Annotated in this window: 51 protein-coding genes and 3 pseudogenes (1 of these 54 running past the window's edge); 10 read left to right on the top strand and 44 right to left on the bottom strand. The window is 46.3% G+C overall.

The annotated features are described in order from the left end of the window. The 4 genes from HUJ19_RS08340 to HUJ19_RS08325 all read right to left on the bottom strand — a co-directional run. A protein-coding gene (locus HUJ19_RS08340) for an efflux RND transporter periplasmic adaptor subunit (RefSeq protein WP_045980006.1) crosses the window boundary here: on the bottom strand, nucleotides 1–356 show its 5' portion. The gene continues 955 nt to the left of window position 1, outside the view; the window shows 356 of its 1311 coding nt (coding positions 1–356); it begins with the start codon at nucleotides 354–356; the stop codon falls past the left edge of the window. A 16-nt stretch (nucleotides 357–372) separates the two neighbouring features. Continuing rightward, complete coding sequence (locus HUJ19_RS08335) at nucleotides 373–1605, bottom strand: TolC family protein (protein ID WP_018624879.1); 1233 nt, start codon at nucleotides 1603–1605, stop codon at nucleotides 373–375. A gap of 98 nt (nucleotides 1606–1703) precedes the next feature. After that, nucleotides 1704–2069: a hypothetical protein gene (locus HUJ19_RS08330; RefSeq protein ID WP_106646697.1), complete on the bottom strand. Its 366-nt coding sequence runs from the start codon at nucleotides 2067–2069 to the stop codon at nucleotides 1704–1706. A 120-nt stretch (nucleotides 2070–2189) separates the two neighbouring features. Then, nucleotides 2190–3140 (bottom strand): DNA-binding protein, encoded by a 951-nt coding sequence (locus HUJ19_RS08325; protein ID WP_018624881.1) that lies wholly within the window; start codon nucleotides 3138–3140, stop codon nucleotides 2190–2192. Between the two features lie 176 nt (nucleotides 3141–3316). Between HUJ19_RS08325 and HUJ19_RS08320 the strand changes: the two genes are divergently transcribed. Continuing rightward, the gene (locus tag HUJ19_RS08320) at nucleotides 3317–4258 is read left to right on the top strand and encodes a site-specific integrase (protein ID WP_018624882.1); all 942 of its coding nucleotides are present in this window, start codon (nucleotides 3317–3319) and stop codon (nucleotides 4256–4258) included. Between the two features lie 261 nt (nucleotides 4259–4519). Continuing rightward, nucleotides 4520–7494 (top strand): annotated as a pseudogene (locus HUJ19_RS13065) (Tn3 family transposase). Between the two features lie 657 nt (nucleotides 7495–8151). Here the strand turns inward: HUJ19_RS13065 and HUJ19_RS08305 are convergent. Next, nucleotides 8152–9594 (bottom strand): heavy metal sensor histidine kinase, encoded by a 1443-nt coding sequence (locus tag HUJ19_RS08305; RefSeq protein ID WP_227523797.1) that lies wholly within the window; start codon nucleotides 9592–9594, stop codon nucleotides 8152–8154. Beyond that, nucleotides 9575–10267, bottom strand: a complete 693-nt coding sequence (locus HUJ19_RS08300; RefSeq protein WP_106646708.1) for a heavy metal response regulator transcription factor — start codon at nucleotides 10265–10267, stop codon at nucleotides 9575–9577. Before HUJ19_RS08300 ends, HUJ19_RS08305 begins: the two co-directional genes overlap by 20 nt. A gap of 229 nt (nucleotides 10268–10496) precedes the next feature. On the opposite strand from HUJ19_RS08300, the gene HUJ19_RS08295 reads away from it, so the two are divergent. The 8 genes and pseudogenes from HUJ19_RS08295 to HUJ19_RS08265 all read left to right on the top strand — a co-directional run bounded on the left by HUJ19_RS08295 (nucleotide 10497) and on the right by HUJ19_RS08265 (nucleotide 16634). Then, complete coding sequence (locus HUJ19_RS08295; protein WP_106646707.1) at nucleotides 10497–12344, top strand: copper resistance system multicopper oxidase; 1848 nt, start codon at nucleotides 10497–10499, stop codon at nucleotides 12342–12344. After that, nucleotides 12341–13186 (top strand): copper resistance protein B, encoded by an 846-nt coding sequence (locus tag HUJ19_RS08290; RefSeq protein WP_106646706.1) that lies wholly within the window; start codon nucleotides 12341–12343, stop codon nucleotides 13184–13186. The genes HUJ19_RS08295 and HUJ19_RS08290 overlap by 4 nt, the downstream gene beginning before the upstream one ends. Nucleotides 13187–13224: 38 nt before the next feature. Beyond that, nucleotides 13225–13422 (top strand): annotated as a pseudogene (locus tag HUJ19_RS13060) (hypothetical protein); the annotation flags it as partial. Between the two features lie 69 nt (nucleotides 13423–13491). Next, nucleotides 13492–13929, top strand: coding sequence for a nuclear transport factor 2 family protein (locus tag HUJ19_RS13055; protein WP_106648061.1), 438 nt, complete (start codon nucleotides 13492–13494; stop codon nucleotides 13927–13929). Nucleotides 13930–13944: 15 nt separating this feature from the next. Further along, the gene (locus HUJ19_RS08280; protein ID WP_106646705.1) at nucleotides 13945–14538 is read left to right on the top strand and encodes a cytochrome c; all 594 of its coding nucleotides are present in this window, start codon (nucleotides 13945–13947) and stop codon (nucleotides 14536–14538) included. A gap of 77 nt (nucleotides 14539–14615) precedes the next feature. Then, the gene (locus HUJ19_RS08275) at nucleotides 14616–14801 is read left to right on the top strand and encodes a hypothetical protein (RefSeq protein ID WP_106646704.1); all 186 of its coding nucleotides are present in this window, start codon (nucleotides 14616–14618) and stop codon (nucleotides 14799–14801) included. Between the two features lie 254 nt (nucleotides 14802–15055). Continuing rightward, complete coding sequence (locus HUJ19_RS08270) at nucleotides 15056–15940, top strand: DMT family transporter (protein ID WP_290623309.1); 885 nt, start codon at nucleotides 15056–15058, stop codon at nucleotides 15938–15940. Nucleotides 15941–16277: 337 nt separating this feature from the next. Further along, on the top strand, nucleotides 16278–16634 hold the full coding sequence (locus HUJ19_RS08265; RefSeq protein WP_198555394.1) for a hypothetical protein: 357 nt from the start codon (nucleotides 16278–16280) through the stop codon (nucleotides 16632–16634). Here HUJ19_RS08265 and HUJ19_RS13050 read toward each other — a convergent pair. The 38 genes and pseudogenes from HUJ19_RS13050 to HUJ19_RS08075 form a co-directional block, all read right to left on the bottom strand. Further along, a complete protein-coding gene (locus HUJ19_RS13050; protein ID WP_367273992.1) occupies nucleotides 16580–16786 on the bottom strand; it encodes a fatty acid cis/trans isomerase in 207 nt (68 codons plus the stop codon). The genes HUJ19_RS08265 and HUJ19_RS13050 overlap by 55 nt on opposite strands. Then, nucleotides 16770–17189, bottom strand: a complete 420-nt coding sequence (locus tag HUJ19_RS08260; RefSeq protein WP_157826401.1) for a fatty acid cis/trans isomerase — start codon at nucleotides 17187–17189, stop codon at nucleotides 16770–16772. The genes HUJ19_RS13050 and HUJ19_RS08260 overlap by 17 nt, the downstream gene beginning before the upstream one ends. Before the next feature lie 178 nt (nucleotides 17190–17367). Next, the gene (locus tag HUJ19_RS08255) at nucleotides 17368–18492 is read right to left on the bottom strand and encodes a phosphatidylserine/phosphatidylglycerophosphate/cardiolipin synthase family protein (RefSeq protein WP_290623305.1); all 1125 of its coding nucleotides are present in this window, start codon (nucleotides 18490–18492) and stop codon (nucleotides 17368–17370) included. Nucleotides 18493–18926: 434 nt separating this feature from the next. Beyond that, a pseudogene (gene petA, locus HUJ19_RS13045) lies at nucleotides 18927–19525 on the bottom strand (ubiquinol-cytochrome c reductase iron-sulfur subunit). 50 nt (nucleotides 19526–19575) lie between these two features. Then, nucleotides 19576–20922 (bottom strand): APC family permease, encoded by a 1347-nt coding sequence (locus HUJ19_RS08240; RefSeq protein ID WP_106646695.1) that lies wholly within the window; start codon nucleotides 20920–20922, stop codon nucleotides 19576–19578. After that, nucleotides 20923–23289: a xylulose 5-phosphate 3-epimerase gene (locus tag HUJ19_RS08235; RefSeq protein WP_290623298.1), complete on the bottom strand. Its 2367-nt coding sequence runs from the start codon at nucleotides 23287–23289 to the stop codon at nucleotides 20923–20925. A gap of 30 nt (nucleotides 23290–23319) precedes the next feature. Continuing rightward, nucleotides 23320–24432 (bottom strand): hypothetical protein, encoded by a 1113-nt coding sequence (locus tag HUJ19_RS08230; protein ID WP_290623296.1) that lies wholly within the window; start codon nucleotides 24430–24432, stop codon nucleotides 23320–23322. Nucleotides 24433–24453: 21 nt separating this feature from the next. Continuing rightward, complete coding sequence (locus HUJ19_RS08225; RefSeq protein ID WP_106646692.1) at nucleotides 24454–24711, bottom strand: DUF5676 family membrane protein; 258 nt, start codon at nucleotides 24709–24711, stop codon at nucleotides 24454–24456. Nucleotides 24712–24745: 34 nt separating this feature from the next. Further along, nucleotides 24746–25204: an ATPase gene (locus HUJ19_RS08220; protein ID WP_106646691.1), complete on the bottom strand. Its 459-nt coding sequence runs from the start codon at nucleotides 25202–25204 to the stop codon at nucleotides 24746–24748. Between the two features lie 49 nt (nucleotides 25205–25253). Then, complete coding sequence (locus tag HUJ19_RS08215; RefSeq protein ID WP_290623293.1) at nucleotides 25254–26609, bottom strand: MBL fold metallo-hydrolase; 1356 nt, start codon at nucleotides 26607–26609, stop codon at nucleotides 25254–25256. Then, entirely contained in the window at nucleotides 26606–27547 is a 942-nt protein-coding gene (locus HUJ19_RS08210; RefSeq protein WP_290623291.1) for a ribose-phosphate diphosphokinase, read from the bottom strand. Before HUJ19_RS08210 ends, HUJ19_RS08215 begins: the two co-directional genes overlap by 4 nt. After that, complete coding sequence (locus HUJ19_RS08205) at nucleotides 27544–29052, bottom strand: thymidine phosphorylase family protein (protein ID WP_290623289.1); 1509 nt, start codon at nucleotides 29050–29052, stop codon at nucleotides 27544–27546. The genes HUJ19_RS08210 and HUJ19_RS08205 overlap by 4 nt, the downstream gene beginning before the upstream one ends. A 17-nt stretch (nucleotides 29053–29069) precedes the next feature. After that, the gene (locus HUJ19_RS08200; RefSeq protein WP_290623287.1) at nucleotides 29070–29435 is read right to left on the bottom strand and encodes a cation transporter; all 366 of its coding nucleotides are present in this window, start codon (nucleotides 29433–29435) and stop codon (nucleotides 29070–29072) included. Nucleotides 29436–29493: 58 nt separating this feature from the next. Next, nucleotides 29494–29640, bottom strand: a complete 147-nt coding sequence (locus HUJ19_RS08195) for a hypothetical protein (RefSeq protein ID WP_198555380.1) — start codon at nucleotides 29638–29640, stop codon at nucleotides 29494–29496. Nucleotides 29641–29773: 133 nt separating this feature from the next. After that, nucleotides 29774–29914, bottom strand: a complete 141-nt coding sequence (locus HUJ19_RS08190; RefSeq protein ID WP_198555379.1) for a hypothetical protein — start codon at nucleotides 29912–29914, stop codon at nucleotides 29774–29776. 10 nt (nucleotides 29915–29924) lie between these two features. Further along, nucleotides 29925–30578 (bottom strand): isoprenylcysteine carboxylmethyltransferase family protein, encoded by a 654-nt coding sequence (locus HUJ19_RS08185; protein ID WP_290623283.1) that lies wholly within the window; start codon nucleotides 30576–30578, stop codon nucleotides 29925–29927. 26 nt (nucleotides 30579–30604) lie between these two features. Then, the gene (locus HUJ19_RS08180) at nucleotides 30605–30907 is read right to left on the bottom strand and encodes a DUF2933 domain-containing protein (RefSeq protein WP_290623281.1); all 303 of its coding nucleotides are present in this window, start codon (nucleotides 30905–30907) and stop codon (nucleotides 30605–30607) included. A gap of 8 nt (nucleotides 30908–30915) precedes the next feature. Further along, the gene (locus HUJ19_RS08175; RefSeq protein ID WP_290623279.1) at nucleotides 30916–31254 is read right to left on the bottom strand and encodes a P-II family nitrogen regulator; all 339 of its coding nucleotides are present in this window, start codon (nucleotides 31252–31254) and stop codon (nucleotides 30916–30918) included. A gap of 37 nt (nucleotides 31255–31291) precedes the next feature. After that, nucleotides 31292–31645: a cupredoxin domain-containing protein gene (locus tag HUJ19_RS08170; RefSeq protein WP_106646684.1), complete on the bottom strand. Its 354-nt coding sequence runs from the start codon at nucleotides 31643–31645 to the stop codon at nucleotides 31292–31294. Between the two features lie 37 nt (nucleotides 31646–31682). Next, entirely contained in the window at nucleotides 31683–34019 is a 2337-nt protein-coding gene (locus HUJ19_RS08165) for a heavy metal translocating P-type ATPase (protein ID WP_290623276.1), read from the bottom strand. 28 nt (nucleotides 34020–34047) lie between these two features. Continuing rightward, nucleotides 34048–34368 (bottom strand): heavy-metal-associated domain-containing protein, encoded by a 321-nt coding sequence (locus HUJ19_RS08160; RefSeq protein WP_106646683.1) that lies wholly within the window; start codon nucleotides 34366–34368, stop codon nucleotides 34048–34050. A gap of 2 nt (nucleotides 34369–34370) precedes the next feature. Then, nucleotides 34371–34781 (bottom strand): MerR family transcriptional regulator, encoded by a 411-nt coding sequence (locus HUJ19_RS08155; RefSeq protein WP_106646682.1) that lies wholly within the window; start codon nucleotides 34779–34781, stop codon nucleotides 34371–34373. A gap of 307 nt (nucleotides 34782–35088) precedes the next feature. Then, complete coding sequence (locus HUJ19_RS08150; protein WP_106646681.1) at nucleotides 35089–38199, bottom strand: efflux RND transporter permease subunit; 3111 nt, start codon at nucleotides 38197–38199, stop codon at nucleotides 35089–35091. Continuing rightward, complete coding sequence (locus HUJ19_RS08145; protein WP_290623273.1) at nucleotides 38196–39938, bottom strand: efflux RND transporter periplasmic adaptor subunit; 1743 nt, start codon at nucleotides 39936–39938, stop codon at nucleotides 38196–38198. Before HUJ19_RS08145 ends, HUJ19_RS08150 begins: the two co-directional genes overlap by 4 nt. 12 nt (nucleotides 39939–39950) lie before the next feature. Continuing rightward, entirely contained in the window at nucleotides 39951–41309 is a 1359-nt protein-coding gene (locus tag HUJ19_RS08140) for a TolC family protein (protein WP_290623271.1), read from the bottom strand. Nucleotides 41310–41320: 11 nt separating this feature from the next. Continuing rightward, nucleotides 41321–41821: a DUF411 domain-containing protein gene (locus tag HUJ19_RS08135; protein WP_188459696.1), complete on the bottom strand. Its 501-nt coding sequence runs from the start codon at nucleotides 41819–41821 to the stop codon at nucleotides 41321–41323. A 2221-nt stretch (nucleotides 41822–44042) separates the two neighbouring features. Further along, entirely contained in the window at nucleotides 44043–44645 is a 603-nt protein-coding gene (locus HUJ19_RS08130; RefSeq protein WP_106646679.1) for a cytochrome c, read from the bottom strand. Between the two features lie 12 nt (nucleotides 44646–44657). After that, on the bottom strand, nucleotides 44658–45908 hold the full coding sequence (locus tag HUJ19_RS08125; RefSeq protein WP_106646678.1) for a hypothetical protein: 1251 nt from the start codon (nucleotides 45906–45908) through the stop codon (nucleotides 44658–44660). A 713-nt stretch (nucleotides 45909–46621) separates the two neighbouring features. Then, the gene (locus HUJ19_RS08120; protein ID WP_290623267.1) at nucleotides 46622–46960 is read right to left on the bottom strand and encodes a DUF6488 family protein; all 339 of its coding nucleotides are present in this window, start codon (nucleotides 46958–46960) and stop codon (nucleotides 46622–46624) included. A gap of 12 nt (nucleotides 46961–46972) precedes the next feature. After that, entirely contained in the window at nucleotides 46973–47506 is a 534-nt protein-coding gene (locus tag HUJ19_RS08115; RefSeq protein ID WP_106646676.1) for a hypothetical protein, read from the bottom strand. A gap of 15 nt (nucleotides 47507–47521) precedes the next feature. Then, nucleotides 47522–48217: a HupE/UreJ family protein gene (locus HUJ19_RS08110; protein ID WP_106646675.1), complete on the bottom strand. Its 696-nt coding sequence runs from the start codon at nucleotides 48215–48217 to the stop codon at nucleotides 47522–47524. Continuing rightward, on the bottom strand, nucleotides 48210–51338 hold the full coding sequence (locus tag HUJ19_RS08105; protein ID WP_106646674.1) for a CusA/CzcA family heavy metal efflux RND transporter: 3129 nt from the start codon (nucleotides 51336–51338) through the stop codon (nucleotides 48210–48212). Before HUJ19_RS08105 ends, HUJ19_RS08110 begins: the two co-directional genes overlap by 8 nt. A gap of 9 nt (nucleotides 51339–51347) precedes the next feature. Beyond that, nucleotides 51348–52583 (bottom strand): efflux RND transporter periplasmic adaptor subunit, encoded by a 1236-nt coding sequence (locus HUJ19_RS08100; RefSeq protein ID WP_290623262.1) that lies wholly within the window; start codon nucleotides 52581–52583, stop codon nucleotides 51348–51350. Between the two features lie 2 nt (nucleotides 52584–52585). Next, entirely contained in the window at nucleotides 52586–53908 is a 1323-nt protein-coding gene (locus HUJ19_RS08095; RefSeq protein ID WP_290623260.1) for a TolC family protein, read from the bottom strand. Nucleotides 53909–53920: 12 nt separating this feature from the next. Beyond that, nucleotides 53921–54883 (bottom strand): M56 family metallopeptidase, encoded by a 963-nt coding sequence (locus HUJ19_RS08090; RefSeq protein ID WP_106646671.1) that lies wholly within the window; start codon nucleotides 54881–54883, stop codon nucleotides 53921–53923. 8 nt (nucleotides 54884–54891) lie between these two features. Further along, on the bottom strand, nucleotides 54892–55269 hold the full coding sequence (locus HUJ19_RS08085; RefSeq protein ID WP_106646670.1) for a BlaI/MecI/CopY family transcriptional regulator: 378 nt from the start codon (nucleotides 55267–55269) through the stop codon (nucleotides 54892–54894). A 212-nt stretch (nucleotides 55270–55481) separates the two neighbouring features. Then, the gene (locus HUJ19_RS08080) at nucleotides 55482–56543 is read right to left on the bottom strand and encodes a DUF2231 domain-containing protein (protein ID WP_106646669.1); all 1062 of its coding nucleotides are present in this window, start codon (nucleotides 56541–56543) and stop codon (nucleotides 55482–55484) included. A 94-nt stretch (nucleotides 56544–56637) separates the two neighbouring features. After that, nucleotides 56638–57546 (bottom strand): LysR family transcriptional regulator, encoded by a 909-nt coding sequence (locus tag HUJ19_RS08075; RefSeq protein ID WP_290623255.1) that lies wholly within the window; start codon nucleotides 57544–57546, stop codon nucleotides 56638–56640. Nucleotides 57547–57671 lie beyond the last annotated feature (125 nt).

Here is a 57671-nt window from a genome sequence, read left to right as displayed (position 1 = left end):
GCAACCTGGATATCAGCAATCGTCATTTGAGTAGCATTTAGTGCCGTAGTGGCAGAAGCTTCTTCTTGATGCCCATGTCCATCTTCTTCAGTATTACTTTCGCTGTGTCCCGCATCATCATGACTTTCATTGTGGGAACTATCGCTAGACCCATGTTTTGTATCACCATGACGCTCATGTTCATCCGTGGCATTTGATGGGTGCTCCTTGTGAGACGCATCATCCTTATGCTCAATAACCTCTTGAGCAGGCTTGCTCTTATCATGTTCGTGCGCCTCACCACTCATCGTTTCTGCAAGCCCTATGCTTGGTGCAGTCATTGCGGCGCTTAGCATCGCTATCAATAATCTATTCATGTTCATTATCCTATCTTTAATTCAGTGGCTTAGTCGCAGTTGGTGCAACAGCTCTGAGCTGGCCGGAGTGCAGCAACACTTCGGTTAACGCAAGTTGTGTGTGCTTTTCGAGTGAGATTCCTGCCAGCAGGCTCTCCGAACGCTGGTTGAGAGCGAGCAGGTAGTCAGTTGTTGATAGATCACCGCTTCGCCACTGGCGTTCCAACAAGTCAGCACTATTTTCAACTCTGCCACGAGCCAGCTCGAGCCAGCGTCGGTATTGCTCGTCATAACGTTTCCAGGCAGCTTGTGCAGCCTGCCAGTCAAACCGTAGATTGCGATAAACGGCCAAGAATCGGGCCTCTGCTTCTAGTGCTGCACGATTAGCCACACGAGTTTCGGCACTGTAGTCATTACGTACATTCAAAGGAATCGAGAAGGTCAGGCCGACAGTATTTTCTCCACCGTCGCGACCAGCATTGACTCCAAAGGTCGGCTCTGCTTTGGCTGCGCGGCGGGTTGCTTCGGCCTCTTCCTTGATGGACTTCCAGCGAGCCTGAGCGCTGGCAACATAGGGATGTTGTAACAACTCCTGGTCAGTAATGGACACTGGCTCCGAAGGCCAGAAATCTTCGGGAATGCCTCCTTTTTCAGGAGTCCACTGTGGCAAAAGTTCGCGCACTCTGCTTTCGGCTTTTTGCAAAGCGACTTCAAGCTCAGCGACCTGTGCCAGCTGTTTTGATAAAGATAGAAAGGTGAGCTCAGCATCAATAGTGCCTATATCCCCTGCTTTTTGGCGCTTTTCAGCCACTTGCAATAATGCATTAAGCTGCTCTTTTTGTGCCTGAGCAATAATGGCGGCTTGATTACTGGCACGCCACTCAACCAATGCTGATAGAGCCTCAGCAGTCTTACTCATAACCTGTTGCTGATACTGGGCTTTGGCTGCTTGTCGGATAAAAGCCGCCTGCTGCTGTTTAGCACCTCGTCTATCCCACCAGTCAACCGTTTGAGAAACACCTACACGGTAGTTATTTTCTTCACCAACCTGTTCCAGCTCAGAAGATAACTCCGGGTTGTAAAGTGGCTGTTCCGCTGCGTCCGCAGTAGCTTCCGAGCCTTGCAGTTGCTCGCGGGCCGCGATGATGTCTGGGTGCTGCTTTATCTGTGATGCCAGCCAGCGCTCCCAATCAACGGGTTGCGCTTGCGCCGAAGCCGACAGCAAATAAATAACGGCACACATCGCATAAGAAACGGATAGTTTCTTCATGAAATTTCCTCACAATTAAAATCAAAGTACATCAGGTACAGCTGGGTTGGCATTTGCACAACGCTATACCTCAGAATAAAAGTTTATTTGTACTGTATTTAACTGATCGGAGGGGGATTATCAGGGAAGGCTATATGGGAACGGTAATGGGAAGGGTTGCCTAAAATAGCACCCTTTTGATAAAGAGAAGCAGAGATATCTTGGCGACCCAGAAAGAAAGGGTGTGATGAGCCATGACAGTGACAACAATGGTGGCAATCAAGCTGGTAGCTTTTGCTCTTTTCTGATTCTAACCAACGCTTGTCATCATCTGGTATTGGAGAAGAGTGAGCTTTTTGATGCTCGTGATCAAAAGTAAGATGCTCAGAACCGGATTGATGAAACTGATGAACGTCCGCCACAGCAACTACCGATTGCAGGGCAATCAATATGGCTAGAGCGAAAGTTAAAAGTTGACGGTTCACGGTAAAAAAGAGTCTCTACTCGTTCTCATAAATGCAGGGCAGTAGACTAGCAGATTATCAGTTAGTTTACAAAAGATAAGTGGATACTAACCAACTATTACACAGCTTTGTGCTTAAAGGCTAGCTTTTAGACTTGGCTACTTCCTGTTTTTTTGCGAGTTTCTCGGGCGATTTCAATTCCTCAACCTCATGCTCTAGCTGAACAACGGAAGTGTTTAGCTCATTGTTTTCTTTGGTTATAGCATCAAGTTGCGCTAGTAGCTCCTCTCTGTCAGTACTGGCTGACTGCACCTGTTCAGTTAACGCTTTTAATGAGTTTTGAAGTTCGCGCTGTGACTTGGCCAACAACCGCTTTTCGGTGATTAGCTCAGCGTTCTGACGGTTCAACTGCGTGAGTTCTGACTGTTGAGAGGCAATGGTTTGCCCCAGCTTTCGCTGCTCTGCTCGCAATCCCGACACTTCTTCAGCGTGCTTGCGCTCTTGTTGATCACGCTGTTCTTTAGCGGATTCGCGGAAGTGGCTCAAGTTGTCATAACTGTGTTGCAGACTCTTCTCCAGATCGATAATTCGTTCATCTTTTTGTCCACAAACGGCTGTAAGTTCTTTCAAGTCACTTTGAATACCTTGCAACTCAGTGTTCAGTTGCTCACTCTCACGGCTAGCAGTATTGAGCTTCGCCTGTAGTGAGTGAATGTTATCACTTAGAGCTTTATTTTGCTCTGTGGCTTGGCTTAACGACTCCTCAAGTCCTGACTTTTCTTGATTCCAAGACTTACGCTCTTTATCAAAGGCTTGCTCCATGTCTTCAATGGTTTTATTCGCTTCAGCGTTGAGCCTGGCAGCAAGCTGGCTTACCAGGTGCCCAATGGCGTCGGAGACTTTGACCTCGGTGAGTGTACCGTTAGTACGGGTCTTTTTAATGTCTTTGAGGTATTTTGAGATAGTGGTTTTGGAGCCAGTGTTACCCAGCTCAGCTCGTATTGCATCAATTGATGGGTTATTTACACCCTGTGAAGTCAATGATTTATATGCTTTTTCAACGTCAAATTGAGAGATGCCTGTGCGCGCCATTTTTTAAGTCTCTGATTATTTTGTAATGTAATACATAATATGTATATACATATTATTACTGTGTCATCTACGTGTCTATAGCTTTCGAAAATTCATTTTAGATAATAGTAGATTATCTATTGTGATGTGCGTTTTTGGGCGATATGATGAGGCAAAGCCGTACATAACACGCAATCATGCCCGATTCTAAAAATACTGATTTAGTCAGCTTTTACGTCAACGCCGCCACTCGAGAACACACGGTACGCAGTTACCGTGCCGCCGTTGAGCACTATGAGCGTCACTGGGGCGGCCTGTTACCTGCAACACCTGATGCGATTGCGCAGTACCTCAGTCACTATGCCGATAAGTTGTCGTCCAGTACCTTAGCACATCGTTTGGCCGTACTCGCTAAATGGCACAATGAGTACGGTTTTCCCGATCCCACGAAAGCTCCCCTGGTTAAACAGGTGATGAAAGGCATACGTCAAACGCATCCGTACCAACCTAAGCAGGCTCGACCGCTTCAGTTAGAAGAGCTCGACACCATTATTCAGTCGTTGGATTCATTGATTACAGAAAGTAAAGATTACTGGCAGCGCTTAAGGCATATCCGAAACAAAGCCATTCTGCTGCTCGGGTTCTGGCGAGCCTTTCGTGCAGATGAACTCACCAACATCTACATTGAGCACGTAATCGTGATCCCCAATAAAGGAATGTCATTGTATTTGCCAAACTCCAAAGGCGATAGAAACAATAAAGGTACGACCTATAAAGTACCGGCTCTGCAAAAACTCTGCCCAGTCACCGCCTATCAGGACTGGATAACAGCTGCTGAATTAACCGAGGGCCCACTGTTTATCGGGATCGATCGCTGGGGGCATTTCAACCAACACAATATGACGCCGAATACCATCATCAATATCGTGCGCGATTGCGCCAGGGATGCAGGGCTTGAGCATCCTGAGAGCTTTAGCAGTCATTCTTTACGCCGAGGATTTGCTTCATGGGCAGACAGTAATGATTGGAGTCTCAAAGATTTAATGGAGTACGTTGGTTGGAAAGATCCCAAAACGGCTCTACGCTACATAGATTCATATAATCGAATTCAGCAACGCTTTATTGAGCCACTCAAGTAGTGCAATACAATAAAACTGGAATGAAGACTACAATGTTCCACAGGCCTCATGAAATATGAATGTTAAGCATTAATTCAATATAGAGTGAACTTGAGCACGAAATGTCTAGGGCGGGTTCATTAAACTGCGCAACATTAAATATTACTATAGGTAAGGTGCAAGGTGTAGCGACTGAGCTAAACAGCTGAACCTTTAAAAGGTAACCAAATGATCAAGCCACCTAATTGGCCATGATATCCGTGGACGTTATTTTATATCTCTATGACAACAATCAATGAAACCGCTTACCCGCGCATTAAACCCAACATGAGTCAGTCTGAATTATAGTCTGTATATACACCGACACCAGAGGACATGGCCTATATTCGCCAGCATCGCCGGCGCAAATTAGATCAGCTTGCCCTGTTAGTTCATATTAAATTAACTCAGCGCTTAGGGTATTTTCTCAAATCTTCTGACATCCCAAACAAGATTGTTACTCATATTTCTGAGCTGATGAAAATGGGCGACACTCCCAAAAAGTACTTAGCACGCTTTGACAGGGGTGGGAGTCGAACCCGTTTAAAGATTTTAGTGAGGCGGTATCTAAACATTAAGCTTATTGAGAATAATAATACAGCAACATTATTGCTTCATAAGCTTTCATCCGAAGCATCAGAAAAAAAGCATGAGCTCGCTGATGTTATCAATGTAGTTATCGAGGAGCTGGTTAAACAGCGCTATGAATTACCAGGCTTCTCAACTCTGGTTAAACATGCCAAATCAGCTAAAAAGCAGGTCAACGATACCTATTTCAAGCAAACACATAAAAAGCTGAATCATGAGATGACAATTGAGTTGGATAAAATGCTCAATAGCTCTGGAAGAAAAACGCGCTGGGACTCGATTAAACGGGAGGTCAAAAAGCCTACAAATAAAGAAGTCAAAAGCTACCTTCAACATTTGAAATGGCTACAAGACTTGGTCGAACGATTGCCAAATATGGAATTCTTACCGTTAACGAAAAAACACCATTACACTTTAGAAGCTCGTTCACTGGATGCTTTTCACTTAAAAGAAATGAAGCAAGCTAAACGTTACACACTGATGGTGCTATTGATCCAGTCAAAATTAAGTCAATCGTTAGACGATGTGGCGGGTATCTTTAAGCGTAAACTGAATAAGTTGCACCAGTCTGCGGAGACTCGGCTGATGGAATACCACCAGGAGCATACTCAGCGAACGGAAAAGCTCATCAACCAATTTCGTAATGTCTTAAAAACTTATGGTGATAATGAAGCTGACATACAGCCGTCACTGGAAGATATCCGAAACGCCATGAGCGAAGAGCCATCAGTACTATTGGCAGAGTGTGAAGAGCACTTAGCCTATGCCGGAAATAATTATTATCCCTTCATGCTTAAATTGTATAAGCCGCAACGAGCCCAGCTTCTAAACTGTTTGGAGCTTTTAGAGCTCTAGGCTCATCATCTGAAGATAATTCGATCCTAAGGGCGCTAGAAATCATCTTGGAGTATCGAAATACCCACAAGCAGGAGCTCGGCCACTATGATGACTTTGTCGCACAGCCTTGGATGAACGATAAATGGAAGAAGCTGATATTCAACGCAGACACGAAAACGATTAACCGCAAATACTTCGAGTTATGCGTGTTGTCTCGGATCAAGAACGAACTCAGTTCAGGTGATTTATTCATTCGTTACAGCCAGGAGCATTCAGATTATCGTAAAGAACTAATCAGTTGGGATGAGTACGAACAAGGCCTGCCTGAATACACCAATATGCTAGGGTTTTCAGAGGATAGCAAAACCTTTGTGACTGAACTAAAAGAAACGCTTAGCGAGTTATCAGCTCAGGTGGACGAGCAATTTCAATCCAATGAGTTTCTAGACTTCAATAACGATCAGCTTGTGATCAGAAGACATCAGAATACTCCAGAGCCCAAACAGCTCAAGCAGCTGGATGAAGCCTTACGAGACTCTCTTGAGGAAAAGAGCATTGTCGATATTCTAGTGGAATCAGAGCAATGGCTGGACGCCCACAAGCTATTTAAACCCATATCAGGCTTTGAGAGTAAACTTGATAATCCGCGCAAGCGCTTTATTTCAACGCTTTTTTGTTATGGCTGTAATCTTGGCCCAACTCAAACGGCACGCTCCATCAAAAACTTAACCCGCAAGCAAGTTGCTTGGCTGAATCTAAAGCATGTCACTGAGGAGAAGCTTGAAAAAGCTATTGTGAAAACCGTGAATGCTTATAATAAATTTGAGTTGCCATCTTACTGGGGTACAGGCAAATCGGCCTCTGCTGACGGAACCAAGTGGAACGTATATGAGCAAAACCTGTTGTCAGAATATCATATCCGTTACGGCGGCTATGGTGGTATTGGCTATTACCATGTCTCGGATACTTACATCGCGTTATTCAGTCATTTCATTCCTTGCGGCGTCTACGAGGCTATCTATATTCTTGATGGTCTCATTAAAAATGAATCGGACATTCAACCTGATGTGATTCATGGTGACACTCAGGCTCAAAGCACGACTGTCTTTGGCCTAGCTTACTTACTCGGTATTGATTTGATGCCCCGAATACGGAACATCAAGAAGCTGGTATTCTATAAAGCGGATGGTCGCGTTAAATATAAACACATTAACCGATTGTTTAGAGGTAATATTAACTGGTCACTAATAGAGCGACATCTGCCTGATATGTTGCGTGTGGCGCTGTCTATCCAAGCCGGCAAAATAGCGCCATCGACCATACTCAAACGCTTAGGCACTTACAGTCGGAAGAATCGACTGTATTTTGCGTTTCGGGAGTTAGGACGAGTGATCCGAACAGCATTCTTACTGAAGTACATCGGTGATGTGGAGCTCAGGCGTACCATTCATGCAGCCACCAACAAAAGTGAAGAGTTCAATAACTTCACCAAGTGGTTGTTTTTTGGCGGTGACGGCATTATTGCTGAGAATGTCCGGCACGAACAGCGTAAGGTCATTAAGTACAATCAACTTGTAGCTAATCTGGTTATTTTGCATAACGTTCAATCCATGTCAGAAGTTCTATCGCAATTGAAGCACCGTCAAATCCCAGTTTCAGAAGAGGTGCTGAAGTTTCTTTCACCGTATCGAACCGAGCATATTAATCGCTTCGGTGATTACCATCTAGATTTAAGCAAAAAAAGTAAAACTCTGAATTACAAACTGGATATCACAAAGAGCCAAGTTCCGTAGTAGTGGGTGAGTCGAGTTTGCATGATATTGAATACACCCTTGGTAATTACAAGGAGATACGGTATAGGTGTTAGAAGTGAAAGCTTCCGATAGACATATCTGATAACTGTGTGCAGATCAAAATATGCAACCAAGATTTTTGAAAGATTACTTATAATTCATGAGGTTAAGTATATTTTTGGTCGATTTGTAACGAATCGTGGCCGTACCTCTAGAAGGTTTGAAACTGTGTGCGCAAACCTTTGACAAGGATGTGGAAGAACTGCCCTGTTGTGCCGGTTGAGGATTCACTAATGGAACATCTTGCAATAAACGGTAGTTTTACTTTAACGGGAGAGCAATCTGTAGACGCTTGCTGCAGACCATCCAATACCTGCCCCAAACGACGCTTCGGTGGTTTTTGCACGCACGCTTGTCAGTTTGTGTTCAGCCAGTTCCTGGACTTCCGCACAATGGGACTCACACAGTGATAACAGGTTGTAGATCTCTTCGTGGCGCGCTAGAAAAATAACATCCTTGCCTGCGTGCCCTAGGAATAAGTGCGGTACCCTTGGACTGGTTTCAGAGTTTGCGTGATGAGGCCTCGGTGTTTGAAATAGCGGATGGTTTATACACTGACTTGTACAGCTTGTGCATATTTTCCGATGGTGAACAGGCTCATGACAAAGCCCCTGCTACTCTATGCCTATCATTGGCCACTTGTTGAAAGATGATTGTGAAGGACGTTATTCCATATGCTGAAGACACAGAGATGGTGCCGTTGTGAGCCTCAACGATGGACTTTACAATTGCTAGCCCCAGTCCTGCGCCCTCACTCTGGCGTTGACGCGAAGGGTCAACCCGATAAAAACGGTCGAACAAATGAGGTAAGTGTGCGGAATCTATAGTCGGGCCGGGGTTTTTCACACGCAGGTAGACAGCATTACTGGCTTGCCATATATTGACTTGCACCATACCACCTTCGGATGTAAATCGAAGTGCGTTAGAGAGCAGGTTGGATAATGCGCGTCGCAACATTGCCCTATCCCCAACGAAAGCTGTGGGCTTCCCCTGGACTTGAAAGCGAATACCCTTTTCCTCAGCCAGGGCTTCTAAAAATTCAAAAGTGGCTTCTACCTCCTGAACTAACTCAAGCTTTTCTCGGTCAGGCCTCAGTAAACCGTTTTCACTTTGTGCCAGCCATAACATGTCGTTCACCATTTTGGTCAACCGTTCCTGTTCTTCAAGGCTTGAATATAACAACTCTCGATATTCATCATGGCTTCTGGACTTACTTAAACCAACTTGAGTTTGGGTAATCAAGTTGGTTAAGGGCGTCCGCAATTCGTGAGCAATATCAGCGGAAAAATGAGACAACTTGTCGAAGCTTTCTTCAAGCCGACTGATCATACGATTAAAGGAATCAACCAAGGTAATCAGCTCTGCGGGGATCGTGTCAGTATCCAGCCTCACATCAAGATGATCCGCCTGAACATTCTGAATTACCTTGCTTAATGCACGCAGTGGGGCATGGCCTTGGTGGACACCGAACCACGCTGCTAACAATGTGATCACACCTGCTAGACTCATAATAAGCCATAGCGTACGCCCAAAGCTGTCCAGAAAGTGCAAATGAAAGCCCATATCGATGACAGCAACAATATGGTACCGGTGGTTGCCAACTTGGGTTTGCGTCACAATGCCACGGAAGGTTTTTTCATCGACTGACCAACGATATAAATTGTCGGCTTGAATTTTCTCTACCGCAAAGTAGGTGATGGTTTGCTTAGAGGGATGCAGATTTGGTGGCCCAAAAATCAACTGATGGTGTTCATCCCAGACTTGAAAATACACACCATGGTGGCCTGAAACAGCTTTTGCCAATACATCTTCCGGTGGGAGCCTTTCAGCGCTTGCCTTATTCAGCGCTGATTCTACAGCTTGGGTAATCACCGCTAATTCATCGGCGTCCTGCTCTTCAAAATGACGCTCCACTGCGCTTTGCACCAAATGTCCAATTATCAACATACTAAAACTGATTGCAATCGCCACGAACAGCATCGCTCGGTTGGTCAGTGAAAGCGGGCGATGGATGATCCGACTAAATTTCATCAAGGTCATCCTCAACATCCAGCATATAACCCATGCCTCGTACGGTATGAATAAGCTTTGTATCGAACTCGTCGTCAATCTTGGCTCGCAAGCGTCGTATAGCGACATCAATGACGTTGGTGTCAGAATCAAAATTCATGTCCCACACCTGAGAGGCAATTAACGAACGCGGCAACACCTCACCCTGGCGACGCACCAGTAGTTCCAGTAAACAAAATTCTTTGTGGCTAAGACTAATTTTTCGACCCGCACGAATGACCCGGTGCCGCGGCAGATCCAGGCTTAGATCAGCGACTTTAATTTGATCAGTCAGTACGGGGGTCGAGCATCTGCGAAGCAAAGTGCGTATGCGAGCTAGCAGTTCAGTGAACGCAAAAGGCTTGACGAGGTAATCATCCGCCCCCATTTCGAGGCCTTTAACTCTATCATTCACGCTGTCGCGGGCCGTCAGGAAAAGCACGGGAGTTTGGTGTCCCGCTTCTCTGATGGATTGTACGATTTGCCAACCATTAACATCCGGAAGCATTACGTCCAGCACCAGCAGATCAAATATTTCCGTCATCGCGAGGTGATGTCCGTCAAGACCGTTGCGCGCCAAAGTGACCATAAAGCCAGCTTCAGTCAGGCCTTGCTGTAAATAATCACCCGTCTTGATTTCGTCTTCGACCACTAACAAGCGCATAGCTTAATACTCCGTATATTATTATTACTGACCAACTTAATTCTTAAGATAAATCACTCTTCCCAACAATGGTATGACAACAAGATTACAACATTGTCATTCTAAAGTCATGCTGGTGACAGGCCTCGGGCGTTAATGTGTTTGGTATTAAAAGCGGTGATCAAAGAGACGTTCCGCCGTAAACACCCAATTGTCAAGACCAAGTAACCCATTCGGGAAATATTGCTCGATGAAAAGAAGATCCGAATTCATACTACCGAATATCAGTCGGCGCCGATTCGTCCAAGGGTTGGCAGTTGGTGGTGTGATGGCAGCCACTCCTGGGTGGCTGCAGGCTGGGATTACAAGCCTAACCTCGCAAGGCTCAGCACCCGTGCTAAGCGGTCGTGAAATTGATCTAGTCATAGCAGAGACGCCTGTCAATTTTACCGGTGTTACACGGATGGCCACAACCATCAATGGAGCAATCCCTGCTCCAACGCTGCGCTTGCGAGAGGGCGATGAAGTGAGAATCCGCGTGATCAATCGCCTGCCGGTTGCAACTTCCATTCACTGGCACGGTATCCTGTTACCCTACCAGATGGATGGTGTCCCTGGCATTAGTTTCAAAGGCATTGCACCAGGGGAAACCTTCATTTACCGATTCAAGTTGCGTCAAAGCGGCACTTATTGGTATCACAGCCATTCAGGGTTCCAAGAAATGACTGGAATGTACGGTGCCCTTATTATCGAGCCCAGATTGGGAGAAAGGCACAGCGCTGATCGGGAGCATGTGGTCCAGCTTTCGGATTGGACAGACGAGGACCCAATGCATGTATTTAGCAAGCTAAAGGTGCAAAGTGATATCTACAACTTCAGCCAGCCTACATTTTTCGATTTTACACGAGATGTATCCAAAATGGGAATTCAGGGTGCATTGGAAAAACGTCAAATGTGGAACAGTATGCGTATGAACCCCACAGATCTTGCAGATCTTTCAGCAGCTACAATGACATTTTTGATGAATGGAACAACCCCCGCCGGCAATTGGACTGGCTTATTCAGTAAAGGAGAGCGCATACGACTTCGCTTTATCAATGCCGCCAGCAATAGCTTCTATGATGTTCGTATTCCGGGCTTAAAATTGACAGTTATACAGGCCGATGGTCAGGATGTGGAGCCTGTAACGGTTGATGAGTTCCGCTTCGGTCCTGGAGAAACTTACGATGTGTTAGTGCAACCACAGGATGACGCTTATACCCTCTTTGCACAAAGTATGGATCGCAGTGGCTATGCCAGGGGCACACTGGCGACCCGCCAAGGCTTGTCTGCACCTACACCAAAACTTGATCCTGTCGAGTGGCTAACCATGGCCGATATGATGGGCAGTATGAATCATGAAGGAATGAACCACAAAGGGATGGATAAAAGCGCAACGGAAAGGATGAAACATTCCGATATGCATAGCGGCATGACTAATAGTCAGCAAAGTAACCATAAAATGCAGGGTAAAAAACACCCTGCACAGAATCCGCATTCCAAACCTTCACCCAATGTGCGCCACGCAAGTAGCGAATATGGGCCTTCTGTAGACATGCGTGTCGATATGCCGAGCACAAGACTGGATGATCCTGGCATAGGCCTGCGTAATTTAAGTCAGAGGCAGTTACGCCCGCAAGGACACCGTGTGCTCACTCTGGCGGATTTAAAATCCATTGATGGTGTGATGGATGACCTTCGTCCACCTCTAAAAGAGTTAGAGCTCCACCTCACAGGGAATATGGAACGATACAGCTGGTCATTCGACGGTTTAGAGTTTGGCAAAAGCACTCCTGTATCCCTGCGACATAACGAACGAGTCAGAATCATATTGCAAAACGATACGATGATGACTCACCCAATGCATCTGCACGGCATGTGGAGTGAAATTGAAACTGACCAAGGAGAGCTTCGAGTACGTCGACATACTATCCCGGTGCAACCAGCACAACGTATCAGCTACCTGACGACTCCTCATGATTTGGGGCGCTGGGCCTGGCATTGTCACCTGCTGTTTCATATGGATGCGGGCATGTTCCGCGAGGTGGTGGTGTCATGAGAATGATGACTATGAACTGGTTAGCTGCAGTGATGCTATCTGCCAGCAGCTTGCAGACGAATGACGCCATAGCACAGATGGATCATGGTGAGATGAAGGCACAAGGAGGCAGCGCGCCAGCCGATGCGCGCGATCCCCATGCCTACTCTGACGGCTACACGCTCACCGAAGGGCCCTACGCACAGCCGGGCCCACGACAACTGAAACTGGCTGATGAAAAAGCCTATTGGGCTGTGCTCGGTGACCGCTTCGAATACCAGCAAGACAGTGATACCACCGTATACGATCTCCAGGGCTGGTACGGAACTACCTACGACAAGCTAGTCATCAAGGCGGAAGGCGATATCTCAGATGGCAGCTTGGAAGAAAGCTCAACCGATCTACTCTGGGGGCATGCGCTGAACGCCTATTTTGACACCCAAGTCGGTGTTCGGATTGATCAATATGACGAAGGTAAAGATCGTCAATGGATGGCGCTGGGTCTACAAGGGCTTGCCCCCTATTGGTTTGAACTGGATCTTACCGCCTATGTGGGTAACAACGGCCGGACCGCACTGGCCGCTGAAGCTGAGTATGAATTATTGCTGACACAACGACTGATTTTACAACCTCGCGCCGAGCTGAGCCTGTACGGCAAGGACGACCCGGACAATGGTTTGGGCTCTGGTCTGTCGGATCTTGCTCTGGGCCTACGTTTGCGCTATGAGTACAGCCGTCAGTTCGCCACCTATATCGGGGTTGAATGGACAAGCACTTATGGCAATACGGCTAAATACCGGCGCGTTGCAGGCGAGGACCGCTCGAACACCCAGATCGTGGCCGGTCTCAGATTCTGGTTTTAATCATTAACACTACTTCTAATCCCACGAGGAAACTATCCATGAAACGTAAAATTTTATCACCTGTTCTAGTACTGATCGTCTTGGGCGTCGCTCATTCAGCCCAGGCTCATGACCCGAAAGAGCACATGAAAGACGCTAAAAAACCGGATTGCGCCGCGATGAAAAACATGGATCACAGTAAGATGGATAAGAACGATCCGGTCATGCAGGCCATGATGAAACAGTGTATGAAAGACCAGCATCAAGATGTAGGGCATGGCGAGGAACAAAGTCATGGATCGGACGACAACCATAAAGAGCACAAGATGGACGCGGGTAACCAGCGCTCCGATTCTTCTGTTAGTGTCACAGATTCCGAGAAAGGCCCTGTGTCGGGCTTGGAAACAGAAGCCGCAAAAGTAGTTACGACATTCCACAAGGCGCTACGCACTGGCGATGGCCGCTTAGCTCGTAGCCTGCTTGCAGATCAGGTGACCATATTTGAAGGGGGGCGCGTAGAGCGTAGCGCCGATGAATATACCCAGCATCACATGCAGGCGGACATGAAGTATTTAAAGGAAATGAATATTGAGGTTCTGGAACATCAGGTACAGGTAATGGGAACTACCGCCATTTCAAAGTCGCGCACCCATACGAAAGGCAAATATAAAGGCAAAGAACATGACAACGAAGGAATGGAAACCATCGTGTTGGAAAAACAAGGCAAACTCTGGAAAATCAAGCACATTCATTGGTCCCATTAAAAATAGGAAATTCACATGCCATCACTCACCGCTTTTATCAAGAGTCTACTCATTGCTGCTGTACTTGGTCTTCTAGGCGGAGGACTGTTTATCTACTCCGGTGTTTACCCGATCGGGGCTGATGTGCCCCACAACAAAGTGACTTACTGGCTGCTAGAAACTGTGCGTGAACGTTCCATCGCCCGCGCAGCTAGCAACATTCAAATTCCTGACAATTTGAATACCTCTGATCGATTATTGGCGGGTGGTGCAGATTATAATGACATGTGTGCAGGTTGCCATCTAAAGCCAGGCAAAAAAGAAAGTGACTTAACAATCGGGCTTTACCCCTCCCCTCCTGATTTAACAGCAATTACAGATATTTATGAACAACAGCAACTCAACAAAGCATACGTATCGGAGAATATGACAGAAGAAGCTATCCAACGCCAGTTCTGGATTATCAAGCACGGCATAAAAGCATCGGGTATGCCGGCGTGGGGACCAACCCACAGTGACGAGCGTATCTGGAATATGGTGGCCTTTTTGCAGCGGTTGCCGACACTGTCTGAGGACCAGTATCAGATACTGACATCTCGGGGCAGCGCGACTGAAATGCATGACCACTAAATTTCATATTTTTTAAACGCGTTTATTAACCACTTTATCAACCGCTATCGTTGCTGGTTTATAATAGGATTATAATAATGACTCAATCATCATTCTTTCACACACTTGCTCTGATCGGCTCGCTACTGTTTTCTGGAATGGCTTTCGCCCATTCTGCTCATGACCCAATAAAGGACATTGAGAAATATGACCTCGCAGTTACTGAACAACAGGCGCGCTTCGAAACGACCATCAAAGAAGAAGAGCGCTTACAAAGTCTTTAAGAACAAATCGAAATGATGCAGGGAAAATTGCTTGCCTGTGAGAAACTTAATGGCAAATGACTACCCGCATCTCAAAGAAAAAATGAGCAAATACAAATTTGATTACATGGATGAAGTTGACGAAACTATTGTCCAGTTAAAAATGACCCTTAAACAAACAGATTCATTACTCGACAAATGAAACATGTTAATAGAAGAGTAACAAGTCATTTGAAAGACTCGGCAGCTAGCCAGTGGATATAGCGACTTAACCCATGCGTCCTAAAGTGTTTGCTACTATTGGCGCTGTATTCACCATGGTGTTATGGGCAACATGTTTCCCGCTTATCTCCCTGAGTTTACCGTATGCCCCGATTATGTTGACGGCATTGTTTAGGGCAGTGATTGCGGGTATCTTTTTAATTGTCATCGCTTGGATCCTAGGTAGACCTTTCCCAAGGTCCACTAAAGTCTACCTCTATATCCTTGGCATTGGTCTAACCGCAACGAGTATTGGGTTCTGGGGCATGTTCTATGCGGGCAGCCTAATCACACCCGGACTGGCAACCGTACTAACCAACACACAACCTCTAATTGCCGGCCTTCTGGGCTGGCATATTCTGAACGAACGCATGGGGATGCGGGCACTGCTGGGCACCCTACTCGGCTTTTCAGGAATCGTGGTCATCAGTGCGGAAAGCCTTTTCGCCACAGATGATCAGTCATTGAGCGGTATCGCCTATGTTGTTATTGCAGCTGCAGGTCTAGCGATCAGCAATATCTTGTTGAAGAAGTCTGCTAATCGTGTCGATGTGCTATATGCCATGGGATTCCAGCTCTTACTGGGGGCTATTCCCCTGTCGCTATTGGCTTTTTATAACACATCCTTGCCGCCCATGAGTTGGAATTGGGATTATGTGTGGATCTTACTGGCGCTGGCATTGCCTGGCACTGCTCTTCCTTTTATTCTGTGGTTCTGGTTGATGGATACTGCGCCACTATACAAGCTCAATGTCTACAGCTTTCTAACGCCTGTATTCGGGCTGTATTTAGGTTACACCTATTTTTCTGAATCGCTTTCCTCAATGCAGTGGCTGGGAGTCTTTCTGGTTATAGCTGCCATGCTCCTGGTGAATTCGTCAACCAGAGCAGCGAAATGAATCAATATGAATTAGGACAGTTTAATTGCGTGACAGGATCACCATTTGCCCACGAGGTGGCGTTATGACAAGTTACATTTATTGTTCGAACTAATTTTCCCTAACGTATGTAAGCATCACTTGCGTACCTCCACATTATACGGTGACTATAAAAAAATGAAGCATTTTACCCAATACTTGCTTTCATCACCTTGATCCATCCTTTGTGGTTCTCGTAATAAAGGAAGTATTTTTCCTTCCAGTTTGTTATACAGCGCACCAGAATCATCACTTCCGGCATTGCTCTCACTGATAACGCTCCCGCGATGCCCACAAGGCAACTCTCGGTCTACCGGCCGTGGAGAACACTCAGGTTCGAGTCACCATTAAATGTCTCTTTAATGCCACTTTAGATCTGCGAAATCAACCTACCGGGATAGCAAACGCCACCAGGAGAATCCCCAGCATCGCAACCGGAGCCCACGCCGCCACAACATGGCTGAGTAGCGGCCCGGAAATCAAAAATCCACTGCCGATTATTGTCGCCAGTGGTGTTACCGTAGCCCGCCAAAGAGAGGCATTGCGTACCCTCGGTAGAAATAAAACCACCAGCACAGCCAGCGCCACACCGGGTAAAAGAAGGTTAGACATCAATTTACCTTATTCGTTGGCAGTCAGACCAATTGGTGTTGATGAACGAATTAGTCGAAAATAATACGACTTCCTACTTTTATCAGAAATCGCCAAATGCCCCAAAAACAGATGCTCATACAAATAGCGTACAACAAGCTTATGGCGAACCGAGTCTTGATTAAAAAACGACTCCCATTCGCGATGTTTTTCAGTGACGTCAGAGGGTAAAGGCATCGGCTTTTTTGAAATTGTGATAGCCCAGCTTAATCAAACTCTTCAATACCGCCTGTACTTGCGGAGGTAAAGGCGCCATACCATAGGGCATGGCGGATTTTGGATCAATTAAGAGGTAATCATCAATCTCACTTTTAGTCGAACAGGATAATCTGCGGTTGATATCCAGTGGGAAATTTTCAGGTAATATCCGACCCACTTGAAAAGTATTCTGTGATGTTACGTTAATGAGTCTGAATAGGACATCACCATTGTGCTGCGTGCCACCTGTTGCCGACATCCCTGACGTTATCACCTCATGAAACCCCAGCCTTCGCCTGTCGGTGACGGATTGATTATCTACAAAAAGCCTTGTGGTGATGCCTTGATGGGTTATAAACAGTTGAGACGTTGCACCGCGCAAAAGTCCATCGTAGGAGCTGAGTTTCAGTTGACATGGAGCTAATAGCAACCATGGCAGACATACATCGGCAATTCAAAATTTTCTTTACGTCGGTTGATTTTGGCATCAACAAGCCGTCAGCCAAGACGTTGGCAGCAACAGACAAACTTCACCAGCTTCTTTATTAAATACAAGAATTTCACAACCAACGTTTAAGTATCATAGCCACACGTCCCTGCCACCTCGTTACACCATCACGCTTTTTCCAGTCGTTAAGTGATATACATTCCGACAATGATAAATCCTCAATGAACTGCTGCTTGAGCTTTCTCGCCAGTTGTTGGTCGATGGTTGCAAGGTTCAGTTCGTAGTTTGTGAATAAACTTCGATAGTCCAGATTGGACGTACCCACCATCGACCAATGATCGTCGGTCACCACGGTCTTTGCGTGCAGTACCCGGGGCAGGTATTCGTATATCTTTACACCAGATTCAAGTAGCGATGCATAAATATGTCGAGCGGCCCAGCGCGCTATGCGTACATCGGTTTTGCCGGGGACCAATAGCCGGACATCCACACCCCGCTCTGCCGCCTTGCATAATTGCCTGAGCGTATGATTGTCGGGAACAAAATAGGGTGTCGTCAGGTAAATATACTTTTTAGCCTTGCTAAAGGCTTCCCCATACACACAGCGCAGACGGTGGCGACAGCTTAGCGTTTGATTGTGCAGAAGTTTGCTACCTTCGGCCTTTTGTAGAGGCTGCGAACGCAGCTTCCCGTGCCAAAATGCATCAAACAACTGCGCCGCCACGCTGACAAGCGAACCATCAAAGCTCACATGGGTATCACGCCAACGGGCCTCACCATAGTGTTTGCAGGAATTTTCCTTGTGAATATTGAAACCGCCGAGATAGGCGATACGGTTATCAACTATCAGCAATTTACGATGATTGCGGTGGTTATAGCGCCATGGTCTGCGCCAGCTCCAACGGTGGAACCAGCGCAGTTCCACACCATTATCGCGCATGTGATTTTGCATCTTGCGCGAGAACCAGAACAGGGAACCCGCGGCATCGATATGAACTTTCACTTTAACGCCAGCCAGCGCCCGTTCAATCAATGCTCGACAAAACTGTTGTCCCAAGCTGTCGTCGGCAAAAATATAGCTTTCCAACAGTATGCTGTTTTCCGCCTTCGCAATAGAATCCAGCATCGATGCATAGAGTGCGTCTCCCTCATTAAAGACACAAAAGGACTCGCTCCCGATATCCAGGCCTTCCAGACATCCACAAACGGAAGGATTCGTGTCGATGATGCTATGCATTTCAATATACTCCTCTGTAAAACAGAACTAACGCTGGATCATCAATGAGCTGTACCAACTTAGCTTGCACAAGTAACAAAAATAAACTGACGCAATTCCAAATCCCGATATTTAATACCAATACTTTGGCAACATATTTATTCCCTCTTTCCAAGTTGTTGTAAAGTAAATGAAAATAATTTGCGGAAATATGATTACAGGATCAATGTCAATGAAAGATCCATGACCAATCCATATAATGAGATTAACAAGTACTTTAACATATTGCCAAATTTGGCAATATGATTCCCAAAAGTTTTAACTGTACCTGGTAGGCTCTGTTATTATTGATGCTGTGTTTCTATTTCCTGCCACTTACGCTGTTGTTAGAAAAGCTTTGCTCCTCTTTCTCTTTAGCTATTGGAGAATATAAACACTCAACGACCATATCTGCATCAATCTATACTAGCTTGTGAAGCATCGGCGCCAATTTCCAGGATATTGTTATCGAGGTACTGATGCGGTGGAATAGTCAAATTAGTCGGTGCGGGTACGCCTTTGAATACCCTTCCAGCCAAATCAAATTTCGAACCGTGACAGGGACAAAAAAACAAGGCATGTTCTACACCTTTCATCCCTTCAGGCTCATAGTTCGGCACACACCCCAGGTGCGTACAAATCCCCACCGCCACAAATATGTCATCTCTGATACTGCGATACGAATTACTGGCATACTCCGGCTGTTGATTAACATCCGAGTCCGGATCTCGCAATTCGTCACGATGATCGGGCTTATCAAGATTCTGAAGGTTTTGAGGAGTGCGCCTCAGCACCCATACCGGCTTGCCCTGCATTCAGCAGTAATCATGGTGCCCGGCTCGATCTTGCTGACATCCACTCTTACTGGGGCACCCACCGCCCGCGCCTTGACGCTTGGATTCCACGATTGCACAAACGGGGTGGCGACACCCACGAGGCCGGCACCGGCCACAAAAGAGGTAGCGCCTATCAAAAACCGGCGCCGGGTTTCGTTGGGTTCATTAATATCGTTCATATACATTTTCCCAAGTTAACAAAGTGATTTTTAACTTTGAACAGTAGGCATCAATGCTGGTGCTTACCGTCTTCGTGTAGTAGTCGTTGCCGTCTATTCGAATGCAAGAACCACCTCTCGCCCGCTGCGATCAGTAACATCGTGATAAGAGCAACACCGATAACCCACGGGTCAGCGTTCAGTTTCACCCAAACAAAACCGAACAGTGTCAGCAAATCGAAAATAATGGCTACAATCGGTACCCAGCGCATTGCTTTAATTTCATCCGCCAAATAACGAATCACGCCCCAATGAATGGCAATGTCCATGACCAGATAAAAAACAATACCCAGGGCGGCTATCCGCGACAGGTCAAAAAAGGCCGTAAGAAAAATACCGAGTACCACGGTATAGGCAAGTGTATGTTTTTGGATACTTCCCGGCATGCCGAAATGTCTGTGGGGAACCAGTTTCATTTCGGTCAACATAGCCAGCATCCGGGACACCGCAAAAATACTGGCAAGAATGCCGCCCGCAGTTGCCGTCATGGCAATTGCGACTGTAAACCATACTCCGTATTCTCCAAGCGCTGGTCGCGCAGCCGCTGCCAGGGAGTAATCGCGAGTATCTATGATTTCACTCAGGGATAGGTTACTGGCTACTGAAAAGCCAACCAGGGTGTAGATGACTACACACGCAACAATAGAGATAACGATAGCTCTTCCAACATTTCGCTTAGGATCGATTACCTCAGATCCACTGTTGGTAATGGTGGTAAAACCTTTAAAAGCCAAAATCCCGAGAGCGGTAGCACCAAGAAAATTTCCGGAGACTTCAACGTTACCCATGTGACCGAAATCTAGCGCTAGGCTATCAGCCACCCACACACCGATAATGCCGAACACCAAAATTCCGCCAATCTTTAACACTCCGATAAACCCAGCTACCTTTTGAATAAAGCGGTTACTTAACAGATTGACGATAAACGCAAAAATAATCAGCCCCACACCCAGCATCGCCACCATTTGTCCGGATTCATCACCGCCGAATAATTGCATGGTATAGGAGCCAAACGTGCGCGCCAGGAAACTCTGCGCGATCACCATGGAGAAGTACATCAACAGGGCATTGAACGCTGTCGGCAAGCTGTCGCCATAGGCCTTATGTAAATACATTCCTATCCCTCCGGCTGAGGGATAGGCATTGGAAATTTTGACGTAAGAGTAGGCACTGAAAGAAACGACCATCGCTGCTGCCACAAATGCCAGCGGGAACAGTACGCCCGCCATTTCCGCCATTTGCCCGGTCAGTGCAAAAATGCCTGCGCCTATCATGACTCCTGTCCCCAGCATCACGGTACCGGAGAGCGTTAAGCTACCCTTATCATAGTGAGTCGTGCGATCTGTGTCTTGCTTCATTCACTCTCCTCCCGAACTTATTCTTTGTAGAACTTCTGCTACGATGAATTTGTCACTACACTGATTCGCTTCCAGCAAGCCCTGCGTATCCAATGTGCCACCGCGGTTGCGATACCCAAATGCCAAACAACGGTCACTACCCAGATCTAGAGGTCGACAAACACCTAAAAGAACCTCAGGCCGCATATGGGATACAAATACACGCAAGCGAACTGAGTTATCAAAAAATTGTGACTTCTCTACAAGCCTGCTGACAATGGCCTTTTCATGCTCGTCGCGTGGAATCCTAAAACGGCCAGGTTCAAGCAGGTATGTGATACGGCTGCCAATGCCATTATCTCGCAATGCCTGACGGACTTCATGGCACACGCGTAACTGGTAGGCTCCAACCGCCACCAGTTCCACAACGACGGTGTCATCCTCTTCCACTGTCAGAGCGCCCTCTTCGACCAATTGTTGAGCCTGTTCAGAGCTGAAAGTTGTCGTGATTTCCTGTTTGGGAATGGTCATCGCCCAAATTTGGCCTTGGCTCTGATAGCATGCATCAAGGCAGGCAACAGCAGTGCTAGCATCTGCGGGATAAACAACGCGCGTCATATCGCTCATTTCACCTAACAACACTTCACCAAACGATGAATCCTGATGGGATTGCTCATTTTTGCCATTCTCCCACAAATGTGAAGTAGCAATAACCGGAAGCGATAGCCATCGTGCAGGTCGATTGAGTTCTTTTTGGTGCCGTGCAAAAATTATTTCCTGACGTAGTGCGCCAATCATTTTCATGGCAAAGGCTTCATAACTGACCACCAGATTCATGCCACCTTTATTGGCCAGTGCCGCGCTTACTACGGCCTCCTCATTAAGTGCGGTAATGACAGAACCATGTATCGATTCGGCCACACCATCTTCCGGGTTTAACACCCGGTGTTTGAGAAGGTCCAGCGTTTGGCCCATGCGGTTACTGCGTAGCTCATCAGGGTTGCCGATACGTACGCGCACGCCCGGATTGGCGAGATGCCACTCACACAAGCGCTTATCTACGGCTGCCATGGGTGACAATGCTTGCCCCTTTTCGCACTGTGGTGAAGCAGTTGGTAGTTTTAAAACGACATCACGCTGACCGAGCGCATGGTATTTTTCCGGTACCCGGTTATCCGCCTTATGTTGTGTTATTTTTTCGATTGCACTGGTCAGCTCAGTAGGCGGCAGAAAGAGCCTGGCAGCGTGTTCATTGAATAGCTGCCGAGCCCCGGCATCGCTACGAGGGTTGCCGGGCAAAGGCGTGCCGTGGGCTGCATTGGTGCCAGCACCGTAAAAACCGTAGCCTTTTTCCGTTTCGGCAATCAGGTACGGCAGTTTCACCGGATAACACATTTTTCCTGCACGAATATGTGCACTGCAGGCTTGCAAGCGTGCTTCAGATTCAAATATTCCCCAGATAAACGCAGCTGGATCGCGCCCGTCGATGGCGATCGGATGAAAGTCGTTCTGCTCCAAATGCTCATAAAACCAGGTCAGGCCGCCCTGCTGATACATGGTGGAGCGCTGATCAATACGCCGGCCATTGGCGATCATCACCGGTGTTACCAGACCACAGTCCTCGGCCCGCCACCAACGGCTGGCCCAGTCACTACCGCGCTGTTCTTCAAAAGCACCGTCACTCAGGAATGCCACCAGGCGTTCACCGGGCAGAGGCATATGCACGTATTGCAGCTCGGCAAAACCCAGGTAGCCACCTTCAATCAAACCGCCCGCCGTGTGTGGATTGACATGACTGCCTAATGGGACACCGGGGCAACCATCATCCGTAATCGCGTAGCTGTAAAAATCCTTGGCCAATTGCGACAGACCTTCATCACTTAGGGGGTAGCGCTCCCCCTGTTCCGGATAGAGGTTCTGCAGTAACACATTGACCGCGTCGATGGCCGCCACACAGTGGCCCTGCCCCATCAACCAACTTCGTGTGATTCCGGCCAGACGGTTAGCGACCATGTAAGCCACATAGGCGGGCACCATATTCAGGGAGCCGCCGGTATGCCCTTGGGGGTTGGATTTAAAGTCTTCAGCGTCGAGTGCACTGCCGGAAAAATCCACCTTGGTGCTGTAAGTCATATGCACCACCAACCACATCGCCGCACTTGTCAAACGGTCAGCAGCTGACAAAATATCCAGCACATCTTCAATTTGTTGGAAGCGCCCTTCACACACCAGTTGCTGGCACAGATCAAATATGCGAACTTGTGTTTCATCGCTGTGTTGTATAACCCCGTATCCATCTGCCCAGTGGGCAAAAGCCGAATAGGTTTCGCGATAAAGTCTTGCACGCTGTTCGATGCGATGGTGATTTTGTGGGTCAATTGTATACATATTACATCCTTAGTCGGCTACTGAAAGCAGCTAAAAATCGTCTGCGAATTGTTGTTGTACCGCGTGTAGCATTGTACTGGCTTCATCGGCAGCGACTACTAGGCACTGTACTTTTGATGTCTCAGAGGAGAGTAATATAGGCAGGTCACCGCTGGCCGATTGTGAGCATAACTCGATGCCCAAATGTGATAACCCCGATAATAACTCTCGGCAAATGGCTAGGCTGTGCTCAGCAACTCCCCCGCTGAGCACAATGCCGTCCAGGCCACCTAAAATCGCAAAGTAAGCCCCCAATGTTTTCTGGAAACGGTATCGAAAAAGGTTAAATGCCAGACGACACTGTGGATGATCACTAGCAAATAGTTCAGCCATATTATCTATACCTCCTGACAATCCTTGCCAACCGGCTTCCTGATTAAGCAGATGATCGATTTCGTTGGGGGACCAACCTTCCTGTTGCTGTAACCAAATCAGTAAACCGGAATCAATTTCACCGCTGCGTGTTCGCATCAGTAGCCCGTCATTAGGGGTAAAACCCATGCTGGTATCCACAGGTTTGCCGTTGCGAATCGCCGTCATGGAACAGCCGCTACCTAGCTGTGCAGTAACAAGTGAAAATTGCTGACGATGAGAATTTTCTATACACCACTGACGTATCATATCTTGGTGGGCAAAGCCGTGAAAACCATAGCGGCGTAACTTATGCCGTTCAATCAAATCCAAAGGCAGGCCATAGATTTGTGCCACTGCCGGTAGGTTGTTAAAAAACTGGGTATCAAATACAGCAAAGACACGAACGGACTTATCATACTGCTGCCAACTTTCGATAAGCTCCATCGCGACCCTGTTGTGTAATGGCGCCAATAAATCGAGCGCCTTGATTTTATGGAATATGTCTTGACTGACTTCTATCGGGTGTGAAAATTCCGAACCGCCGTGCACTACCCTGACAATCACAGCGAAAATCTTATAAGCTGCTGTTGCTGACACAATATGCTGAAACACATCGCTCCCAACAATTGTCAAGGCAATCTGTCCATGATCAATCGCAATAGGATCTTCATTGAGATCCTTGGTGAAGCTACAAAAGACCGTCCACTTTATGCTGGAACTGCCGGGATTAAGAACCAATATGCAAGTCATAACAGAGTCTTGCTGCTAGTCTTAGTCCAGCAAACGGTTATATATAGCAGCAAGTAGCCATCCCAAAATACCCGCTACTAGAGCCCAGGCTATCCCTCCCCAAACTACACCGGTAATGGTCAGATGCCAGCCCATATCCTGCAATTGCATGTGTAGCATATCTCCGGATATGGACATAGCCATTGAAGGAATCACCGCCACTAGGACACTGCAAATAACCCAAAATACAATGGCACTGATTAAGCAGGCCAGGCCAAATTTAAATGTATGTAGTTTCATACCAAAACTCCTTCTATCGTGTAAATTTACCAGTCTACAAATCGCTAAACCGATTTGACGATTGCACTATGCGCATCATTTCGTGTTCCTCCAGCGAAAGTAATGAATTCAATAACTCCATAGCTGATGGAATTTCCGCGCGCGATGCCAGATAGCGATATAGTTCGATAACCTGCTGGTGTTGCTCGATAATCACGTCCATAATCTGCGAAGCATTGAGTTCGGCAAAAGGAGTGTCACAGTGGGCGTGTCGAGTAATAGGGTGGCGATTTACATATTCATAACACCAGGTTTTGAGAGCGCTTGCTTCTCCGGATTTTTCAAAACCACTGACCACATCTTTCAATGTTTTTTCATGTTCGGAAAGATATGTCAGCATCATCCTAGCCCGCTCATCAAGGTTTTTATTTGCGCAGTGGAACAAACACTGGCTCAAGTGCTGGTGGAACTCTTTAGTCCAGTGTAGTACATCTTTCAGGGTTTCAATTTGCATGATCTTTTCCTCTTATTAACCTTGTACGTATTTCAAAAAACCACCTCGATTACAGATGCAAAATATCGCGATAACCGGCAACATCGACCTTATAATGTGTTTGTTTCTGAAAATGTACACGCAAGCCTTCCAATGCTTCAGGGTCACCGTGAATCAGTTTAATTGGCGTTGTACTTGCCAGTTTTGACTGACGTAGCCATTCGGTAAGTTCGAGATAATCCGCATGCCCAGAAAGTCCCGAAATTACCTCAACATCTGCCCTCAGAGGAATCCAACTACCATGGATTTTAACAGCACCGACACCTTCAAGCATCTTAGCGCCTCGCGTTCCTCCCGCTTGGTATCCGGTAAACAGCACTGTTGTTCTAATATCACTTAATAATCGTTTAAAGTGATGCAGAATTCGCCCCCCGGTGGCCATCCCGCTACCTGCAATGATGACATGGGGAAATGCCTGTCCTGCCAGCGCCTTAGATTCATCTACTGTGCGGGTATAGGTAACCTGATCACACATACGGTGACATTGCTCATTGCTTAGTCGATGTTGTTCGCTGTGATGACAAAATATGTCCGACACCCTGATAGCCATAGGACTGTCGAGATAGATAGGCAGCCGTGGGATGGCTTCCTGCTCCATCAAACTCGCAAGCAGATGCTGTAAAGCCTGCGCTCTACCTACGGCGAATGCTGGTACCAGTAAAACACCACCGTTTTTTGCAACGCGATTAACTACGGCAGCTAATTGTTGAGCAGTGTCTTGTGGATCGTGCTGTCGATTACCATAAGTGGACTCCATCAGTAACAAATCAAGTTCAGGCAACGGGCGTGGCGGTTTCATTAACACGTCATCGAAACGTCCCACATCACCAGAGAACCCAATGCGTTTGCCTTCCGCTTCAATGATGATACTTGCTGCACCGAGAATATGCCCCGCCGGTTGCAGGTAAAAACGAATATCACCGACTTCAACCTGCTCATCAAAGTCAATCGATTGAAATAGAGCCATACTCGCTTCGGCAGTTTGACGGTCATAGAGCGGTTCGGGGTGTTCGTGTTTGCTTAATTTATGCTTGCTATAGTATTTCGCATCCTCTTCTTGAATATGACCACTATCGGCCAACAGGATCTGGCACAAGTCTTTAGTGGCGTGATGGGTGATAACCGGACCCCGGTATCCTTGTTTATATAAGGCGGGTATATAGCCAGAGTGATCTAAATGCGCATGAGTAAGTAAAACAGCATCGAGCTTGTCGATATCCAACGGTAGGGACTGCCAATTGCGCTCCCTTAACCATTTGTAGCCTTGATACAGGCCGCAGTCTATCAGCACTTTGCTACGTTCAGTTTCCACCAGAAACTTTGAACCGGTTACGGTTTCTGTGCCTCCTAAAAAGGTAATTCTCATAAAACTTCTCCTGTGAAATCTGATCTTGTTAATTGCAGCATAGAATTAATGGCTGTCATCAGTCGCGGCGAGATATCAATAGCATTGGAGGAATGTGGAATGGTGTTAGTTGTTGCCAGCTGGCTTAAACCGGCTTTGATCAGGACTTGATCGGAATCATCGGCGAAAATCCCATGTACGGCAATACATTGAATGTGTTCGACGCCCTTGGATTTAAGGTATTTTATGCATTCCAGAATGGTCTGCCCGCTCGATATCACATCATCAATAATAACGGCTGTTTTATCTCTGTATGCATCAATGTTTGGCAAGGAGACTTCTACATGACGATCACCGAAACGCTGTTTCTCACCGATCACAAACGGGTGCTGGCTATAATTGGCAATATCAGATACCCATTGTTCACTCTCACTATCAGGCCCTACCAACAATAGATTTGTTTTTGATTTTAACCACTGTGCCAATGCCGGAGCACCTTGTACAACTTGACTAGGTACAGTGTAAATTTCGTCGAGGGAGTGATAGCGATGTAAATGTGGATCAACTGTCACCAACCAATCTATATGTTGAGAAAGGGATTTGGCAAAAATGCGTGAAGTCACTGCCTCCCCATCTACAAAACGGCGATCTTGGCGCATATAGCTAAGATAGGGCGCCACCAAGCCAACTTGCGAAGCCCCCAGTTCTCGCAGGGTTTCGACCAAAAATAGTAACGGCAGATACTTCGCATTGGGGTTCGACAAATCAGCAACAACAATACAGACACGCCCTTCCACATCGGAGGTGATACGTAAATAGGATTCGCCATCGGGAAATTGACGTACGTCAAACTTACCACGCTGCACACTCTTCGTCTTTGCAAGTGAATCCGCCAACGAGTGATTGTCCAAGCTAAACACTAAGGGTTTCCTTCCTAAAACTGTCTTCGACTCACTCATGAGGCATCTCCAATGGTAAAAATGTTGGATTGTCGGTAATAGGCCAGTGCGTATTGCAATTCGCCTTCTGTGTCACTGTACAGTGTGAACAGTGGTTCACCTCGCTCTACCTTTTCACCGACACTTTTATGCAAGCGCAAACCCGCTGCTGCGACATTGGGCGCTCCCGCCAGTTTCGCCAAGCGCGCTAATTGGCGATTATCAATCGTCTGCAAAGTGCCGGTTGATGCGGTGGTTACCGTATGTTGAAAATCTGCAGAAGGCAAAGATTTCATCCCGCCCTGGGCCGCTATAATTCGGTGAAATTGTTTCCACGCCGCACCGCTATCAAGAATTTCGGTAGCCTTTTGCAAACCTTGTTCATAGGTTTGCTGATACGCCAGGGAAAACAGATGGGCCGCCAAAAACAGTGCCCGCTCTCGAAGGTCCTCGGCAGCATCGCTGCTGCGCCGCAAAACAGCCATTACATCGCGGACTTCCTCTACTGGACCAACACCGCGCCCGACGGGATGACTACCGTCCGTTATCAAGCAACGAACCTGAAGTCCGCACGTAGCACCAACCTGTGTAAATAGTGAAGCGAGGCGATCGGCGTCTTTTTGCGAACGCACTTTTGCAGTAGGGCCGACTGGAATATCAATCACCACATGGGTAGAACCCGCAGCGATTTTTTTCGACAATACCGATGCAATCAACTGCCCTTCGCCATCAAGATCCAGCGCACGCTCAATTCGAATCAATAAATCATCGGCGGGGCTAAGATTCACCGCCCCACCCCAGGCGAGACAGCCGTGAGTTTCTGCAACAACTCGTTGAATCTGTGAGAGGCTGAGATTGACTGTCGTCAGGGCCTCCATGGTATCAGCTGTACCTGCCGGTGAAGTGATGGCACGTGAAGATGTTTTCGGTATGGTTAATCCTGCTGCACTGATAATCGCTACCACTAAAGGAGTGGTGCGATTACCCGGCAATCCACCAATGCAATGCTTATCCAGCACCATGGGTGAATCGGGCCAGCTTAGACGTTTACCGCAAGCCACCATGGCCTGTGTCAAGGCAATGATTTCATCCACATCCAGACGACTGCCCGCACAAACGCTGAGAAAGCTGGCAATTTCGATATCGGAATAACGATGGTCGCTTATGTCCTTTACGATCTCGGTGACTTCCTCGTCGCTGAGCTTATGGCCAAATATTTTTTTGCGAACAGCTGCCAGCGATGTCACTACTGGTGCATGACTAATTCTGATCAATGCCCCTGTAGAAACTCCTAGCCGTTGCATGGCAATTTTAGATAAACCGACACTGCCTGATTGAAGTACCTTATCATCCACCACGTTGATCGTTGCGATTATTTGGTTTTGGCCATCATCCACTGAAACGCGACTGTTAGCCGTAAAACCTTCTGAGCGGCAGATATGGCAGTCACTGCGCATATAAACAACAGGTTCCTGGTGGGTATCGATACCTATATCAATAACTTTAAGAGCGTTTGCTGATCCCATCTTTTTCACCGTTATTGCTATTTTCGCTTGTTGTGTGGTGGTGACTTGTGACAACTCCACGCCTCATGCTCCGCGTTATCTTTTATGTTTTCATCCACAAATTTATAATATCCTTCTTTGAAATGCGTCCACCAGTCGTGACCTAGTTCGATGTCATATTCGGCTAGCACTTCTTCAATACCATCCAGACTCAAGCGGGAAGCATCGTATGCAAGGTTTAAAACCTGTGACCTTTCGTCAAATGAAACCGCATCCAAACCATACAATTTATCGATTTCTGTTATTGCATCGTGGATATTACTAATTTTCTTCGCGTCAAGTTTTAAATGACGAACAACGAGATTGACTTCAGACACACCCAGTCGGTGCTCTTCTTGTTTCATAATTTACCTCCAATATCTAATCTCTGTTTACAAACTATTTCTCATCACCAACAGTCTATTATTTGTGTTGATGCTCGCTAGATTTGCTTGCCTCAGATTGACGATCCATCATCCCTATGTGTTTTTCCATCATATCCATACGTTTTGTCATATCCATTTTGTCCATTTGCTTACCGCCTTTCATGCCGTTCCCCATATTAATCATCTGCATACCTTCTTTCATTGTGTGTATATGCTCATCCATTAATTATTGACGTTTTTCTGGGGCGGTTTCGGCTTTGAATTTTTGCCATCAATTCATGCACTTTTCACATATGTTCATGCATCGCCATCATCTGCTAATGGTTCATCATGATCCTACTGTTAGCGCCTTGGTTTTTATCACCGTGATCATGCGCATTTTCTGCAAATACTGGTGAAGCCATTGCCGTAGCAATAACGACGGCGGAAACCATAGTTCTGATAGAATTACGTTTCATTGGTATATCCTCAATAGTTTGAAGCGGCTTTATTGGTAGAAAAATTAGGTACCCACCCTGGGGTCGATTCCATATAGCGAAGATACACGTCGCCAAATTCCTCAATCGCCATACGCTCTTCACGCTTAGCGAGCCTCACGTACACTACAACTAAAACCGGAAACATCACCAGCGTCGGCAGGGTCGGCCACTGCAACAAAAAACCAAACATAATCATGATAAAAGCGATGTATTGCGGGTGTCGGCAACGCGCGTACCAACCGGTTGTCGCCAACGAGTGGGTTTGTTGTGCTTTGTGCAGCACGTTCCACGCAGACGCAAGCAAGAAGAAGCCGAGCACGATAATCACATTACTCGCGATATGCAGCGGATCCCAGTGTGCATTACCTTCCAAACCCAACAATGTGTGCAGTAAATGGCCATTTTCGTGGGAGAGGAAGTCCACACCAGGGTACTTTTCCGCCAGCCATCCAGACAGAAAATAGATGGTCAATGGAAATCCATACATCTCGGTAAAGAGCGCAACAATAAAGGCTGAGAAAGCCCCAAAACTGCGCCAGTCGGTTTTGGTTTGTGGCTTGGTAAAACTGAACGCAAAGAAAATAAAGATAGCTGAATTCAATATAACCAGTGTCCAGAGACCATAAGCGGAATCACCGTGCATTTGTCGTCCTCCTGTTTTCTACCGGTTTAACGGTTATGTCGATGGTCGCTTTGCCTGCGTCCATCTTCCACGCCGCGCTGATAGGCATCCTGATCTGACTCACCTTCATGCTGATGATCTCCACCATGACCACCGTGCCCTCGGTTGACTCCATGTCCTCCGTGCATAAAAAAATGCATAAAAGGACATGCCAGTAAAATCAGGAACGGTAGAAACTGCCAGACATGCTGCCGATGTTCGATCAATAGAAAATACGTGGCAGCGCCGATAAGCCCCAATGCTGCCAGCCCTTTTGGAGTTAACCAGAATGATGATTTTTGCGTTGCCATGTCACACCTCACTGATGAAATTTAAAGTCGCCGTCTGTCGCACTGCACTTATCATGAATCCAGAACAAGTCATTCACCGGAACAATGCAAACCAGCCCTTCGCTATCAGCGTTGACGTGTGCCGCCTCTACAACCACTTGCGCGATGTCATTGGCCTGCTCTGACCTGGCGTAAACCTCCATTTGAATGTGCTTAATCAAGTGATTCTCGTTAAAGCTGTCGAAGAATCGACCGCGACCACGCACCGGGTGCAGGGTAAAGCCTCTAACGCCGTGTTTGATCAGCGCATCTTCTACGTCTTTCAATCGAAATTCGTCAAAAATGGCGGTTACTTTTTGGATCTTCATATTGCCTCCGACGGTTGTCTTGTTGTGGCGCTATTCCCTAATTCACTGTGATCTGACCGCGATACATCTGCATCTGGCAATGAAAGGCATACTCGCCCGACTTCAATGCTGGCAACTGGATGGATTTCAGTTTGTTGAGCGGTAAAGTGTCGCTGATTTGCAGTGCGGGAATCAGCAATGTTTCGGAGCAGGGTGATTCATCTTTACGTATGAATTTAAGCTCAACCGACTCCCCTGCGGGTACTTTAATTCGAGAGGGCGAATAGGTGCCATTTTCCACCGTAATCACCAGATCATTTTCACCCAACGCTGCCTCTTTGGGTTTGTATAACCAAAACCACCATACGATGAGTGCGATTAAAACAACACCTACAATATTAATTATTAACATATCTACTCTCCCAAACGGGTTGCTGTTGGAATTGCCATTAGTGTTCCTGTGCCTTGAAAAAGCGTAGTCGATTGGCATTGGTCACGACCGTAAGCGAAGAGAATGCCATTGCGGCACCGGCAATCACTGGATTCATAAGCATACCAAGCAAGGGATAAAGAACACCCGCGGCCACAGGAATACCCGCCACGTTATAAATAAACGCTCCGAACAGATTCTGTTTGATGTTACGCAGTGTTGCCTTGCTCACGGCAATGGCATCAGCGAGTCCATGCAGTGACCCGCGCATCAGGGTAATATCAGCGCTCTCAATGGCGACATCGGTGCCTGTGCCGATGGCAAAACCCACATTGGCAATTGCCAGCGCCGGTGCATCGTTAATACCGTCGCCCGTCATGCCGACCACTTCGCCTTCCATTTGCAGCTCCTGAACTTTTTTTGATTTTTCTTCCGGTAATACCTCGGCGAAAAACTCCTTAATACCGACCTTTTCTGCAACCGCTTTTGCAGTGGCGCGGTTATCTCCGGTCAACATGACGACGCGGATGCCGTTGTGTTGCAACCGCTTGATAGCGGCAATGGAGTCTTCCTTGATGGGGTCAGCCACCGCGATAATCGCTGAAAGTTGGTTATCCACGGCGAAATAGATCGGTGTTTTCGCCTCGGACGCCAGGGTTTGAGCCTTTTCGACAAAACCGCCGAGTCCAATATTACGCTCCCGCATCAGTTTTTCATTGCCGAACAACAAATTTTTGCCATCCACTTCCGCCTGTACGCCGTGGCCGGCGATGGCATTGAAATTAGAGACCTTCCCTGTTTCGATATCTTTTTCCTGGGCAGACTCGACAATTGCCAGTGCCAGCGGATGTTCGGAGCCAGATTCCAGCGTTGCCGCCAATTTCAGTATGGTGTCTTCATCCTGCTCTCCCGCGACTACAATGTCGGTAACCTTAGGGGCACCCAGGGTGATGGTGCCGGTCTTATCTAGAATCATTGCCGATATCTTTGATGCAGTTTGCAGGGCTTCGCCATTACGAATCAGCACACCCGCCTCGGCGGCTTTGCCCACACCTACCATGACCGACATGGGCGTCGCCAGACCCAAAGCACATGGGCAGGCGATAATCAGTACCGTGGTGGCCGACACGATGGCAAACGCCACGGCGGGAGCGGGGCCAAAGTTGAGCCAAACCAAGGCACTGATAACAGCTATAATCATCACCACAGGAACAAAATATGCGGAAATTACATCAGCCAAACGACCGATAGGTGGTTTGGAGTTCTGCGCGCGTTTGACCATATTGATAATTTGCGCCAATGCGGTGTCTTTACCGACACGGGTGGCCTTGAACAGAATGGAGCCGGTTTTATTGATGGTGCCTGCCGCAACACTATCGCCAACGGCTTTTTCTACGGGCATTGGCTCACCGGTTAACATAGACTCGTCAATGGCGGTATGACCTTCAATGACGTCACCATCGACAGGGATTTTTTCACCGGGACGTACACGTACCACGTCGTCCATCAGCACCTGTTCAATGGCGATATCCAGTTCCTTATCATCGCGAATCACTCTAGCTGATTTCGCCTGTAGACCAATCAGTCTCTTAATGGCCTCCGATGTCCGACCGCGAGCTTTTAATTCCAATGCCAAACCCAGATCGATAAGGCCGATAATGATAGCGGTCGCCTCAAAATAAACATGACGGGCCTGCTCGGGAACGGCGGCGGGGAAAAATATCACCACCATGGAATACAACCAAGCCGTGCCGGTACCCAGCGCAATCAAGGTGTCCATATTGGCGGAGTGATTCAAGAAGGATTTCCAGGCGCCGACAAAAAAATGTTTGCCTGAGAAGTACAAAACGCCAAAGGTCAGTATGCCAACGATCAGCCAAGCGATTCGCTCGGTTGTGGTATTAACATTAACCTCCCCGGTAATCAGCGCATAGGCCATTAACGGCACACCCAGGGAAAGGGCGATCCAAGTTTCTTTCATCAGGCGCTTGTAATAAGCCTGATCCGCCTTTTCTTTTTCAGCCAGCGCATCATCCTCGCTTTCTGCGGCCGCGAGCTTCGCGTTGTAACCTGCTTTTTCCACCGCCTTTACCAGATCAGCTGCTTCGGCGTTGCCCGTCACACTCACAGTGCGCTGGGCGAAATTCATCTCTGCATTTTCAACACCGGGCACCGCCTTTAACGCTGACTCTATTTTTCCAACGCAACTGGCGCAGCCTGCCCCCTCAATGATGAGTTCGTGTAGACCAGCGTTACCAGCTTGATCGTGATGATGTGCATGATGATCATGAGGGGGAGTTGCGGTCCTACCTTCATGGCAAGAGGAGCTGCCCGACTCTGTATTGATTGAACTCATACTTGACTCCTGATTTGTTCAATGACAGTTAACGGATGACTACTGCGGGAAAGCCCCCGCGTTTCAATGCTACAACAAGCTGATCCGCCTCAACTATGCCAACGACTGAAGCAATACCTGTTGCCAGATCCATGGATGCCTCACTAACCCCGGAAACGGATTTCAAAATCTGTTCGATACTTTTCACGCAACCTCCACAGGTGGCACCCTGAACCTGCAACCTATGAAGTGGTTGTGATGGTTCCCGGACATTGTTGGCGTCAGACACCGTAGATGAAACCGATGACTTTCCTGCGCAGCAACAACCACGTTGTTGTTGATTTCCGTTCGACGTTTGGTGTGTATTCATATTCATTCCTCCACAGAGAATTCTTCAATTAAATGGCAAAGCATATGACCCGTAGGTGCCTTGTCAGGCTTCTGATTCCACTCCAACACAGCGCGTTGCATCCGCTCCTTTAGTTTCAAAGTTTCAGCAAACCTCTCTTCGGTTTCATGCAGGCGCTGGTCAATCAGGCGGCGCACAGTCGGGCAAGGTGTTTTTTTCTTGTCCGCATGGCTGAGAATTTCCTGAATATCCTCGACCGAAAATCCCAACTGCCGGGCGCTTAACACAAACCGCAAACGCTTAACATCGTTATCGCTGTATTCCCGATAACCATTGGCCCTGCTTTTGGTCGGATTCAGAACCTTGATCCGGGTATAAAACCGTACAGTATCAGGCGTAATCCCCAACAATCTAGCGACCTCGATGACTTTCATGCCACCCTCCTCTTGATCCAGTCATGCCATCCTAAGCTTCCGCCGGGATCAGGACCTTGATCTGAGTCAATCACCGGTTATAAACCCAGGTGATACACTTGGGTTTATAACCGCGCACTAAAGGAGGTTATACACCTGTGTCATGAACACAGGTCAAGCATTTTTAGCGTGCGGATTCATGCCATCTATTAGCTATGTTAATGAGAAGAGACTGACACTTAGATGACCCCAACATTACATAGCTGCAATGTTGGGGAGGGCTATTTGATCCGGATCAACTCGATTGAAATCTGGCTAGACACCTTTATTAGCGCTTTCTCCAAAGAAGGTAAACGGCTGGCAGCACTAGTAAAGTCAGAATGACCGAGCTCAACATCCCGCCGACCATGGGCGCAGCAATACGACTCATCACTTCCGAGCCAGTTCCTGCACCATACATAATCGGCAACAACCCGACGATAATGGCGGCAGCTGTCATCATCACCGGACGCACCCGCAAACCAGCACCGTGTAATACCGCGTTGTACAGGTTTTCTAGGCGAGGTTCCATGCCCTTTTGCGCACACTCCTCCAGCATATGACGATAAGCCTGGTTGAGATACACCAGCATGATAACACCAATTTCCACCGCGACACCGGCCAGCGCAATAAAGCCCACTCCTACTGCGACTGAGAAGTTGTATCCGAGCAGGTACATCAGCCAGATAGACCCCACCATCGCCAGGGGCAAGGTCCCCATGATGATCGCAACCTCAGCAAAACTGCGGAAGTTAAAATAGAGCAATACGATAATGATGGCCAGCGTCAGCGGCACCACATAGGTCAGTTTCTCTTTGGCTCGCAGCATGTACTCATACTGCCCGGACCAGTTCAGCGAATAACCTGCCGGTAGCTCCACCTGATCGGCCACCACATTCATGGCCTCTTTGACGTAACTACCAATATCCACCCCATCGATATCGACAAATGTCCAGCCGTTTAGGCGGGCATTTTCACTCTTGATGGCGGGTGGACCGTCCTCCACATAGACGTTCGCCACGTCCGCAAGGGCAATACGTTGGCCGTTGTTTGTCACGATCGGAAGCAGTGCCAGTTGCTCTGGGGAATTACGGAAATCCTGTGGGTAACGCAGATTCACCGGGTAGCGTTCCAGGCCTTCAATGGTTTGGGTGATATTCATGCCGCCGATGGCTGTAGCAACCACCTGTTGTACATCAGCAATATTCAACCCGTAGCGCGCGGCTTTTTCCCGCTGAATATCCACCTTGATATAGCGCCCACCAGCCACCCGTTCAGAATAAACAGATGCCGTGCCCGGCACGTCTTTCAGGACTTGCTCCAAGCGCTTGCCGATCTTTTCAATTTCCTTGAGGTCAGGTCCGGCCACTTTTATTCCCACAGGGGTTTTTATGCCTGTAGCCAACATATCGATACGAGTTTTGATAGGCATCACCCAGGCGTTAGTCAGGCCTGGGAATTTTACTAACGCATCAAGCTCCTTTTTAAGCGAGTCGGTGGTCATACCTTCGCGCCATTCATCCCTAGGTTTGAGCTGAATAAAGGTCTCGATCATGGTCAGTGGTGCCGGATCGGTTGCCGTTTCTGCCCGACCGATTTTGCCGAACACGCTTTTCACTTCCGGCACAGTGGCAATCAGCTTGTCCGTTTGTTGCAGAATCTCACGCGCTTTACCGATGGATAGTCCTGGATATGTCGTCGGCATATACATCAGGTCGCCCTCATCAAGCGGCGGAATAAATTCGCTGCCAATTTTACTCACCGGCCAGAATCCGATAACCATCACCACTAAAGCTAATGCCAAAGTGGTTTTTGGCCGGTTAAGCACAGATTTCAGCGCGGGCATATAGACGGCAATCAATGCCCGATTTAGTGGGTTTTTATGCTCAGACAAGACCTTGCCACGAATAAAATAACCCATTAGAACCGGCACCAGGGTTACCGACAACGCGGCACTGGCCGCCATGGCATATGTCTTGGTGAAGGCCAGAGGAGAAAACATCCGTCCCTCTTGCGCCTCCAGAGTAAACACCGGCACGAAACTCACGGTGATAATCAGCAGGCTGAAAAACAGCGCAGGCCCCACTTCAGAGGCAGACTCCGCCACCACTTGCCAGCGATTTTCCTTGGTTATTGGCGTACGTTCCATGTGCTTGTGCATGTTTTCAATCATCACTATCGCCCCGTCGATCATGGCTCCGATGGCGATGGCAATACCGCCTAGAGACATAATATTGGCGTTCAGCCCTTGCAGGTGCATCACGATAAAGGCCGTGAGAATCCCTACGGGTAGACTGACAATGGCCACTAGACTGGAGCGAATATGGAACAAGAACACCATACACACCAGCGCAACGACGATGAACTCCTCCAACAGCTTATGCCATAAGTTGTCGACGGCGCGTTCAATAAGACCGGAACGATCATAAACCGTAACGATTTCCACACCTTCGGGAAGACCCGACTTAAGGGTTTCCAGTTTGGCTTTAACACCATCAATGGTTTTCTGGGCATTTTCACCAAAGCGCATCACCACGATTCCGCCGACGGTTTCGCCTTCTCCATTTAGTTCGGCGATTCCCCGACGCATCTGCGGACCTACGTCGATATCGGCCACATCTTTTAGCAGTAGCGGCGTACCCTTCACATCAAGACCCAGTGGAATATTGGCCAGGTCCTTGCGCCCCTGGATATACCCGGAGGCTCGCACCATGTATTCAGCCTCTGCCATTTCCACTACCGAGGCGCCCACTTCCTGATTACCGCGTTGGATCGACATCTGGATATGCGACAAGGGGATGTTAAAGGCACGCAACTTGTCTGGGTGTACCTTGACTTGGTACTGCTTCACCATGCCACCCAGAGCAGATACTTCCGACACACCGGGTACGGTTTGTAGCTCGTATTTCAGGAACCAGTCCTGAAGGCTTCGTAACTGGCTGATGTCGTGTTTACCAGTGCGATCTACCAGCGCGTACAGGTAAACCCAACCAACACCCGTAGCATCTGGCCCCAGTTGTGGCCGGGCGTTGGCTGGCAAGGTGGGCGCAACTTGCGACAGGTATTCCAGCACCCGCGAGCGCGCCCAATAGGCGTCGGTATCCTCATCAAAAATGACGTAAACATAGGAGTCACCGAAGAAGGAATAACCACGCACGGTGACCGCACCCGGTACCGAGAGCATGGCCGTGGTTAACGGATAAGTGACCTGATCTTCCACAACCTGTGGCGCCTGCCCGGGGTAGCTGGTTTTGATAATCACCTGCACATCCGAGAGATCGGGTATAGCGTCAACTGGTGTATTTTTAAGTGACCAAGCACCGGCTCCCACCAGGATCAGAGTAGCCAGCAATACAAAAAAACGATTCTGGACGGACCAGCGAATGATGCCCTCAATCATGACTTGCCCTCCCGGGTATGCTGACTGTGTTCCATATTCATCGAGCCGTGGTTCATGTCCTCATGGTTCATGTCCTCATGGTTCATGTCCTCATGGTTCATGTCCTCATGGTTCATGTCCTCATGGTTCATGTCCTCATGGTTCATGTCCTCATGGTTCATGTCCTCATGGTTCATGGATTGATGTTGACCGTGATCCATTTCCAAATCATCGGAGCTAATAGAGGGATCACCATCGGCCATCGGCATGTCATCAGTAACCGCATCGGGTCGATGGATTTGACTGATCACGTAGTTGTTGTCGTCTTCTCTTGTAATCTCAACGTGCAGCGTCATGCCTGGCTCAAGCCCTTCGAGATCTACCTCGTTCGCAGCGGTAAAATCCATGGTCATGGCGGGCCATTGCCAGTCATCGATGGCATCATGCGCCAGCGTCAGCATCCGGTGCTCGGCCATCAGGCTTTTAATACGTGCGCCGACCCAGACCGATGTGGGTGCCGCAGTCTCAGCCTTATCATCCGAACCATGATCCATGCGCCGAAAGTCCGAGGTTTTGCTGGACTCGGAATCAATCAGAAATTGTGCTGACGTCACAATGCGGTCGCCCTCATCAAGCCCCGACAGGATTTCCGCGTGATCATCAGTGATATGCCCAACCCGCACAGCAACGGATTTAAATCGGCCTTCACCCTTGGCCAGCACAACACGGGATTGACTACCGGTACGAATCAAAGCCTCCCGCGGAATTAACATGGTGTTATCCATGGGCTCCGCATCAATGCGCATCTGCGCAAACATACCCGGTTTCAGAAAGCCGTCGGGATTGTCAAAATGCACTCTTACCTGAGCCGTGCGAGTCGTGGTGTTAAGGCTCGGGTAGACATAGTCGACCTGGCCCTGCCACTCACGCCCCGGTAAATAACCCAACTGCATATGCACTCGATCACCCATCTGCACCAGGGAAGCTTGTCGCTCAAAGACTTCACCAATCACCCAGATATGCTCCAACTGACCGATCGCCATGATTTCCATGCCGGGTTTTACAAACATGCCTTCGCGCGCCATGAGGTTGTCCAGCACGCCCGATTGCGGTGCTGTGATGGTGATGGTCTGGCTCACCTTGCCGGATTTTGTCAGTCGGTTGATTTCTGATTCCGGCACCTGCAGGGATGCAAGACGCTCCTTAGCGGCTTCAATCAGCGTGGCGTTATTGCGCTTTAGTGCCAAGAGTAATTCCTCCTGCGCATTAACCAGGGTCGGTGAGTAAAGCGCATAGAGAGGCGCCCCCTGCTGCACTGGATCACCAGAGGCTTTGACGTAGAGTTTTTCGATCCAACCCTCCACCCGTGGGTGAATATCTATCAAACGATCTTCGTCGTACTGCACATAACCCACGGTATTGACCGACACGTCCATCTGGCCGCGGGTAACGGGTGCCGTGCGTACGCCAAGGTTATTGACCACATCCGGCGAAATGGAGACGGTGCCAATCTCTTGATCACCGCCAGCTTCTTCGTACACCGGAATCAGGTCCATCCCCATGGGGGATTTACCTGGTTTATCACGCTTGTAATTAGGGTCCATCGGCGCGACCCAGTATAGTGGTTCATTTTTGGCAGTGACATCACCAGCATCTCCCGCCACCGTCCTACTCCAGGACGCTGAGTAATAAGCAATGATTGCTGTCGCAATCAGCAACGCAACGGTAATGAAAAATGATTTATTCAATTGAATCTTCATGGGGTCATTCCTTCAGTCGGTTGCCGTTTGTTGCAGGGGACTGCTTTGCGGCAAGAGATAGTTCAATTCAGCAATGGCTTTGAGTCGGTCGACATTGATGGTCAGGAAATCGATTTTGGCGTTTAGCTCGGCAATGCGGGCTCGCACCGCTTCAGCAAAGTCACCATCGTCGTTGTTATAGGCAGTCAGGGAGGCTTCAGCCTGTTCCGCCATTTGCGGCAGTAGCTGCTGATCGTAGAGTGCGCGGCGCTCATTCAGGCGCTGTATTTGCACGAGTATTGTGTCCAGTTGCGCCATCAGTTTTCGCGCCATCAGTAACTTGTCCGTCCGCACTTCCTCGACTCGGGAGGTAGCTGCACCGACGTCCTTATCTTGCCGATTGCCTGTAAAAATCGGCAGATCAAATGTGACGCCAACCGAGAACAAATCGGCGCGGTCACGGCCCATGGGGTCATCATCCCGATAGCCGTACTGGGCGGTGATCCCCCACTCGGGCTTGTACTTTTGCTTGGCCAATTCAACCCTGGTCTGCATGGCCTCGATACGCCGGTCAAAAGCCAATAACAGGGGATGCCGATTGATCTGTTCATAGAGCCAGCGATCATTGTGCGTTTGACCCATGTCTAAGCTCGGCTCCTCACCCAATTTACTGGATAAGGTCTGAGTCAACGGCAGACTGGCCTGCCCACCAATCCACTCGGAGAGGCTCTGCTGGGCAGATTCCAGTTGTTGTCGCAACACGGTCAAGCGATCATCCAGCCTAGTGAGCTCCAGTTGTGCCCGGATAATATCCTGCTGGCGGGCGCGGCCCAGTGCGGAGGAATAGCTAGCTTTGGTGGCATCCACCAGATGTTCAAACAGTGAGCGATCCTGTTCAATCAAACGGATACTTTCCTGCGCCCGGTATGCGTCCAGCCATAACTGAGTAACTGTCACTGTCACTTTGTCCTGACGGTCCTGTCTGAGTAAAGGTTCCTGGGCCGCCAACTCCTGCTTCTGGCGGCTCGTTAACGCCAGACTATCTCCGCGTGGAAACATCTGACTAACACCCACAGTCAGCTGTGTCATAGGCTCCTGATTAATATCGAAACTATCGGTCGGGAAGTTAGCCGCCATCAGACTGACCTTGGGATCAGGCAGGGTTGAGGCGGAAATGGATTCATTGGTCAGTGCTTCCTCCCGGGAGTGACTGCCTTTTAACCAGGGGTCGGAGGCAATCGCCTTCGCAATTGCCGACTCCAAAGTCAAGGTATTGGACTTGCTTTCAGCAAGCTGTATTTGAGTAAATTGTTCTTGGGCAACTTTTTCCTGGGCAAAAGCAGGAACCCCCACCAACAAAAACAATAATAAAAAATGCCGTTGAATGTTCATCGTGATACGTCCTACTGCTGATCGCGGCTGTTCACTGAAGCAAACACTTCTGCCGAACCATCATTTTTAAGCAACCACACTTGGTAAGGCATAAATTTGTTGCCCATTTCCATCCCGGGGCTGCCCACAGGCATGCCCGGCACGCTCAGGCCAATGGAACCCTCCGATGGATTTTCCAGAAACTGCTGAACGAAGTGTGCGGGGATATGACCTTCGAACACATAGCCGTCACTCGTCACCGCCGTATGGCAGGACTGGTATTTGGGTGCAATGCCATGATCGGCTTTAATGCGATTCAAATCTGCCGGGTGGTGAATTTTGGCCTCAAAGCCGGCGTCTTCCATGTGCTGGACCCATTGCTGGCAGCACTGACAGGTGCGACTTTTATAAACATCCAGTGTGGCAATTGATGCGGTTTTAGCGGCATGTTCTTCGCCTTCCGAACAAGCGGCGAGGAACAACAGAGAAACAATCAGCGCAATATGGCGCAGATAATCAGGTAAAGGTTTCATGGTGACTCCTAATCACGAGACGCGATGAGCGCATTCAGTGGTGCTCATGCGTTTAAAATAAATGTGTTGGGAGTTTTGCTGACTCCCGCTTAAAAAATAGTCAGAAGCCCGAATTTTAGGCGTACCGACCCTATGTCAGCGTGAAATGGGGGGACGGAATAGCGAGGTAATGTTCTGAGTAAGGAGGGAAACCGAATATTCTGCATTAAGTGTTTGAGAAAATTGAACGGAAAACGGAGACTGTGTGCTTACACCCGCTACACTTGCAGAAATACAGTTCATCTGGGAGCAATCATTCTGATTGCAACAGCCACTCGCACCAGCATTCTCAGCTCCGGCGTGGACCAGATGATCCATATGCGCAATATCCGTTGTTTCTACCATTGCAGGAGCGGTGGAATGATGATTCATCTGTTCGCAGGGCAATTTCACAACAGCAAACCACTGGCTGGTAAAAGCCAGTAACGCGAAAATTGCTATGTAAAGTCCCAATTTGTTAAATCGCATAAAATAATTATACCGCTAATTACATCAGGTTATTCTGCTTTGCTTGGATCTTCAATTCTTTGATCAACGTTGAGATTAATTAATGAGTTTAGCATTTCATCATCTCTAAGTTGTAAAACTTGATCGTGCGAAATGTTGAAGACTAAACTCTAGTAGTAATATTATCAAGCTATAATCCTGACAGATAAATGACGCTTAAATTACAATATCGTCATTAACATAACTTATGTTCATGTTATACCCAAAGGGTTCACAGTGGTACCGCATAAAGATTGTCACCAAAAATCCACCGTGTGATATCCGTTGTAAAACAGAACACCCATTTTGAAGCGGTCTCCAGCCACTGATTGAAAATGTTTCAGTCCGGTAAAATATCTTACGCTAAACGTTGCTACTGCCTTGATCTCAACGGTAAAACAGTCACCAGTGGCGTTCTAGATGATCACATCAACCTCCACCTTACCCTTGTCCCAGTAACGGCAGCAGTTCAACTACTCCACGATCCGAACGAACTGTTTGCGTTATTCGTTGTAGACAAAAGATTCCAACATTAAACCTAAATCACCTGGCTGCTTAAGCAGGCGTTACCAGGTCAGGCCACGAACCGCACGTGTAAGTTATGGCTCAAAGGCGCTTCCTGGTTCAGCAGTTTGACTAGAAAACTAGAGCTATGCGTCTGAAACTAACAGTCTGAAAGTTTTATCAGTCGTACCGAGTCCATTCGGACTGGCCAGTGAAAATAATAGCCCGGGCAAGAACAAGGAATTGTCGAGACCTGTCAGAACAAATCGTCCAATCGTCCGCGGCTCGTCCACAGCCTGCTTGATAGAGACGAACAGCTCTGGCAGGCGTTGAACCTCGTCGAGTGCAATGCGTTTTGGCAGCAAATTGCAAATAAATCCGACGGGATCAGCTTGGACGGTCTCGAACTTAGCCTAGTCGTCCAACGTGATGTATTCCATGTCTTCAACGCAATTTCCTCGATAAGCCCCTTAACTAGGGTGGTTTTACCCACCTGACTAGGCCCCATCACTAAGACTGCTGGATTTTGCTCTGAGCCTCTTAGACATCAATTTCAGAAAATCGTCGGTACATGAATGGTTCTCGTCTAATAAAGTAATTAATTAACGTCCAATTGTTATTGTAATAGCGTCTAATTAATATAATCCGCGCCATGCGGCTAAAGAAAGTCAAATACACTCATAAAACATCGTTATCGAAATTGCTCACGAGACTGGACTCAAGGGTTCCCAATGACTGCTAAAAGACGTAACCAGAACCACGCATTGATGCTGTCAACAAAGGAAAATTGAGTTAATGGACCTCATCTACCAGATAGCCTATCCACGGATAAAATCGGATATAACCCAAGAGTAGTTGAAGGGGTCTATACGCCGCCCCAAAGAGAAACGATTTGCACTGCGCCACTATAAACTGTCGAGTGCATCACTTTGAGGTTAATGGTTCAGATGAAGACCACTCAACGATTAGATCAATTCGTTAGCCTAGGTGAAATTCCAAAGGTGAGCATCGCTAACATCAAAAATCAATGCCGTTTACGGGAAACACTCAAGGATCTACAATCCTATTACTCATCGGGTGCAAAAGTCAGTAAGCCATAGGCACCTACACGAGAAAGAATAAGGCTCAGAAAAGATAAAATGAGCAAAGTGCCCAGCTGACACAGGGCACTTTAGGCATAAAATTTAAAACACTATTTACCGAAGGTGGCTCGAATATAGCCAAGAACAGCTTTGACGTCGGCATCAGTCAAACTAGCGTTACCGCCACGAGGTGGCATGGCCATGGGCGAACCAGGACTCTGAAACCCGTTAATCATGTTGCTTAACAGTTCTTCATCATTTTTGTTCAATGGGCCTTTGGCGTTGGTGAAATCCGGTGTGCCAGGCAAAGCACCCTTGCCGTCGCTGCCATGACATGCGATACAAGAACTTTTGTAGACTTCTTCACCAGATAGTTTTGAGCTAATCTGATTTATAGATACGGGCTTTGATATTTCCTTTTCAGGTGGCGTGTTAGATGCTTGCAGGAAAGCAAGAATATCTCGTGCATCCTGCCCCGTTAAACCGGCTCGAATACGCATGTGATTGACAGTAGTTTCCCAGTACTCATCCGATAACTCCTTCGGATCACGCATGTTATGACACCGAGCACAATTATCCGCCCATTTTTGGGCACCCTTTACAGCATCATTGTTTGCTTTAGCATGCGTCGGTGTAATGATGCTTACAGCCAGGAACAAAGCCGCAATACTGGCAACAAAAAGATCATATTTCATACTTTTACTAATATTCATTTCACTTCTCTCCTAAAAACCGTAAGCCAATTGTAATTTCACAGTGTCCTGTTCACCTGCGATTGATGAGTCATAGTCTTTCATTTCATAATTGAACTTGGCGATAACATGGGGTGCAAACAGGTAATTCAATCCAACTGTCCGTTGAGAGTAATTTTCGCCAAAATGAGGCGTCTGCAATTCGCTGGTCCGAATAACAACTTCAAGGGGGGTCGTTGGAATTTTGTAGGCCGCCTGCAGATACCAAGCCTTCCATTCACCAACCTCAGCATCATCAAACTCAGAAGGACCTAAATAATCCTCAGGCAGGTCATCGCTGTGAAGTGCAACACCAGCACTACCTTCACCAATCTCGGTTTTGATATATTCACCTCGCAACTCTAGGTTCTTCCAGCCATAGCGAAAATCGGCACCTATAGCGTCATAATCAAACTCACCCGATGATTCAATATCAAGCTCAGGCCCATCATGTCCACCCGCAAAAGCATCCGTCACAGTGGCTTTACCTTTAGCTGCAGAAATCCCAATTTCGAGACCGGAAAATGGCAAAAACCCAAACCGGCCACCAAATGATTTCTTCCCATCAGGGTCATTGGTACGGCCTTCGGTTTCTACTTCCTCTATAGCGAGTTCGTAATCCCCTTCATGCTGCTCTACTACAGCGGCGAGAGTGGGCCCATTTCCAATATAGAAAGCATAATTGGCACGCATCTCACCTACAGGAAAACCGCCACGCAATTGCAAACCCGTCTCACTTAGTGGAGCGGCTCCACCATGGCCAAAACCGGCAGGCGCCGATACTGCCTTATTGATCCAGCTAGGGTGCAAATTTTGGCGAAATTGTCCAATTGGGCTTAAAAATTTACCCGCGACAAGCGCAACAGAGTCGTTTAGAAACAGGTCAACAGAGGCATATTCCAATGCCAACTCAGTTCCACCATCAGCAGTATTTGACAGCTCAAATTCTGTCTCGAACATCAACCAGTCTTGATAAGTATAATGTATGATAGGGGCTACCATTACTTTGTTAAAAGCACCGACACCAGAATCCGAGTCCGCGTACTCGACCGATCCATAACCTGCCATGTGAAATGACGAATCTGTATTCCTTGTGGCCGCCGCGTTTTCCAATCGTTCAACTTGCTTTTGAAGTGCATCGACCTGCTCCCTGAGATTGTCGTCTTCATTGTCAGCATAAGCAGCAACTGGCAGTATTGCAGCCGTTAGTGCCATAAGATGCACTTTAAGTTTTGCTTTCTTCATGGGATTTCCCCTTAGTTGATTATCAATATCTACAAGAGTGATTCGGATCACAGACCAGAAATGTTCTTTAGTTATGATAACGAGACGAAGATGACACAAGGCTTACGCAAATATTGCAGGACTGTAATGTTGATGCGTTTAGACTGATCTAGATCAACTCATTCGCAATAACTGATTAAGATCAGGAACGAAGAGACATTATTTCGTTCTTTAGGTTCATGTCTGGTAACGCCACTCTTGCTGACAAGAGTAATTTTCTGATGTATCTATTGAAATAGAGAAAGAACTTGAGATCTTTACCAGAATCAGCTAAGTGTACTGTATGGGACGCCAGAAAAAAAATTCGATATGTATAAAAACCAAATTATCAAATAGTGAACCAGCCCCCACAAAGCCTCATTCCTAAACCGCCCCATCTATATATAAAAGCTCATAAGTGCCCCTTCAGAATAACAAAATCCGCCACAATTGTTTTTGTTTTATGATCGTTGCTGTCTGTAAATTAATTTTTTACACACTTTCGTGGACAGTAATTTTGTGTAGTGAAAATAGAATTTTTGTATTAAATCACTCTAATTGTTGACGACAATTGGTGCACTAATAATTTTAAATCGTTGCAGTAATATCGAACTTTTTTAATTATTCATAATAATGGGATATACAGTATTTAAAGAAGTTTATAGGTAGCAAGGATACGCCACCTCACTCAATCATCAGGATGGTTTCGATTCCGTTGCGGCTACAGCTTGTCCACTCTTTGTAACTTGTATGTAGATGGTTTCTGATGTCTCTGGGTGTTTTACTTCAAGCAAAAAGTTACCACCAATGATGTCGATAAGTGTGACATTTTCATGACTGATACTTTTCCATTGGTCTCCAAGTTTTCCTACGTCGAAGCCAAAGTCTTTAAACGTCATCTTTTTCACCGTTGTAGCAGCTACCAATACAGCTTCTTGATCACTAATGATGCCATGACCACCGCCATGGGCTGAAACTTGCGCGCTGCCCGTGATAATTACTAATGCTGCTAAAATGCTAATAAGTTGTTTCATGATTACTCCAATTTACTGTTTTAAACCGATAACTTCGAATTCACCTTCGACAATTAATTGAATTGCCACATCCTGGTCCGAGTTATTCTTCCAGTACCAACCGTGCGAACCTGCAAAAGGCGCTGTGAATGAACCTTTCATTTCGGCATTGGTCGCTATAACGTAACTTTCAAAATAACCCGTGGTGTCACCTTCAGGCTCACCATGAAGATCAAAATAAAGTGATTGACCATCAGTCATCCACTCATATTTAAGCTTTGAGTACTTTTCCATATCAAACTTGTACTCAATTCCCCTACCCGCAGGCACTGTGACCTCAATAACTTTGCTTTGAGCATTTGTATCACTGCTTTGCTCAGTCATAGTTTCTGAATTTTCTTCAGTTTGGCTTTGTGATAAGACTGTTAAGCCGAGTTTTTCTCCTATACCCGTTGGATCGATATTGTATTCCGATGGTAGGATTATTGTTACCAGCGCAATTGCTGAAATAACTAAAGCGATAATTGTCGCTTTGAGTAAACTTTTATTACTAACTGTTGGTTGCATAAGATGTCTCTTTAATTAATTTAAATAGTAACCAGTAAGCTGGTAGCCCATTAACATAAATCCAGCACTCATCAATAGTGTATTGGTGGCTATAGAAAAACGTTCATAAGAAGGCAGTTTTCTCCAAGCGTTCATCACCAGAAGGATTATGCCAAGTGCTGCGAACTGCCCTATTTCTACACCAATATTAAAACCAATGATGTTGCTTAATAAACCATCTTCAGGTAATTGGAATTCCTGTAATTTGGTAGCAAGACCAAAACCATGGAATAAACCAAATATTAGTACTGCTAATTGAGTATTTGGCTGTTTTCCAAATAACCGTTTAAAGCCTCCGAGATTATCAAAGCCTTTATAAACCACCGATAAGCCGATAATGGCATCTATGATGTATGGGTTAACATTGATTTCGTTCAATACTCCATAAAGTAAGGTGATGCTGTGGCCAATAGTGAACATCGTGACGTACAGCAGGACATCCTTGCTTTTGTATAAGAAGAAAATGACACCGACCAGGAACAACAAATGGTCATATCCAGTGACCATGTGCTTAGCACCTATATAAAGGAAAGGGATGAACTGCACTCCGGTATTGTTTTCCAGAAAACTACGAGTGCTGTCATTGACACCATGAGCAAATGCATCAATTGATCCAAAGGCTAATATAGCCACAAATATCTTCAAGAATAGAAAGATAAATTTTTTATTCACTGTTTTGCACCTTAATTGGAGTAACGTCTTTGTGTAGTAATTTATAGAGTGCGGGTATTACAAATAGTGTTAAAAGTGTGGATGAAATAATACCACCGATAACGACTGTCGCTAAAGGTCGCTGTACTTCTGAGCCAATTCCAGTATTAAGAGCCATTGGAATAAAGCCCAGAGATGCAACGAGTGCTGTAGTCAATACAGGCCTTAGGCGAGTAAGAGCTCCTTGAAAAATTGCCTGGTCTATTGTTAGACGATCTTTGATTAGCTCTCTGATGAACGAAACCATTACCAGTCCGTTTAATATTGCTATACCCGACAAAGCAATAAAACCGACGGCCGCTGAAATAGAAAATGGAATATCACGAAGCATTAAGGCCGCGACCCCACCAGTTAATGCAAGCGGTACGCCAGAAAAGATAATAAGTGCATCTTTTATAGAACCAAGGGCAAGGATCAGTAAGCCAATAATCATCAGCAGTGTTAATGGCACAACAAGGCTAAGTCGATCTGATGCAGACTGAAGTTTCTGATAAGTACCACCATATTCAATCCAGTACCCAGCAGGAATTTCAACGTCCTTAGTAATAGCCGATTGAATATCTGCAACAAATGAACCTAAATCTCTTCCTCTGACATTGGCGGTGACAACTACCCTTCTCTTGCCATTCTCACGATTAACCTGATTTGCACCAACAACCTTTTTTACAGTTGCTAACTCCTGCAAAGGCAGTACTGTTTTATGATTAATCTGAATAGATAATCGATTCAGGTTATCCATATTAGAACGGCTTTCTTCATTAAGTCGAACCACTATATCTGAACGAATATCACCTTCATAAAACTTACCTGCTACGGTACCACGCATTGCGGTAGCGATTTGTTGTTGAAGCAGTGATTTAGTAATTCCATATTGAGCAAGCTTCCCTGTATCAGGCTCAATTACCAACATAGGAAGTCCAGTAATCTGCTCTACCTGCAAATCGGCAATTCCCTCAACCGAGCCAATTGCCCCTTCAATTTCATCGCCGATTTCAGCCAGTTTCTCTAGGTCGTCACCAAAGACTTTAATCGCAAGTTCTGCTCTTACACCGGCCAACAACTCATTAAAACGCATCTGAATTGGTTGCAAGAATTCGTAACGATTGCCCGGTATCTGGTTAACAAGATCTGATAACTCCTGAACGATCTGAGCTTTTGGTTTATCGGGGTCTGGCCACTCATCGCGAGGTTTCAAGATAATAAAATTATCCGCTACACTCGGTGGAACAGCATCGGTCGCCACATCGGCAGTACCAATTTTCGCAAATACTCTTTCAACTTCAGGCATTTCTTTAATTTTTTCTTCAAGACTTTCTTGCAGCGCAATGGCCTGACTTAATGAGGTACCAGGAATTCGTAATGCATGCATGGCAATATCGCCTTCGTCAAGATTAGGTACAAACTCACTACCCAGTCTTGTCGCCTGGTAACCACTAATTACAACCAGCAGTGCGGCAACAGATAACACTATCCAACGAGCTTTTATGACCCAGCCAAGCGCAGGCTGATAAAGCTTAGAGGCGGCCTGCATAATGTAATTACGCTTTTCTTTTACAGGTTTCTTAAATAATAGTGCTGTAGCAGCTGGTACAAAGGTTATCGATAACAGCATAGCACTTAGCAATGCAATAACCACGGTGATGGCCATTGGATGGAACATCTTCCCTTCAACACCTTCCAATGCAAATATTGGAAGATAAACCGCTGTGATAATGAAAACTCCGAACATTGCCGGGCGGATGACTTCTCTTGTTGCATTGAAAACGATATCAAGACGTTCGCGCAAAGGTAACTGTCCCTGTTGGTGACTATTTTGGCTAAGTCGCCGTAAACAGTTTTCAACAATAATAATGGCGCCATCTACCAACAAACCAAAATCTAAAGCACCAAGACTCATCAGGTTTGCACTGACTCTGGTCTGTACCATTCCGGTAATCGTCATCAGCATTGCAAATGGAATAACCAGAGCAGTTAAAAATGCAGCTCTAATATTTCCCAGCAACAAGAACAAAATAACGATAACGAGCAACGCACCTTCGGTGAGGTTTGTCGTTACCGTTGTAAGTGTCTCATCGACTAACTTAGTTCTATCGTATACTGCAGTTGCAACAACACCATCAGGAAGAGTTTGATTGATTTCTTTCAGTTTTTGACCAACAGCATGTGCAACGGTACGGCTATTCTCACCAATCAGCATGAACACCGTGCTCATAACAACTTCACGGCCATTTTGAGTTGCTGCACCGGTCCTTAATCCGTGCCCTTCTGTTACTGTTGCAACATCCGATACTCTGACACTTGAGCCATTTTTAGTGCTGACCGGAATTGACTCAATTGCCTCCAGTGAATCTACCTGCCCTGGCACTCTAATGAGCCACTGAGCACCACTATTCTCGATAAATCCGGCACCCTGATTGGCGTTATTTTGCTGAATCGCCGAAATAACATCGCTTTGAGTAAGGCTAAAAGACAGCAATTTTTTTGGTTCGAAAGCAACCAGTATTTCTCGCTCATAACCACCAATGGGATTAACTTCAACAACGCCAGGGACTCGCATAAGTTGTGGGCGAATGATCCAATCATGAACCGTTCTTAAGTCCATAGGAGTGATTGGCTCGCCAGAGTCATTAACAGCACCTGGCTCAGCATCAACGGTGAACATAAAGATCTCACCCAGGCCGGTAGCAATAGGACCTAGCTGTGGTTCAACACCTGGTGGCAACTCAGATTTTGCAGAAAGAAGGCGTTCATTAACCAACTGCCTTGCAAAATAGACATCGGTTTCGTCGTTAAAAATAGCAATTACTTGTGACAAGCCGTATCGTGAAACCGAACGCGTATTAGTCAAACCCGGTAGTCCGGCTAAAGCTGTTTCAAGTGGGTATGTTACTCGCTGCTCTACCTCAAGAGGCGTGTAACCAGCTGCTTCTGTATTGATCATGACCTGTACATTAGTAATATCAGGTACTGCATCAATTGGCAGCTTTTTAAAGTTCCATAAACCGAGTCCAGCTAAAGCAAGAACCCCGAGTAATATTAAAAAGTTTCGCTGTATCGAAAAGCGTAAAATTTTATCCAGCATTACTCACTCCTAATGGTCGTGTGATGCGCCGGATTTTTCGATATCGGCTTTGATAATGAAACTATTTTCCGTGACGTACTCTGTGCCAGGCTCTAGCCCACCCAGAACTTCAATCCACTCAGCATCCTGTTCGCCAAGTTCAAGCATTCTAACTTCGTACTGCTCCCCTACTTTCGCATAAACTACTGTAAAGTCTCTAAATGCCTGTAAACCAGTACGTTTTACGGCTAGTTGAACTTCTAGTGTATTAACTTCGATTTGAGCAGTTACAAACTGTCCTTCGCTTAATCCCAGTTCGGTATTGTCAACTTTGACTCGATATACTTTGGCTTGATCGGATCGAGTTTGAGGGAGGCTACTGTCAATAACTGATTTGATCGGAGTGCTCAAACTATTAACACTTAACTCAACCGGTGCATTCAACTTTACTTTTGTCCGATCAGATGGGAAAACCGCTAACTCTGCTATGAGACTGTCAGTAGCAGTTACTTCAATCAATGTCTGCTCATTAGCTTGCTCGCCTTCGCTTGCAAATAGGCCTGTAACCACTCCTGAAAGTGGTGAACGGATAGAGTAAGGACTTAGACTCTCGTTACTTTCAATGGTCAATAAAGTTTGTCCTTTTTCAACACGGGCACCAAGTTCTACGTGAACCTTGCGCACCTCGCCATCGAATCGAGCTTTTAGTTGCCTTTGTGCTCCCGGTGGCCATTTTAACACTCCATATACTTCAATAGTCTGGTGCAATGTTGCAGGGCCAGCGATTTCAGTTTCTATCCCCATTGCATCGGCGACTTTGTCAGCAATCTGAGTTCTTCCCTCAAAATTTTCATACTCCCAACGATACGATTGGCCTTGATGCTTTGCTGAAACCGTAACTAAAAATGAGTGTGGTTCATAAATGACCATATCGCCTCTTAGGTAGTCATTTTCAGGTTTGAAATTGATATCATCCACGACACCGCCTAAGCGTGTAAGTTTGACGTTTAAATCTATTGATTCAGGTGCTAAAGTTTCGCCATCTTTTGTGGCCCATACGCGAAACTCAGGAGGAACTCCCGTTTCAAATATTGAAAGCTCAATTGCAAAACCATCTTGGCGTAACATGCGTCCATTATGAGGCCCTTTTTCTACAACCACTTCTTTTTCAGCAGCCCCAGAAAATGCAAAGGTTTCTGTAGAAAAACAAACCGAAGCCAAAAATAACAAGCCGACTAATATCGATTGATAGGTAAGTTTGTGCATAATTAGTTCTCTATGGTTTCTAATGTAGTGCCAGTCAGACGCTGCAATTCAATATTTTTCAGGTGTAGCATTTTGTAGGCATTGATTAATTCTAAATGAGCGACTAAATAATCCTGATGAATATTGAACCATTGAAGATAGCTTGTGCGCCCTATTTGATAAGCTTTATTAACCTCTTCTTTAGCTTCTTTTAAAAGAGGGATTATTTGTTGCTGATTGACGTTAATGACATGCTTGCTGTGTTCAATTTCTTGTAATAAGACATAAAGCTGAGTGTAAAGCTCTCGCCTTAGGACCTCAGACTCAACTTCATAAATAGATCGCTCAGCTCGCAAAGACTGGATTTTTCCGGCATTGCTGCCACTGCTGCCAAGAGGCACAGAAAAACCAGCAACGATACCTACGTCACTGGTTCTTTCGTAACGTCGTAGGCCTGTAGAAAATTCCCATCTTGGCTCAGCTTCTATACGCGCCAATTCAATTTGTGACTCCAGGACTCGGCTTTTATTAGCAAATGCTAGCAGTCGAGGATGTTCTTTGAGTTTGGCCATAGATTCATTCAGATTATCTATAGCAGGTATTGAAAATAAGTTTCCTTTGGGAGTCATCAACTTAGCTTCTTCACCAAGATTATTCATGAAACGTCTCTGTGTGGCTTTCAACTCATGCTCCAAATCTTCAATCATCAGTTCAGAGCGAGCAACATTCGCTTTCATCTGTATGGTATCGATAGTTGAGCCTTTGCCCCTTTTATTCAGACTGACAATGGACTCATAAGCTTCCTGGGTCTGCTGTAGATTTAGGCGTGCCAGTTTGATTTGCTCTTGAAGTGCTATGTGCTCAACAAAAGTTTTGGCCGTATCAGAAGATAAATCTAATGCTTTAATTTCACGTTCAAAACTAAGCTGTGAAGAGGCTTCCCTCGAAGCTTTAATTCGACTATCAACCAGGTCCCCATCAAGTATCCAGCTTATACCGATGGTAGTCTGAGCAGCATCAAACCCGCTGTAATCACCAGAGCCAAATGCATCTTCAATAGTCACATCGAGCTGTGGCTTTTGGCTCACACCTGCCTGTTTGGTAAGAGCATCAAATTTTTGCTTTTGGTAACGATAGCGGGCCATCTCAGGATGATTATCTAAAGTTACTTGTATAGCTTCTGATAGACCGATCTGATGGCCGACATTTGAAGTTTCTGCTACTGCATTGATACTAAAAAGAGTTAAAAGTGCCGTGAGAAGCATTGTGATATTGAACTTAGTTTTTACTGAAAACCGATTGGCAATCGGTTTGCCAGGCCTGTTCAATGAATTATTAAACGACATAAGTAACCTTAATTAATGGTTGAATAAAGATTCTACGAGGTGATGAGAGGCATCAATTGCGGAAAGCGTTACCAGCATCATTAAAATGATACCGATAATACTCATGCCTTTAGGTAAAACAGTTAGAGCATTAGGTGCAATTAACTGCTCAACACGTAAGCTGATATGCTCACTACCGAAGTGGCAGAAACTTAACTGTGATTTATGCATTTTTTGAAGTCTTGCGACCTTCACCAATGTTGATGCAACATCTACAGCTTTATATGACTTAGAGACTTCCTGATCCGCAATTTGCTCAAGTGCCAAGATATAATTTTGTTTGATCTGAAGTCGTATTTTACTCGGGTAGAAAATAGTCAACAAATTAAAAAGATACTTTGATAAAGCGTCTTTAAAGTCTATGTGTGCCTTCTCATGCTTCAACACAATATTAAGCTCATTTGAGGACAGTTGTTGCTTTAAGCCAATTGTTAAATAACACTTTGGTTTGATAATTCCAGCGACAAATGCAGCGGGACTTTTACTGTCTAATAAAAAGTAGTTTAAATCGTTACAACGTCTACCGGTATGTACACCACTCAATAGATTCAGACTTTTGATGTCAGAGCGCTGACTACGCCACTGTCTGACAGCCAGAAACAGCTTCCATAAAAAATACAGTATAAAACTAACCAGCAAAAAACCATGCCAACTATTGAAGTTAAAAACATAAGCATGGTGCCAATGAGCAATATTATTTAGGATTTCGTGTGAACCTGTAATTGAGAGGTAGAAAAATGCAGTTACAACCAAGCTAAGAATAAAAGGAGATACTACCCATGATAGTAGTAGGTTTTTTCTAGACTGCGGACATAGAGCCATTAGCTTTTTTTTAATTAATAGCCAGCCTATCGATTGAAGCGCGTGAGCTATAAAAAGCCCCATCAAACCGATGCTTGCTAAATTAAAGACTAAGGCCCAGTCACCTATTATCATATAACTCGTTAGCCCCTGGCCTGTCTTTGTTTTTGTATGAGCTGTTCAAGCTCTTCAAGTTGCGAGTCATCGAGATCTGATGATATGGATGAAAATGCGGCGATAAGACTATTTTCACCAGCACGAACAAAGTCACTGGTGACATTATCAATTAACTTTGCAATCAGGTGCTCTCTATCAAGTTTAGCCTTGTAGTAATAGGCTAAACCCTTCTTTTTGCGAGAAAGCAGACCTTTCTTGTAAAGGCGATCAAGAGTGCTCTGAATGGTATTCAAGGTTCCCCCACCACGTTGATTAGACAAAACAACGTGTACCTGCTTCGCATCTGAATCAGGATATTCCCATAAATACTGTAATACTTGCTTTTCGAGCTCGCCTAGAACCATTTTAAGTACTGGTAAAAAAAAGGTTAAGCGATAATTACATGCATAAAACCGATTGTCAATCGGTTTTACAAATAAGCTTATCTCTACACTAAATTTTAATTAAGCGTGACGAACACTACTTCAATTGAGTTTATGAAATAAGTATTGGAATAACTAATCAATAAAAAAGCCCCATTTTAGGGGCTTTCTAGTATATAGACTTAAGGAACTGCTTAGTGCTCATGCGGCTCGTCATGAGAGTGAGTCGCCTCTTCTTCCTTGTCAGTAGGCTCTTTTACTTTAGGCTCTTTGTAATCTCTTGATGATGAATGTGTATGCACCACTTTCCACTGTTCGTTTACTTTGCGGAACAGGAATGTCTGGTAGCCTGATTTATCAAACTCATAGCCCGTTTTGTTGACCTTACCTTTGACTCGTGTGTCAGCAACAGCCCAGGCAAAGTTATTTTCAAAATGGATTTCAATATTTGAGAACTCCAGAGATAAATATTCTAAGGCATCTTTTTCAGGCTCTACATGGTGAGTGACAAGATCATCAAGTCCTTCGTTTTGACCACCAGACTCAACATAGCGTGCCCCCTCAAAATCCAGGAAGTGCTTACGGAATGGAGTACCGTCGCCATTTTCCCAGCCGTATTTAATATCTGCGATAATTGATTTAATAGCAGCGGTGTCATTGTCATCAGCACTGCGTTCATTATGATGGCCATCTGAACTATCATGGTCATGAGCACTTTCTTTTGTGTCAATAGTGCCCTGTGAATCTGCATGCTGCTCATCTTGATCACCATGTCCCTCACCATCAGCGTGTTCATGGTCATGCCCTTCCCCACTTACTTCAGGCAATGACATGACACCAAGGCCATGACGATAAACAAGCTCCCCGCCTTTCATTGCGGTTACTGACACAAGTATTAGAGCAGCAACAAAGAAAATCCCAGCCAAATTTTGCTTTAACTTTGGGACAATGAAGTACAAAGCTGCACCAATGATAAACACAATACTGGTGGCTATTGCCCAGTTTCTGTGGTCAGTCATGGCCAGGTGTGAGGGTGTGTCATGGGCCACACTGTAATAGGCCTGCAAACCGGTGGCTACAGTCGCTAAAACAGCAATAGCACTGAGAACAACCAACCACTTTTGAGTACTTATAAGTGCTGATGAAGCCTTAGAAGAGAATAACCAAATAAACAGCTGTAGAAAACCAGCAATGACTAGGAGTGAAACAGTAAAGTGAACAAATATTGGATGCCAATTTGGTATTATTTCAAACATATTACTCCCCGATTAAATATTGAAGTTATATAATTATTGAACAGTCTTTGATACTAGCATTAAAACAGCTTTTAGGTTCTTAATCGATATTAAATCAAAAATCATCCCAATAGGGTCTGTCTCCAAAGAAAGATTGCAAATGGTCGATAAAACTTCGAACTTTTGCGGAGAGATATTTGCGGTGTGGATATACTGCGTATAATCCGAGCGGATCCTGCTTATACTGTGTAAGAATCGGCTTTAATTTCCCTTGAGCAATATAGGGGCCCACTATAAAAGTAGGTTGCAAGACAATTCCTGCTCCTGCAACGGCAGCCTTGGTCAGAACCTCACCATTGTTAGCTACGATGCTGCCTTTCTGTTTATTGAGGATTAGCCCTTTATTCTTAGTGGACACCAGCGCGGGTAAATCCTCATTTCGATAACTGTAATGCAGGTATCTGTGCCCTTGTAGATCTTCTAAGCTTTGCGGCTCTCCATGTTTTGCCAGATAATCAGGTGATGCACACATCATCAGGTTAATTGGCGAAATCTTTCGTGCTATTAGCGACGAACTCTCTAATTGACCAATGCGAATGGCTAAATCAAATCCCTCTTCTACAATATCAACTTTTCTGTCGTTCAGTTGAAGATCAATGGTAACCGCCTGGTATTGCTGCTGAAAATCTGCCAGTGGTTTTCCCAAATGCAAAGTAGAGAATGACATTGGCGCGCTGATTCTCAGTCGACCCTTTGGCTCATCGCCCTGCTCTTTTATCGAGCCCTCAAGCGCATCAATATCCGATAGAATTTGCTGCGCTCTTTCCAGGTAAGCCAGTCCAGCCTCGGTTACAGTTACGCTGCGCGTGGTTCTTTGTAAAAGACGTACCTTAAGTTCAGATTCCAGTTGCGATACATATTTACTGATAAGCTGGGTTGAAGCTCCCAATTTTTCAGCCGCAGATGTAAAAGAGCCCTGTTGTGCTACTGCTATAAAGGCCTGCATTAAATCAAGTTTATCCATACCACCTCAATTTTATAAACATATTGTTGATAATAACTCAACAAATATAGCATTTATCGTCATTATTTATAAGAGTAATATGGATTCGTCAACTTAATCAGGTCTTTTGGAGAGTAATTATGAAA

This window comes from Kangiella sp., from assembly GCF_014762745.1.
GTDB lineage: Bacteria > Pseudomonadota > Gammaproteobacteria > Enterobacterales > Kangiellaceae > Kangiella.
The sequence above is the reverse complement of the archived record's forward strand: the minus strand, read 5'-3'. Positions and strand labels throughout refer to the sequence as shown.

What these genes read in the sequence shown, in the direction of transcription:
- HUJ19_RS08325 (WP_018624881.1), bottom strand. Translation starts at nt 3,140, where the DNA reads ATGGCGCGCACAGGCATCTCTCAATTTGACGTTGAAAAAGCATATAAA.
- HUJ19_RS08320 (WP_018624882.1), top strand. Translation starts at nt 3,317, where the DNA reads ATGCCCGATTCTAAAAATACTGATTTAGTCAGCTTTTACGTCAACGCC.
- HUJ19_RS08090 (WP_106646671.1), bottom strand. Translation starts at nt 54,883, where the DNA reads ATGATAATAGGTGACTGGGCCTTAGTCTTTAATTTAGCAAGCATCGGT.
- HUJ19_RS08230 (WP_290623296.1), bottom strand. Translation starts at nt 24,432, where the DNA reads ATGACTTGCATATTGGTTCTTAATCCCGGCAGTTCCAGCATAAAGTGG.
- HUJ19_RS08150 (WP_106646681.1), bottom strand. Translation starts at nt 38,199, where the DNA reads ATGATTGAGGGCATCATTCGCTGGTCCGTCCAGAATCGTTTTTTTGTA.
- HUJ19_RS08240 (WP_106646695.1), bottom strand. Translation starts at nt 20,922, where the DNA reads ATGAAGCAAGACACAGATCGCACGACTCACTATGATAAGGGTAGCTTA.
- HUJ19_RS08300 (WP_106646708.1), bottom strand. Translation starts at nt 10,267, where the DNA reads ATGCGCTTGTTAGTGGTCGAAGACGAAATCAAGACGGGTGATTATTTA.
- HUJ19_RS08165 (WP_290623276.1), bottom strand. Translation starts at nt 34,019, where the DNA reads ATGAGTTCAATCAATACAGAGTCGGGCAGCTCCTCTTGCCATGAAGGT.
- HUJ19_RS08210 (WP_290623291.1), bottom strand. Translation starts at nt 27,547, where the DNA reads ATGAGTGAGTCGAAGACAGTTTTAGGAAGGAAACCCTTAGTGTTTAGC.
- HUJ19_RS08115 (WP_106646676.1), bottom strand. Translation starts at nt 47,506, where the DNA reads ATGCAACCAACAGTTAGTAATAAAAGTTTACTCAAAGCGACAATTATC.
- HUJ19_RS08175 (WP_290623279.1), bottom strand. Translation starts at nt 31,254, where the DNA reads ATGAAGATCCAAAAAGTAACCGCCATTTTTGACGAATTTCGATTGAAA.
- HUJ19_RS08275 (WP_106646704.1), top strand. Translation starts at nt 14,616, where the DNA reads ATGACTCAATCATCATTCTTTCACACACTTGCTCTGATCGGCTCGCTA.
- HUJ19_RS08155 (WP_106646682.1), bottom strand. Translation starts at nt 34,781, where the DNA reads ATGAAAGTCATCGAGGTCGCTAGATTGTTGGGGATTACGCCTGATACT.
- HUJ19_RS08080 (WP_106646669.1), bottom strand. Translation starts at nt 56,543, where the DNA reads ATGTTTGAAATAATACCAAATTGGCATCCAATATTTGTTCACTTTACT.
- HUJ19_RS08105 (WP_106646674.1), bottom strand. Translation starts at nt 51,338, where the DNA reads ATGCTGGATAAAATTTTACGCTTTTCGATACAGCGAAACTTTTTAATA.
- HUJ19_RS08180 (WP_290623281.1), bottom strand. Translation starts at nt 30,907, where the DNA reads ATGGCAACGCAAAAATCATCATTCTGGTTAACTCCAAAAGGGCTGGCA.
- HUJ19_RS08290 (WP_106646706.1), top strand. Translation starts at nt 12,341, where the DNA reads ATGAGAATGATGACTATGAACTGGTTAGCTGCAGTGATGCTATCTGCC.
- HUJ19_RS08160 (WP_106646683.1), bottom strand. Translation starts at nt 34,368, where the DNA reads ATGAATACACACCAAACGTCGAACGGAAATCAACAACAACGTGGTTGT.
- HUJ19_RS13050 (WP_367273992.1), bottom strand. Translation starts at nt 16,786, where the DNA reads ATGCCTTTACCCTCTGACGTCACTGAAAAACATCGCGAATGGGAGTCG.
- HUJ19_RS08145 (WP_290623273.1), bottom strand. Translation starts at nt 39,938, where the DNA reads ATGAAGATTCAATTGAATAAATCATTTTTCATTACCGTTGCGTTGCTG.
- HUJ19_RS08235 (WP_290623298.1), bottom strand. Translation starts at nt 23,289, where the DNA reads ATGTATACAATTGACCCACAAAATCACCATCGCATCGAACAGCGTGCA.
- HUJ19_RS08095 (WP_290623260.1), bottom strand. Translation starts at nt 53,908, where the DNA reads ATGTCGTTTAATAATTCATTGAACAGGCCTGGCAAACCGATTGCCAAT.
- HUJ19_RS08195 (WP_198555380.1), bottom strand. Translation starts at nt 29,640, where the DNA reads ATGATTAATATGGGGAACGGCATGAAAGGCGGTAAGCAAATGGACAAA.
- HUJ19_RS08140 (WP_290623271.1), bottom strand. Translation starts at nt 41,309, where the DNA reads ATGAACATTCAACGGCATTTTTTATTATTGTTTTTGTTGGTGGGGGTT.
- HUJ19_RS08190 (WP_198555379.1), bottom strand. Translation starts at nt 29,914, where the DNA reads ATGAAACGTAATTCTATCAGAACTATGGTTTCCGCCGTCGTTATTGCT.
- HUJ19_RS08225 (WP_106646692.1), bottom strand. Translation starts at nt 24,711, where the DNA reads ATGAAACTACATACATTTAAATTTGGCCTGGCCTGCTTAATCAGTGCC.
- HUJ19_RS08075 (WP_290623255.1), bottom strand. Translation starts at nt 57,546, where the DNA reads ATGGATAAACTTGATTTAATGCAGGCCTTTATAGCAGTAGCACAACAG.
- HUJ19_RS08205 (WP_290623289.1), bottom strand. Translation starts at nt 29,052, where the DNA reads ATGGGATCAGCAAACGCTCTTAAAGTTATTGATATAGGTATCGATACC.
- HUJ19_RS08295 (WP_106646707.1), top strand. Translation starts at nt 10,497, where the DNA reads ATGAAAAGAAGATCCGAATTCATACTACCGAATATCAGTCGGCGCCGA.
- HUJ19_RS08305 (WP_227523797.1), bottom strand. Translation starts at nt 9,594, where the DNA reads ATGACCTTGATGAAATTTAGTCGGATCATCCATCGCCCGCTTTCACTG.
- HUJ19_RS08130 (WP_106646679.1), bottom strand. Translation starts at nt 44,645, where the DNA reads ATGAATATTAGTAAAAGTATGAAATATGATCTTTTTGTTGCCAGTATT.
- HUJ19_RS08135 (WP_188459696.1), bottom strand. Translation starts at nt 41,821, where the DNA reads ATGAAACCTTTACCTGATTATCTGCGCCATATTGCGCTGATTGTTTCT.
- HUJ19_RS08220 (WP_106646691.1), bottom strand. Translation starts at nt 25,204, where the DNA reads ATGCAAATTGAAACCCTGAAAGATGTACTACACTGGACTAAAGAGTTC.
- HUJ19_RS08125 (WP_106646678.1), bottom strand. Translation starts at nt 45,908, where the DNA reads ATGAAGAAAGCAAAACTTAAAGTGCATCTTATGGCACTAACGGCTGCA.
- HUJ19_RS08085 (WP_106646670.1), bottom strand. Translation starts at nt 55,269, where the DNA reads ATGGTTCTAGGCGAGCTCGAAAAGCAAGTATTACAGTATTTATGGGAA.
- HUJ19_RS13055 (WP_106648061.1), top strand. Translation starts at nt 13,492, where the DNA reads ATGGACGCGGGTAACCAGCGCTCCGATTCTTCTGTTAGTGTCACAGAT.
- HUJ19_RS08120 (WP_290623267.1), bottom strand. Translation starts at nt 46,960, where the DNA reads ATGAAACAACTTATTAGCATTTTAGCAGCATTAGTAATTATCACGGGC.
- HUJ19_RS08185 (WP_290623283.1), bottom strand. Translation starts at nt 30,578, where the DNA reads ATGCACGGTGATTCCGCTTATGGTCTCTGGACACTGGTTATATTGAAT.
- HUJ19_RS08255 (WP_290623305.1), bottom strand. Translation starts at nt 18,492, where the DNA reads ATGCATAGCATCATCGACACGAATCCTTCCGTTTGTGGATGTCTGGAA.
- HUJ19_RS08215 (WP_290623293.1), bottom strand. Translation starts at nt 26,609, where the DNA reads ATGAGAATTACCTTTTTAGGAGGCACAGAAACCGTAACCGGTTCAAAG.
- HUJ19_RS08100 (WP_290623262.1), bottom strand. Translation starts at nt 52,583, where the DNA reads ATGCACAAACTTACCTATCAATCGATATTAGTCGGCTTGTTATTTTTG.
- HUJ19_RS08270 (WP_290623309.1), top strand. Translation starts at nt 15,056, where the DNA reads ATGCGTCCTAAAGTGTTTGCTACTATTGGCGCTGTATTCACCATGGTG.
- HUJ19_RS08200 (WP_290623287.1), bottom strand. Translation starts at nt 29,435, where the DNA reads ATGAAACAAGAAGAGCACCGACTGGGTGTGTCTGAAGTCAATCTCGTT.
- HUJ19_RS08335 (WP_018624879.1), bottom strand. Translation starts at nt 1,605, where the DNA reads ATGAAGAAACTATCCGTTTCTTATGCGATGTGTGCCGTTATTTATTTG.
- HUJ19_RS08280 (WP_106646705.1), top strand. Translation starts at nt 13,945, where the DNA reads ATGCCATCACTCACCGCTTTTATCAAGAGTCTACTCATTGCTGCTGTA.
- HUJ19_RS08170 (WP_106646684.1), bottom strand. Translation starts at nt 31,645, where the DNA reads ATGTTAATAATTAATATTGTAGGTGTTGTTTTAATCGCACTCATCGTA.